Raw genomic sequence first — 57671 nt, forward strand, 5'->3', positions numbered from 1 at the left:
CGAGCAGCTCCACGCCCAGCTCCGCCAGCACCAAGCCCAGCTGCCCGCCCTCGAAACCCACACCGCCGCCGCCGAGGCCCAGGCCCGCGCCGCCGCCCAGGCCGCCGCCACCGCCGCCGCGCTGCCCGCCGCGCGGGCCAGCGCCGCCCGCCGCCGCGCCGCCCTGGCCGCCCTGGCCCAGCGCCTGCGCACCCTGGAAGCCGCCGGCGAACAAGCCCGCCAATGAAACCCGCCCACAAGACCCGCCCGCCCCGCCCGACCCACCCACCGGCGCCCATACGTTCTGCTTTCACTGATTGGGTTTTGTCGCCTGGCTCCCCCTCTCTCCTAGGAGAGGGGGTCGGGGGGTGAGGCCCCACTCCCAGCGCCGATACGCCCTGCTTTTTCCCCGATTGGTCTTTGTCGCCTGGCTCCCCCTCTCTGAAGGAGAGGGGGCCGGGGGGTGAGGCCCCCCTTCTCCGCTTACTTCTCCCTTCCTCGCCCATGAACCCGCACCATACCCTCGCCGCCCTGCTGCTGACCGCCGCGCCGCTGGCCGCCCGCGCCCAAACCGGATCGGTGGGCATCGGCACGACCACGCCCCACGCCGCGGCCATCCTCGACGTGCGCAGCACCACCCAGGGGCTGCTGCTGCCGCGCCTCACCCTGGCCCAGCGCACGGCCCTCACGGCCAGCCCCACCGCCCCGCCCGTGGCCGGCCTCGTCATCTACCAGACCGACAACACCCCCGGCCTCTACGCCTACGACGGCGCGACCTGGGTGCGCCTGGGCGGCGACAACCTGGGCAACCACACCGCCACCACCAATATCGGCCTGAACAACAACTGGCTCAGCAACGCCCCCGGCAACGCCAACGGCCTGCGCGTAGACAACTTCGGCCGCGTGGGCATCGGCACGGCCACCCCGGCCCAGTCGCTCACGGTGCAGGCCGATGCCACCGGCGCGGCCCTGGGCTTCGCCGCCACCACCACCGGCCAGGACAAGTACAACCTGAGCCTGACCGGCGGGGGCCTGAACCTGAGCGAGAGCAACGTGGCCGGCGGCCGCCTGTTCGTGAAAGACGGTGGGGGCGTGGGCATCGGCACCACCAGCCCCGCGGGCGGCCTGCACGTGGACGCGCCCGAAAGCCCCTCGACCAGCGCCCTGGGCGTGCTGCTGAGCGGGGGCAGCAGCGGCAACCCCGGCCTGGAGCTGCGCGGCCAGGGTAAAACGCCCTACCTGGACTTTGCCGAAACCAGCGGCGTGGACTACTCCACCCGCCTCATCAGCGAGGGCGGCACCCTGACGGTGCGCACCAGCGGGGCCAATGCCACCGCCCTGGCCGTGGACGGCGGCCTGCGCGTGGGCGGGGGCAGCCCGGCCGCGGGCAAGTTCCTCAAGGCCCTGGACGCCACCGGCCAGGCCGTGTGGGACTACGCCGCCGGGGCCACCGGCCCGGCCGGCCCGGCCGGGGCCACGGGGGCTACCGGCCCCACTGGCCCGGCCGGCCCCACCGGCCCCGCCGGCCCCACCGGACCCGCCGGCCCGGCCGGCCAGAACGGCGCGACCGGCCCGCAGGGGCCGCAGGGCGTGGCCGGCACCAACGGCACCGGCCCGGCCGACAACCTGGGCAACCACACCGCCCAGCGCCACCTCAACCTGGCCGGGCACCTGCTGGTGGGCGGCACCGCCGCCGCCCCCGGCGCCGCCGGCCTGGCCGTAGATGGCAGTGGCCGGGTGGGCATCGGCACCCCCACGCCGCTGGCCGCCCTGCACCTGCGCGAGGGCGACGCCCTCTTCAGCGCCGCCGGCGACGTGCCCGCCACCCCCGCCCCGCTGGGCCTGAGCGGCACCGGCCGCCGCGCCTTCTGGTACGCCGACAAGGCCGCCTTCCGCGCTGGCTACGCGGGCGGCACGTACGTGCATCTCACCTACACCGCTTACACTCCCACCGTCGTTGGCGGCGCCATTCGGGCGGAGGTTTTTGGCGACGGCAGCACGTATTTCGATGAGGCCAACGTAGGCCCCTACTCGTTTGCCGCCGGCTACGCCGCCCTGGCCAGCGGGCAGGGCGCCGTTGCCATGGGCACCCACAACCGCGCCACGGGCCTGAACGCGGTTTCCCTGGGCGAGAAGAACCTGGCGAGTGGGGATAATTCCATCACCATCGGTAGTCAATCTTCTGCCATTGGTTTTGGGGGGGTTGCCATAGGCACTTACGCGTACTCCGCGACCGAATTCGCCACGGCTATCGGTTTCCAGAGCTTTGCCCTGGCTCCGTTCTCGATGGCGCTGGGCAAAAATGCCTGGACCAAGCACCGAGGGGCCGTCACCATCAGCGACGCCAGCGCCGGGTTACCCTCCGATTGGGTGGTCAGCAACGGCCCCAACGAGCTGAACATGCGCTTTATAGGGGGCTACATATTCAACACCTCGCAGAACGCGCGGGGCAGCAACTGCGGCGGCTGCTCGAGCGGGGCCATCAATGGGGTGATGCTGGCTCCGGGTGGGGGCTCGTGGACGACGCTGAGCGACCGGCGGGCCAAGGAGAACCTGCGGCCCGTGGACGCGGAGCAGGTGCTGGCCAAGGTGGCGGCGCTGCCCGTGGGCGAGTGGAACTACAAAAGCCAGCCGGCCAGCCAGCGCCACGTCGGCCCCATGGCCCAGGACTTCTACCAGGCGTTCCGCCTCGACGGCATCGGGCGCGACACGACCATCAACACGGGCGACATCGACGGGGTGAACATGCTGGCCATCCAGGCCCTGGCTGCCCGCACGGCCCGCCTGCGCCAGCAAAACGAGCAGCTCCACGCCCAGCTCCGCCAGCACCAAGCCCAGCTGCCCGCCCTCGAAACCCACACCGCCGCCGCCGAGGCCCAGGCCCGCGCCGCCGAAGCCCAGGCCGCCACGGCCGCCGCCGAGCTGCGCACCCTGCAAGCCCAGGCCACCGAGGACACCGCCGCCCTGGAAGCCCTGGAAGCCCGGCTGCGCCGGCTGGAGGCGGCCGGCGGGCAGGCCCAGCGCTAAGGCCGGTCGTTTTCCCGGCCTGTTTTCCTGCTCATCTTCTTACCTTGCCAACCGATGAAACTACGCCTTACCCTCGCCTTGCTGCTGCCCGCTCTCGGCAGCGTTGCCCAAACCCTCACCAACGACGGGGCCACGCTCACGGTGGAAGCCGGGGCCACGCTCTACGTGGCCGGCACGGTCCAGAACAAGGCCGGCAGCACGCTCACCAACGCGGGCACCCTGCAGCTTACCGGCGACCTGACCAACGCGGGCACGCTGGCCTCCGGCGGCACGCTGCTCTTCGCCGGCACCACCAACCAGGCCTTCACCCCCGGCGCGGCCACCGTGGCCACGCTGGTGGTGAACAATACCGGGGCCACCGGCCAGCGCACCCTCACCGTGCCCACCGACCTGACCGTGGGCACCGCCCTGACTCTGCAAAGCGGCCTGCTGCGCACCGATGCCACCGCCACGCTCACCCTGCCCGACGGAGCCACGCTCAGCGGCGAAGGCCCCGGCCAGTACGTGCAGGGCAACCTGCGCATCGTGCGGGCCGCCGGCAGCGGGGTGCTCAACTTCGGCCACGGCCTGAGCCTGGACCGCACCAGCCTGGGCCAGGTGACGGCCACCCGCGCCGCCGGCCTGCTGCTCGACAACGTGAGCCGCACGGCCCTGCCCAATACGGCCGGCAAGAGCATCGACCGGATCTGGACCGTGGAAACCACCACCGCCCCCGCCGTCGCCGTGCCCGTGACCCTGAGCTGGCCTCCCGACGACGACAACGGCCTGAGCAGCTTCAGCTCCGCCCGGGCCTGGCGCTCCCCGGTGCCGGTGACGGCCTGGGCGGCCGTGGGCACGGCGCAGGCGGCCACGGTCACGGCCACCAGCCGCAGCTTCTCGTTTACTACCGCCGTTCTGGGCCGCCTCACCGTGAGCAGCGCCGCCGCGCCGCTGCCCGTGGAGCTGACGCGCTTCACGGCCGAGGCCCAGGGCGCCGACGCCCTGTTGCAGTGGGCCACGGCCTCGGAGAAGAACAACGACCGGTTTGAGGTGGAAGCCAGCGCCGATGGCCGCACGTTCCGGCGCATTGGCACGGTGGCGGGCCACGGCACCAGCACCCAGCCCCACGAGTACCAGCTGCTGGACAAAGCCATTGCCCGCTACGCCGCCAGCCCCGTGTACTACCGCCTGCGCCAGCTGGACCACGACGGCACTGCCACCTACTCGCCCGTGCGGGCCGTGGGCGTGAGCAGTCTGGCCGGGCTGGCCCTGTTTCCGAACCCCACCCGCGCCCAGGCTACCCTCACCGGGGCCGCGCCGGGGGCACAGGTGCAGGTCTATGACGCGCTGGGCCGCCTCGTGGTCACCGCCACGGCCGATGCCACCGGCTCGGCGGCGCTGGTGCTGCCGCAGTGGCGCACGCTGGGCGTATACGTGGTGCGCGTGGGCAAGCAGGCCCTGCGCCTGAGCGTGGTGGAGTAGCACGACCGGCCGATTGGTAAGCAGGAAGTAGCGCGGAAGGGATTTCCGCGCTACTTCCTGCTTACAGCTGCGTCAGCTTCACGTCGCCTTTCACCGTCACGGCTTTCAGCAGAGCGCCGCCCTGGCCCAGCGTGGCGGCCACCACCTTCTGCAGCGGCTCCGCTTTGGTGACGGGCAGCTTGCCGGCGCTGATGCTGCCGATGGTGGTGGCGGCATACAGCCGGGCCGAGTAGGCTTTGGGCACCTCCCAGGTGATGCTGCCGTTGGTGGTTTGCACGTCGAGCCCCTCGCCTACCCATTTGGAGCCGGCCAGCTTGATTTTCACGCCGCCGTTCAGCGTGCGCCCCCGCACGCTGCCGCCCACGTTGATGAGGGAAATACCGCCGTTGGCGGCCTCAAACGTGACGGTGCCCTGCAGGTCGCTTAGGTTGATGCCGCCGTTGAGCGTGCGTAGGGTCAGCGTCATTTTGCGGGGCACGAACACCTCGTAGCTCACGGCCCAGCCCAGCTCGCCCTCGGCGGTGCTTTCGGCCCGCAGGGTGTAGTCTTTGGCCATAATGGTGATGCTCTTGCCCAGCTGGCGGGCTTCCGCGTCGGTTTTGCCCCAGGCCAGAATCTTGGCCCGCACCCGCACGTCGGGACCGTCCCAGCCCCGCACCGTGATGCCGCCGTTGGCGCGACCGTCTATCGTGATGCCCTGGCCGGCGGGCGCGGGCAGGGTTTTGTCGCGGGTTTCGCAGTAGCGCTTGCTGCTGCTGCTGGTGAAGGTGCCGTCGGTGCACTGGGTGGTGAAAACAGGGGCCTGCTGGGCGCGGGCGGCCGGGGCAGCCAGGCTCAGAAGCAGCGTAAAAAAGCAGATTCTCATAGGGGCGGGCACAAAAAAGCGGCGATGCATCGGGCATCGCCGCTTCGGAGCCGGAACGCGAAAACCGCTCCAAAAGGTGCGGCTATAATGTGGCTGTTTTACAGTTGCCGCACTTTAATGCCGCCGTTGGTGGTCACTGCCTTCACCGGGGCTCCGCCCTGCCCCAGCGTGGCGGTCAGTTTTTTATGAAACATGCCCGATTTGGTCACCGGCAGCCCCCCGGCTTTGATGTCGCCCATGCTGGTGCTGGTGTAGAGCTGGGCCGAGTAGTCTTTGGGTAGCTCCCAGCTGATGCCGCCGTTGGTGGTTTCTACATCGAGCCCGGCCCCTACCCATTTGGGACCGGAGAGCTTAATATCGACCCCGCCGTTGGTGGTCTGGCCCTTCACCTGGCCCGCTACGTCGGTGAGGGAGATGCCGCCGTTGGTGGTTTCAAAGGTGATGCGGGCGTCCAGATTACTCAGGGAGATGCCGCCGTTCACGGTTTCAAGCGCCAGGGCCGTTTTGCGGGGCACAAACACTTCGTAGCTCACGGCCCAGCCCTGCAGCAGGCCCTTGCCACCGCTGGCGCGCAGCGTGTTGCCGCTGGTATTCAGGGTAATGCCCTTGGCCAGCTCGGCCGCGGCTTCATCGGTTTTGGCCCAGGTAGAAATGCGGGCCCGCACCCGCACATCGGGGCCATCCCAGCCTTTCACCGAGATGCCGCCGTTGTCCTTGCCGTCGATGGTTAGGGTTTGGGAGCCGGGAGCGGGCATGGTCAGGTCGCGGATTTCGCAGTACTGCTTGCTGGTGCCGTTGCCGTTGCGGGAGTCGGAGCAGGCGGAGGTGAACGTGGGGGCCGGGGTCTGGGCAGCGGCTGAAAGGGCGGTCAGGCCGAGCAGCAGGGTAGAAACCAGGGTTTTCATAAGGACGGGGGCTGAAAGTGGGAGTTGGTTTTGGGGATAGATGCGGGGGCGGGAGAAGTCGTTGCCTGAAAACGACAAATGCATAACCGAACGTCATGCTTGATCTGGCGTACGCGAAGTTCAAGTATCTCTACCACGCCATTTGGTTAGCATTGCAACGAAGCGGGAGAGATGCTTCGACTTCGCTCAGCATGACCGTTCGGTTATGTATCAAGCATGACCGTGCTTTTTTAACTCTACCACCCCTACCCCTTCGCCACCCCCGTCAGGAAGGCGGTGATGATGGTAGCGGCCAGCCGGGCGGTCTGGTTGTCGCGGTCGAAAACGGGGTTCAGCTCTACCACCTCAAACAGGCGCACCTGGGCATTCTGGCCGGCCAGAAACGCAGCTTGTGTGGCCTGGCGGGGCGTAAAGCCCTCGGCGCTGGGGGCCGATACGGCGGGGGCGTAGGCCTCGGCGCAGCCGTCGATGTCGAAGCTCACGAAGGCGGGGCCGGCGGCGGTGGCCCGGCGCAGAGCCCGCTCCTGGTAGAGCGGCATGCCATCCTGCTGCACGTGGGCCAGGGGCACGATGGTGACCTGCTGCTCATTCAGGAAGTCGATATCGGCTTTGGTGTTGAGGTTGGAATGCAGCCCGATTTCGGTGAAGCGCGGGCCGGCCAGCACGCCCTCGCGCAGCAGCTTGCCGAAGGGCGTGCCGCTGCTGATTTCGGGCTTGTCCTTCACGTCGGCGTGGGCATCGAGGTTTACTCCCCCCACGGGCTGGCCGCCGGTGGCGTCGAAAAGGCCGCGCACGGTGCTGTAGGTGCCGTCGTGGCTGCCGCCGAGCACCACCACGCGCGGGTATTGGCGCAGCAGCGCGGCCAGCTCCCGGCGAATGGTTTCGTGGTTCCGGGCGTGGTCGGGGCTGGTCAGGTCGAGGTTGCCGGCATCGGCGATGCGCAGGTGGTCGAGGCTGACGTTGTGCTCCAGGTTGTAGGTTTTGTGGTAGCGGCGCAGCTCCCGACGGATGGCGTCGGGGGCGTGGCGGGCCCCGGCGCGGCCGCCTTCGAGCACGGTACCGAAGTCGAGGGGCAGGCCCACGAGGCACACCTCGGCCTGGGGAAGCGCGGCGGCGGGTTGAATCAGCTCACGGAGGAAAGTTGGCATGGCACGAATGTAGCGGGCGGCGCACAACTCCCAACCACAACCTGCCCCGCGCCCCGGCCACATTCCGTACCTTTCGCTATGCCCAACCGCTCGTTTTTCCTGCTCATGCTCTTGCTGGCCGGCTTTACTCCCGGCTTCGCCCAGCAAACGAAAGTTACCAAACCGGCCCGGATAGCGCCGCCCGCCGCGTCGTTTTTCACCACCTACGCCTACCTCACCTACGCCATCGTGGACCGCCAGACCAAGGCTACGCCCATCCCCGCGCGGGGCGTGGGCGGCACCCTCACGCTGCACCCCGACGGCACCTTCCAGAAGCGCCTGACCCTACAGGGCAACGGCGGCACGCTGCACTTCGACCAGGACGGCCGCTTCAGCTTCAGCGGCACCCAAATCACCTTCACCTACACCGACAGCAAAGGCCAGCCCCGCGTGGACCAGGGCACGTTTCGGCTGCAGCCGGCCGTGGGCCTGCTCACGCTCACGCTCGTAGGTTTCCCGGCTGGCAATCAGGGGATCTATACGCTGCGGGCGCAGTAGCTAGCCGCCCCGCGGACCGTGCATTGCACCCGCGCGCCCTTTCTGCTAACTTGCGCCCCCTTTCCGGCCGGAGGCTCCCGCACCCCGCCCGAACAACTCACCATTTCACTATTTCACTATCTCACCACCGATGGGAAGAGCATTTGAATTCCGTAAAGGCCGCAAAATGAAGCGCTGGGACAAGATGTCGAAAGACTTCACCCGTATCGGCCGCGAAATCGTGATGGCCGTGAAGGAAAGCGGCCCCAACCCGGATACCAACTCCCGCCTGCGCACGGCCATGCAGAACGCCAAGGGCGTGAACATGCCCAAAGACCGCGTGGAATCGGCCATCAAGCGGGCCAGCAGCAAGGAGGAAAAGGACTACCAGGAAGTGGTGTATGAGGGCTACGCGCCCCACGGCGTGGCCGTAGTGATTGAAACCGCCACCGACAACCCCACCCGCACCGTGGCCAACGTGCGCATGTACTTCAACCGCGGCAACGGCGCCCTGGGCACCGCCGGCTCCAGCGACTATACCTTCACCCGCAAGGGCGTGTTCCGCCTGGCCGCCGAGAGCCTGGAGCTGGATGAGCTGGAGCTGGAACTTATTGACGCGGGCGCGGAAGACGTGTACGCCGACCAGGAGGAAGACGAGCACGGCAATGTGAAAGACTTCATTGTGGTAGAAACTGCCTTCACCGACTTCGGCCAGATGCAGAAGGCTCTGGAAGAAAAGCACCTGAACGTGGTATCGGCCCAGCTGCAGCGCGTGCCCAACACCACCGTGCACCTCGATGGCGACGAGCTGGAAGAAGTGATGAGCCTGATCGAGAAGTTTGAGGAAGACGACGACGTGCAGGCCGTGTACCACACGCTCGGCTAAACCACGAATTCGCGCGGATTCATCGGATTTCACGGATTTTGTGGACGATTCATTGCGTATTCTGGCGGGCCGCTCCTGATTGGGGCGGCCCGCTGTGCTTTCGAGCCAGGGCAACGCCTGAGCGGTTTGCGCCATCTTGCCGGTATGCCGGCTGCGGTGGTTTTCCTGCTTACAAGAAAAAAAGTCGAAGACCTACCGCCTGAAATCGTCAAGCTCCCCCTCTCCCCCGGAGAGGGGGCCGGGGGGTGAGGCACCACCAGAACAACCCGGCACCCCACCCTAACCACCAGCTATGAAATCCCCGCTTATCCTGCTCTACCTCCTGTTTTCCACCTTCGCCGCTACCGCCCAGCAGGCCGGACTGACTGCCCTGCTCAAAAAAGAAAATGTGCCCGGCATCCAGCTTATTCATACCAAAAACGGCCACACGACAACCTACAGCCTGGGCCTGCGGCAAAACGGCACCACCCAACCCGTCACCGGCCAGACCATTTTTCAGGCCGCTTCCCTGGGCAAAGTCGTGCTGGCCTACACCGCGCTGCGCCTCGTGGATCAGGGCATACTGCGCCTGGATACGCCCCTGTTCACCTACTTCAACTACCCTCGCCTGCGAGGCCAGGCCCGCGCCGACAAAATCACGGCCCGCATGGTGCTGGGGCACACGGCCGGGTTGCCCAACTGGGCCCAAAACCCCTTCGCGGCCACCTGGGCCACCTCCCCGCTGCCCCTGAGCTACACCCCCGACAGCTGCTGGAACTACTCCGGCGAGGGCTACGTGTTGTTGCAGAAAACCCTGGAGCACCTCACCGGCAAATCGGTGGAGGTGCTGGCGCAGGAGCAGGTATTCGGGCCGCTGCACATGGCCCGCAGCAGCTTCGTGTGGCAAAAGCGCTTCGCGGCTAACGCCGCGGCCGGCCACGACGCCATGGGCCGCTCCACTGGCAGCAAGCAGTTTGTGGAGGCCAACGCCGGCTTCAGCCTGCTCACCACCGCCGCCGACTACAACCGCTTTCTGCAGGCCCTGCTGGCTGGCCGGGGGCTGCAGCCGGCCACCGCCCGCCTGCTGAGCACCGCCGCCAACCCAGCCAACCGCTGCCGCACCCCCAGCACCGCCACCGATGCCTGCATCGACTGGGCCTGCGGCGTGGGCCTGGCCGCCACCAGCCGCGGCCCCGCCCTCTGGCACTGGGGCAACAACGACGACTTCCAAGGCTTTTTCCTGGCCTTGCCCGAGCGCCGGGAAAGCCTGCTGTTCTTCACCAACAGCGCCAACGGCCTGACACTGACCGACGAGCTGCTACGGCTGTTCCTCGGCCCTGGCGATTATTGTACCACGCAGTGGCTGGCCGAGGCCAAATAGCGCGGGCTTAGCAGCTGTTTGAGTTAGTGAAAGAGGTGTGAAAACGGTGTAGAGACACATACTTGCGTCTCGTCGTTGAACAACAATCGTTGGGCCGGCGCGGCCGACGAGACGCAACTATGCGTCTCTACACGGTCCAATCGCCTGAAATATCAACCCAAACAGCTCCATACTTAATCTACCCACTCATGCCTCTCTCCTACCGCTCCCTTTTCTACTTCGAAAGCGCCACCGCCATTCTGCTCGAAATAAAGCGGCTGGACCTGCCCGGTGAGCAAGATCCGAACAAGCTCTACCACTGGCTCATGTTCGATAAGGCCACCGGCACGCTTCACCCCCAGGATTTTGTGTCGATGCAGGCCGGCGCGGAAGTGCAGGAGCGGGAATTTCGGCAGGGGCGGCTGCGGTTTACGGAGCAGAGTGCCACCTACGTGGCCCACGCCACCGGGCAGGCGCTGGAGCTGGCGGCCGCGCAGCCGGCGCAGCTGCCCGCGGCGTTGGCGCAGGCCATTGAAGCGTACCTCGCCACGCTCCAGCCCGGTTCACCACGTTAAAGCCCAGATTTGAAACACCTTAAATCTAAAACTAAAGCTAGTCCTCCCTCTCCTTTTCGGAGAGGGGGCTAGGGGGTGAGGCGCCCGCGCAGCCCCACCACCCCGCTTCTGCGTAACTTGCGGCCCTGCCCGCGCCGTTTGTGGGCTTTTCAACCCTTGCCGCTTGCCCTATGCCCAGTTCCGAATCGACCCGCCTCAACAAATACATCAGCGAAAGCGGCGTGTGCTCCCGCCGCGAGGCCGACAAATTCATTGCCGAGGGCAACGTATTCGTGAACGGCAAGCGGGCCAGCATCGGCGACCAGGTCACGGCCAAGGACAAGGTGATTGTGAACGGCCAGCGCATCGAGCCCCGCGCCCCCGAAGATGCCATCTACATTGCCTTCAACAAGCCGCCGGGCATCACCAGCACTACCGAAACCAGCGTGAAGGGCAACATTGTGCGCTACATCAAGCACAGCGAGCGAATCTTCCCCATCGGCCGCCTCGACAAAGACTCGCAGGGCCTGATTCTGCTGACTTCCGACGGCGACATCGTGAACAAGATTCTGCGCGCCGGCAACCGGCACGAGAAGGAATACATTGTGATGGTCGACAAGCCGATCAAGGATGAGTTCCTCGAAGGCATGCGCAACGGCGTGTCTATCATGGGCATTATGACCCAGAAATGCGACGTGCAGAAGGAAACCAACTACATCTTCCGCATCACGCTCATTCAGGGCATGAACCGCCAGATCCGGAAGATGTGCGAGGCATTTGGCTACGAAGTGGTGCAGCTGGAGCGGATTCGAGTGATGAACATCACTCTGAAAGGCCTCGGCGTGGGCGACTGGCGCGAGCTGACGGAAAAGGAGTTGGCCGGCATCATGGAGATGACCAAAAACTCGTCCGGCACCAAGGAAGCCTCCCTGCCCAAGCGCCGCGCCCCGGTGGTGAAGCAGCTGGGCTGGGACGTGAAAGGCCCGCGCACCGCCGAGGAAGGCGCTTTCGAGCAGCCCGCCCGCGCCCCGCGTGCTCCCAAAGCCGCTGGCAGCGCCCGGCCCGCTACCCGCAAAGTCGCCCCCGGCAAGCCCGCCGCCGGCAAAGCCAAGGCCCGGCCCAAAGCCAAGACCATCGCCGACCCCGACTTCTTCGACGGCAAGCCCCTGAAGCCCACCAAAAAAGCCGCCGCCAAGGCTGCCCGGCCCAGCATTGCCGGCGGCAAGTTCAAGCCCGCCGCCAAAACCCTGAACCGCGCCCCCAAAGGCAACGCCGGCCGCCGCGGCGGCAGCCGGTAGGGTCATTCGGTAGAAATCAGCCCGTCATTCCGAGCGCAGCCGAGGAATGACGTTCTCTCACTTTGCCCCATGCACATCTTCGTCGAAACGGACCGCCTGATTCTGCGGGAGCTGCTGCCCACCGATGAGGCCGCCATGTTTGAAATGGACGCAGACCCCGAAGTGCACCGCTACCTGGGCAACAAGCCCGTGACAACCATCGAGCAGAGTCGGGCGCTGATTGCCTTCGTGCGCCAGCAGTACGTCGAAAACGGCATCGGGCGCTGGGCGGTGGTAGAAAAGCAAACCGGCGCGTTCGTGGGCTGGTCGGGGTTGAAGCTGGTAGCCGGCCCCACCAACGGCCGCACCAACTACCACGACCTGGGCTACCGCTTCCTGCGTCGCTACTGGGGCCGCGGCTATGCCACCGAAACCGCTGTGGCCTCCGTGCGCTACGGCTTCGACGTGCTGCGTCTGCCCCGCATCTGCGGCATTGCCGATGTGCGCAACGTGGCCTCCAACCAAGTGCTGCAAAAGGCCGGCCTGCGCTTCGGCAACACCTTCGACCTCAACGGCCTGCCCCACCACTGGTATGAGCAGGAGCAGCCGTAGCCCTGGCCCAAAACTTCACAAAAAAAGGCCCGCATCACCGATGCGGGCCTTTTTTAAGGCTGAAACTCAACCAAATATTACTTCACATTCACCAGCAGACCCACGTAGGCCAGCCGCCCGAGCTGGGGGCCGCCGATGATCTGGACGTTGCGGGCATCAAACAGGTTCGAGACGCCGGCCTGCAGTGTGGTGGCCAGCTTGGGCACGGTGTAGCCCAGCGAGGCATCTACGGTGCGGTAGCTCCGAATCTGGCCGGTGGCGAAAGGCATTTCCTGCTGGTGGCCCTCTATCCAGCGGTAGTTCACAGAGTAGCTCACGTTGTGCGACTCACCGCTGGCGGTCAGGTTATACTTATGCTTGGGCGTGTTGAAGAACGTGCGGAAGCCGGCGGGCAGATTACTCTTATCCAGCACGTTGAGCGAGTAGTTGCCGCCGATGTTCAGCGCCTTGGCTGCGTAATAGGTCAGGCCGAACGTGGCACCCTGGGTACGCACTTCCTGCCGGTTGTTGACGGCCGCGAAGATGATGCGCGTGGGCTTCGACACATCGGAGAAGTTCGAAGCCAGCCCGCCGTAAAACTGCGGGTCGGAGGGGCGGGTGCCGTCTAGGTTGCCCACGAAGGCCTGGCCCCCGATGAAGTCGTTGTAGCGGCTGCGGAAGTAGCTGGCATCCACGTACACGTTCGGGATGATGGCGCCTTTGTAGCCCACTTCCACCGTATTCACGCGCTCCAGCCGGAGCTTGTCGAAGCTGGCGGCGTAGTTAGCCAGCGGGTCGCCGAAAGTGTAGGGCTTGCCGTTGGCATCGGTGAAGTTGTAGCCTTGGAAGCCGTTGCCCACGTTGCCCAGCAGAATGAACGTGCCCACATCGGAGCGCAGGTACTGGTCGGTTTGCGAGGGGCTGCGGAACGCCTGGCCGTAGCTGGCGCGGAAGTTATGCTGCTTGTTTTCGCCGAAGGAGAACACCGCCGCGGCGCGGGGCGAAAACGACGTATCGAAGTTCTTGAACCGGTCTACGCGGCCGGCAAACGACAGTTTCAGGCGCTCGGCCAGCAGGGTCTGGGTCAGCTGAGCGTAGGCCCCGTACTCGTGGTTGGGGATGCGCTTGCCATCGGTATCGGCAAACAGCTTGCCGCCCGAGCCCAGGCGATACTGGCGGTAGGCGGCCCCCACAATCAGGTCGGTGCCGGCGTCGGAGAGGTGGAAGTTGCGCTGGGCGCTGATGTCGTTCAGGAAGGAGTTGAAATTCTGCTGCGCCCCGCGGCCGGGCTGGTCGTCGCTGGTGATTTTATCGCGCAGCGTGGCGAAGCGCGGGTCCGTGCTTTTCAGCTGGGTAGCATCGGCCGCCGCTTTGGCCGCTGCCTGAGCCGCCTCTACTGGCAGGCCGCCCTTACGGGCCTGGTCGTAGGTCTGGTTATAGACGTAGAAATACTGCTGGTAGTAGCGCGTCTGGCCGCCTTCGGTAGTGGGCGAAGCCAGCAGCAGGGCGCTCAGCTGGGTCAACTCATAGCTGTTGCCGGTGAAGTCTTCCGTGGAATACGCCCGGATAAAGCCTTTCGCGCTTTTCAGCTCGGCCCGGTACTGATTGGTTCCCAGGCCCTTGATGCGGAAGCGGCTCAGGTTCTGGTAGGTAGAGGTTCCCACGCCGCGCTTGGCTTCCAGCGTCAGCTTCAGGTCGTTCTTAATCAGATACGACACCGCCCCCTGCAAGCGGTACGACTTGGTTTTCTGGTCCTTGCCGATCAGCTCGCCTTCGGTGAAGCCGGGCATGTACACGGTTTTGTTGTACAACTCAGAGTTCACCTTGTAGTTCAGCGCGGGCTGGTCCTGCGCGGACGAATACCGGTTGCTAATCTCGCCGTAGCGGTTGATGGCGTCGTAACCCAGGCTGGAGCCTTCGGGATTTAGGGACGTATTGTTGGCGGCGTAGTTGTCGGCAATCCAGTCGTTGGCCTGGAAGGCGCTGGCGTTGAGCTTCACGGCCCACTTGTCGCCGAGCTTACGAGCGAAGCGCAGCTGGCCGTCGAGCAGGTTGCGCTGGCCTCCGCGCAGGCGCAGGCTCAGCCCATCGTACACGAAGGGGTCTTTGGAGTTGAACAGCACCACGCCGCTCAGCGCATTGGAGCCATACAGCGCCGAGGCCGGCCCATGAATGATTTCAATGCTTTCCATATCCAGCTCCGGAATACCGACCAGGTTGCCGGGACTCAGGTTCAGCGAGGGCAGGGCCGTATCCATGTAGTCGACCAGCTGAATCACTCGCTCGCTCTTGGCCGTGTTGAAGCCGCGCGTGCTAATGGAGGTGAACAGCATCGACGCCGAGTTGACATCGACGCCGGGCAGGCTGCCCAGGCCAGCCAGAATTTCGGGCGTGCTGATGCGCTCAATCTGCTTGCCCGATACCTTATCGATGGTTACGGGGGCGCGCAGGATGTTTTCCTCCACCCGCGAGGCCGATACGACGGTTTCGTTCAGCAGCGTAGAGCTTGGCACCAACGAGACGCTCAGTTGGCTTTCGGGCTTGGCCAGCCGCACCGTCTGCGACTCGTAGCCCACGTAGGCCACCACTACTTCCACGGGGCCATTGTCGAAGGGCACGCTCAGCCGGAACCGGCCCATCTGGTCGGTGCTGGTGCCAATGAAAGTACCTTTCACGAAGACCGTGGCGCCGGGCAGCGGCTCGCCGTTATCGGTCAGGATGGTGCCGCCGATAGTGGCCTCGGCAGGGTCGGTGCTGCGGACGGCAGCGGTGGCTTTGCGTTTGGCCGGCAGTCGGTGCGGCTGGTCGCCGCCGGTTGGTGCGGCCATAAGCGGTGGGGCTTGTAGCAAAGCTGCTACAAGCAGGGCAGAATAAGCGTGTTGCATTGGGTGTTGTTAACGGAGCGAAATAAATGACCTCAAAGCTATTGTCGGGCATTATTTGCGTCGTTTTTTTTAGTCGAACCGGACAATTTGCTTGGTGAATGAAGGGGTTTGCCCGGTCAATATTTTTAGCAAAGCGTTATATAAATCAAGCATATTTTTATAAATATATTAGCGTATTAGCTTGCTTGGAGCCCGCAGTTTGGCGGCCAAAAAGCCGCTGGTATAGCCGCTAAACCGGCCGGGCGTGTATCTTGCGGCCCGGTAAGCGCCGGTTCCGCTGGCGTATCCTTCTTATTTCCGCACCCGACTCCCCTTTCCCACCATGCTCCGTACCGACTGGACGCTCGACGAAGTAACTGCTATTTATAACCAGCCCGTGCTGGAACTCGTGACGCAGGCCGCCGCCATTCATGCCCAAACCCAGGCCACCGGCGAAGTGCAGGTGTGCACGCTGCTGAGCGTGAAAACCGGCGGCTGCCCCGAGGACTGCGCCTATTGCCCCCAGGCCGCCCGCTACCACACCGGCGTGCAGGCCCACAAGCTGCTGCCCGATGCTGAAGTACTGGCCTCGGCCCAGCGCGCCAAAGACTCGGGCAGCACCCGCTTCTGCATGGGTGCCGCCTGGCGCGAAATCCGCGACAACCGCGACTTTGACCGGGTATTGGGCATGGTAGAACAGGTGAATGGCCTGGGCCTGGAAGTGTGCTGCACGCTGGGCATGCTGAACGAGTACCAGGCTGAGCGCCTGAAAGAGGCCGGCCTCTACGCCTACAACCACAACCTCGACACCAGCCGCGAAAAGTACGACGACATCATCACCACCCGCACCTACGACGACCGGCTGAACACGCTGGAGCACGTGCGCAAAGCGGGTATCTCGGTCTGCTCGGGCGGCATTATCGGCTTGGGCGAAACCGACGAGGACCGCATTGCCATGCTGCACACGCTGGCCACGCTGCCCGCCCACCCCGAAAGCGTACCCGTCAACGCCCTCGTGCCCGTGCAGGGCACCCCGCTGGCCGACCAGCCCCGCGTGAGCGTGTGGGAAATGCTGCGCATGATTGCCACCGCCCGCATCCTGATGCCCCACACGATGGTCCGCCTCTCTGCCGGCCGCCAGGAAATGCCCGTCACGGAGCAAGCCCTCTGCTTCCTGGCTGGTGCCAACTCCATCTTCAGCGGCGAAAAGCTCCTGACCACCCCCAATCCGGATTTCGACGCGGATAAGCAAATGTTCGATTTGCTGGGCCTGAAGCCGCGCAAGTCGTTCAAGGATATGCCGGAAGGGGCTACGGTACTGGGCAAAGCCGCGCCGGTAGAAGCCTAGAGCAAGAAAACCAAGCCCTAGCTCCCCTCCTTTTTTCAAGGAGGGGTAGGGGTGGTTGCTAAAGCTAGAAAATCGTTGAACGTAATCTAATTCTAGCAACCACCCCTGCCCCTCCTTGAAAAAAGGAGGGGAGCTAATTTTTAATTCTAAAAAAGCTAAAAGCTAGTTCCCCCTCTCCTTTTCGGAGAGGGGGCTAGGGGGTGAGGCGCACCGCATGAACGACCAACTCCACCACCGCCTGCACACCGACCTAACCCGGCGCGAAGCCGCCGGCACCCGCCGCCGCCTCCCGCCGCCCGCCGCCGGCCTGGTCGATTTCAGCTCCAACGACTACCTCGGCCTGAGCCGCCACCCGCAGGTGCTTGCCGCCGTGCAACAAGCCGCCCAGGAGCCCGCCGGCAGCACCGGCAGCCGCCTGCTCACCGGCAACTCCGCCGCCGCCGAAGCCCTGGAAACCCACCTGGCCCGCTTCCACCGCGCCGAAGCCGCGCTGCTGTTCAACTCCGGCTACACCGCCAACCTGGGCTTTTTCAGCGCTGTGCCCCGCCGCGGCGACACCATTCTCTATGACGAAGCCAGCCACGCCTCCGTGAAGGAAGGCATCCGGGCCAGTTTCGCCACCGCCTGGAGCTTCCGCCACAACGACCTGACCGACCTGGAGCGCCGGCTCAGCCGCGCCACCGGGGCCGTATTCGTGGCCGTGGAGTCGTTGTATTCGATGGATGGGGATATGGCCCCGCTGGTGGAATTGGCCGGGCTCTGCCGCCGCCACGGGCTATATCTGGTGGTAGATGAGGCCCACGCCAACGGCATTTATGGCCCTAACGGTGAAGGCGTAGTGGTGGCGCTGGGGCTCGAAGACGACATTTTTGCCCGCATCCTCACCTTCGGCAAAGCCCTCGGCAGCCAGGGTGCCGCCGTGGCCGGCCCCGCCATCCTGCGCGACTACCTGCTCAACTTCAGCCGCCCTTTCATCTACACCACCGCCCTGCCTCCGCTCACCATTGCCGCCCTCACGGCAGGCTATGAGCTGCTGCCCATGCTGGCCCCGGAAAGGGCACGGCTGCTAGCACTTTCCGACTACCTAAAAGCCGCGCTCAACGCCGTGCCCGGCCTGCACGTGCCGCTGGAAAGCCACATCATTCATCCGGTTTTCTTCACCCAAAACTCCGGCCCGGCCCAGGTGCGCCAGCTAGCCGCCGCCGCCCAGCAGGCCGGCTTTGACGTGCGGCCCATTGTAGCGCCCACGGTGCCGGCGGGCACCGAGCGGCTGCGGCTGATTGTGCATTCGTATAATACGGAGGCGGAAATTGAGGGGCTGGCTGGGGTGCTGACAGCGGCACAACAGTAGAACTCTCTGACAGCGCTTCAGTAGCTCAATTTCAATGCAGTACGCGTATGGACCCTAGCCAGCTTGCGGCCGCCACATTCGATAGGTGCGCCCCGGAATACCAGACGAAGTACATGAATGTTGAGCAGTATGCCGAAGGCCTGCAACGGCTTTGCTCGCATCTTCCTGCCCAAGCCAGAGTGTTGGAGTTGGGCTGTGGCCCCGGCAACCTCACCCAGTATCTGCTACGCTGGCAACCGCAGTATCGCATCCTAGGCATTGATGTAGCGCCAAAGATGCTGGCACTGGCCGCCGCCAACAACCCCGGAGCGGAATTCCACTTGCTCGATTGCCGCTCGATTTCCCAACTTACCAGCCGCTTTGACGCAGTGGTGGGCGGCTTCTGCTTGCCGTACTTGTCGAAGCCGGAAGCCCAACAGCTCATCGCCGATTCGGCTTCGCTGCTTGAGCCGGGCGGGATGCTCTACCTCAGCACCATGGAAGACGACTATATGAAGTCGGGGATGCAAACTTCCAGTGCTGGCCACTCGCTCTACATACACTACCATCAGGCCGATTATCTGCTGGCAGCCTTGGCCACGCACGGCTTCTCGCTGCTGCACTGCCAGCGTCAGCCATTCCCCGACGCCGAAAACCCTAGTGCCACCGATTTAATTCTACTGGCACAGAGACAGTAGCGCGCACGGGCTACAATGCCCCTGTTTTACTAAATGGAAAACCTCTTCATCACCGGCATCGGCACCGACGTAGGAAAAACCTTCGTCTCCGCCATCATCACCGAAGCCCTGCAGGCCGACTACTGGAAGCCCGTGCAGGCCGGCCTCACCCCCACCACCGACGCCGCCACCGTGCGCGGTCTGGTGCAGAACTCCGTCAGCCGCTTCTGGCCCGAGCGGCACCGGCTGCGGCTGCCGGCCTCGCCCCACGCCGCTGCCGCCGCTGAGAATCTGACGCTGCGGGCCGGGGATTTTCAGCTGCCCGAAACCGACAATCACCTCATCGTGGAGGGCGCGGGCGGGTTGCTGGTGCCGCTGGCGCCGGGCCTGCTTATTGCCGATTTGATCGGGCAATTTGGGCTAGAGGTGGTGGTGGTTTCGCGCAACTATCTGGGCAGCATCAACCATACGCTGCTCACGCTGGAAGCGCTGCGGGCGCGGGGGCTGCGGGTGCGCGGGCTGGTGTTCAACGGCGAGCCGAACCCGGCGACGGAGGACTTTATTGCCCAGCATACCGGCGTGCCGCTCATGCCGCGCGTGCTCCCGGAAGCCGAAGTGACACCGGCCGTGGTGAGCCGGTACGCGGCGGAGTTTCGGGAGTGGTTTGAGCTGTAGGAATCCTATCTGTCATCCTGAGCTTGCGAAGGACCTTATCACGGCTGAACGATAATTGTAAGAGCGACTCGTTCCCATTCCATAAGGTCCTTCGCAAGCTCAGGATGACAGTTTATTTACACACCTCTGCGCTCCTTTGCGGGAAATGACGCCCGGGTTGGTTGTAGCTTTGCCCCATGCCTACGCTCTCCGAACGCGACCATGCCGTATTGTGGCACCCCTACACCCAGATGCAGACCGCGCCGCTGCCCATCCCTATCATAAAAGGCGAAGGCAGCTGGCTCATTGCCGAAGACGGCACGCGCTACCTCGACGGGATTTCCTCCTGGTGGGTGAACCTGCACGGGCACGCCCACCCGCACATTGCGGCCCGCGTCAGTGCCCAGCTCAGCACGCTGGAGCACGTCTTATTTGCCGGTTTCACCCACCCCACCGCCGTGGAGCTGGCCGAGCAGCTGCTGGAGATTCTGCCTGATAATCAGGCTCGCGTCTTCTACTCCGACAACGGCTCGACGGCCGTGGAAGTGGCCCTGAAAATGGTGCTCCAGTACTTCCACAACCAGGGCCAGCCCCAGCGCCGCACGTTCATCTGCTTCCAGAATTCTTACCACGGCGACACCTTCGGGGCTATGGCCGTGAGCAGCCGCGGCGCCTTTACCCAGCCCTTCTGGCCCCTGCTGTTCGACGTGGAGTTCCTCGATGTGCCGGTGCCGGGCCGCGAGGCCGAAGTGCTGGCCCAGCTCGACGCTCTGCTGCTGCGCCCCGACGTGGCGGGCTTCATCTTTGAGCCGCTGGTGCTGGGCACGGCCGGTATGGTGATGTACGAGCCCGAAATCTTGAGCGAGATGTTGCGCCGCTGCCACCGGGCCGGCGTGCTCGGTGTTGCCGATGAGGTCATGACCGGCTTCGGCCGCACCGGGCCGCTGTTTGCCTCCGGCTTGCTCAACGAGCAGCCCGACATCATGTGCTTTTCCAAGGGCCTCACGGGCGGCACGCTGGCCATGGGCCTCACTACCTGCGCCGCGCCCATCTACGCCGCTTTCCTGAGCGATGATAAGATGCGGGCCCTTTTCCACGGCCATTCCTACACTGCCAACCCCGTGGCCTGCGCCGCCGCCCTGGCCAGCCTGGAGCTGACCCGAGCCGACACCTGCACCGACCAGCGCCGGTGCATAGAGGCCGCCCACTCCGCCTTCCGGCAGGAAATAGCCGGCCAGCCCGGCATCCGGGCGGTGCGGCACCGGGGCACTATCTTGGCCGTGGAATACGACCCCGGCGAGGATACCAGCTACTTCAGCCGCCTGCGCGACGCCTTCTACCAGCTCGCCATCGACAACCAAGTGGTGCTGCGTCCGCTGGGCAATGTGGTGTACCTGCTGCCGCCCTACTGCACCTCGGATGCTGAGTTGGCTTTGCTCTACGACGTGTTGCGCCGCATGCGGGCACTGGTGCTCGATTTTCTGCCCGCCCCAACCCTGCCCGAATACCTGCATGACTAACCCCACCCCCGCCACCGACGACGTGATTCTGCTGCGCGGCCGGGGCCGGATTTCGGCGTTGGGCACCGCCGCCAATGGCTACGCGGCCGGGCAGCCCGGTTTTGCCACCCGAACGCTGGGCCGCAAGCAGCTGGCCGTGGCCGCGCTGCCTCCGGCCCTCGAAGACCAGCTGACCGCGCTACGCAAAAGTCAGCCCGCCTACCGCCAGCTCGACCGCACCGTGCTACTGGCCATAGTGGCCGCCCGCCAGGCCACGGCCGAAGCCGGCTGGGCCGGGGGCAATGAGCAATCAGCAATGAGCAATGAGCAAGTGCTCATTACCCCAAATTCCCTACCCAATCAGCCAATCATCAACAACCAAAAACCAGAAACCAGAAGCCAAAAACTAACAACGAACAACGAACAACAAACAACCAGCCTGGCCGTCAGCATCGGCTCGTCGCGGGGGGCTACGGGGCGCACGGAGCACTACCACCACGAGTTTCTGAGCACCGGAGACGTGGCCGCGGCGGCCTCGCCGCTCACCACGCTGGGCAACGTAGCCAGCTGGGTGGCGTTTGATGCGGGCAGCGCGGGCGGGGCGGCGCTCAGCCATTCCAGCACCTGCAGCAGCGCGTTTCAGGCATTAGGCAATGCTATGGCCTGGCTGCGGGCGGGCATGGCCGGGCGGTTTCTGGCCGGCGGCACCGAGGCCCCACTCACCGATTTTACGCTGGCGCAAATGCACGCGCTGGGCATCTACTCGCCCTTTGCCGCCGCCGATTTTCCCTGCCGGCCGGGGGCGGGGCGGCCGTCCACATTTGTATTAGGTGAGGGTGCGGCAGTGTTTGCGCTGGAAAAAATAAGCCGGGCGGCGCTGCTGGCGGAGCAGCGGCAGCGGCCGGTGCGGCCCTTGTTCGTGCTGGAAAGCGTGGGCTTTGGCTTTGAGGCCATTGGCAGCAAAACCGGCCTTTCCGCCGACGGCCGGCACTTCCAGACGGCCATGCGGCAGGCACTGGCACAAGCCGGGCGGGCGGGTGCTGAGGTGGATGCCATCGTGCTGCACAGCCCTGGCACACCCGCCGGCGATGCCGCGGAGCGGCAGGCTATTCGGGCTGTTTTCGGGGAGCAGCTACCAGATCTGGTTTCCAACAAATGGCTGCTGGGCCACACGCTGGGTGCTTCTGCGGCCCTCAGCCTCGATTTTGCCTGCCATATCCTGGCTTCGCAAAGCTGGCCTGCCGCGCCTTTTGCTACGGATTTGACGCCCGCCCCCACCCGGCCCATCCGGCGGGTGCTGGTGAATGCGGCCGGCTTCGGGGGCAACGCGGCCAGTGCGCTGGTGGCAGTGCTGTAGCCCGCCGGCCCGGGCCGGGCCAGCTCTGCTGGCAGGGGCCGGGCCCTGCCAGCAGAGCTGGTTGTAATCAATAAAAAATAAATTTGTTTACACCCCAAGCCGACCCTGCCGAAGGGTTGTAAACAAATCTATTTTTTATTGATTACAACCGTCCCCCAGGGCGCGGGCTTTTTGCTTGCCGCTGACGCCCGCTTGCCTACCTTCGCTCCCGTCCTCCGGCCCGCTGCCGGTTTCCGTATTCTATTGATCGGCCCATTATGTTCCCGAGATTTTCCGCTGCTTTCGCTGTCCTGACTGCCCTGGCGCCCCTTACGGCCCTCCAGGCCCAGACCAAGGCCCCCGCCATCAAGCCTGATGTCACTATCCGGCAGATGGTGCAGGATATTTCGGCCAAAACGCTGGAAGAAGACGTGCGCAAGCTGGTCAGCTTCGGCACCCGCCACACGCTCAGCGATACGCAGGACCCTAAGCGCGGCATCGGGGCGGCGCGGCGCTGGGTGGAAGAGGAATTTCGGCGCTACGCCAAAGCCAGCGGCGGCCGGCTCCAGGTAGTGCAGGACACCTTCACGGTGAAGCCCGACGGCCGCCGCATCAACAAGCCCGTGCTGATGGCCAACGTAATGGCCACGCTGCCCGGCACCGACCCCACCGATACCCGCGTGCTCATCGTCAGCGGCCACATCGACTCGCGGGTGTCGGACGTGATGAACGCCACCGCCGACGCGCCCGGCGCCAACGACGACGGCTCGGGCACGGCCGCCGTGCTGGAGCTGGCCCGCGTGATGAGCAAGCAGAAATTTCCCTGCACCATCATTTTCGTGGCCGTGCAGGGCGAAGAGCAGGGCCTTTATGGCTCCACCCACCTAGCCCAGCGGGCCAAAAAGGAAGGCTGGAACCTGACGGCGATGCTCAACAACGACATCATGGGCAACTCCCTCGGCCACGACCCCGACATCAAGGACGATAAGCACCTGCGCGTGTTCAGCGAGGGCGTGCCGGCCACCGAAACGCCCGACGAGGCCAAGCTGCGCCGCACGCTCAGCTCCGAAAACGACTCGCCTTCGCGCCAGCTCGCCCGCTACGCCCAGACGGCCGCCAAGCAGTACGTGGACGGCCTGGAAGTGGTGCTGGTGTACCGCCCCGACCGATTCCTGCGTGGCGGCGACCACACGCCCTTCAATCAGCAGGGCTTCACGGCGGTGCGCTTCACGGAGATGAACGAGGACTTCACCCACCAGCACCAGGACCTACGCACCGAAAAAGGCCGCGCCTACGGCGACACGCCCGAGGGCATGGACTTCCAATACCTGCGCAAAAACACCGGCGTGAACCTGGCTACACTGGCCAGTCTGGCCCTGGCCCCCGCCGCCCCCCAGAACGTGGGCGTGCTCACCGCCGACCTCACCAACCGCACCCAGCTGCAATGGGAAGCCCCCAAAATCGGCGAAAAACCGGCCGGCTACTACGTGCTGATGCGCGAAACCAGCGCTCCGCAGTGGCAGCAGAAATTCTACGTGACGGACACCAAAGCCGACCTGCCCCACAGCAAGGACAACTACCTCTTTGGCGTGGTGAGCGTGGATGCCGAGGGCCACGAGAGCCTGCCCGTGCTGCCCAAGCCGGTGCGGTAGGCGATGCCGCATACCTTTCACCGATAAAGGAGTTCAGAACGTCCTGCTGAGCGAAGTCGAAGCATCTCTCCCGCTTCGCCTGGCTCCCCTCTCTTATGGAGAGGGGTTGGGGGTGAGGTTGCAACGAAGCACGCGAGATGCTTCGACAAGCTCAGCAGGATGTTTCGTTGACGCTCTGAACAGTCGCTATGCCTGAATCAAGTATTCACTTCCCCAAATAATAGATTTACTATCACAAATAATAGGTCTGTTGAAAAAGTCCAGCTAAACTTGCGGCCTCATTCACTAAAACGGCCTTTGCATGGACGCACAACTACTCATTTCCAACCTGACCAACCCAACACTGCTCTTCTTCATGCTGGGCATCGTGGCCACGCTGCTGAAAAGCGACCTGGAGATTCCGCCGACCACCGTTAAGTTTATTGCCCTGTACCTGCTGTTTTCCATCGGCTTCAAGGGCGGGCAGGAACTGGCCCACAGTCCATTCAGCACCGAAATCCTGTATTCGCTGGCCTTTGGGCTGTTCATTGCCTCCTTCATTCCCTTCTATACCTTTTTCATTCTGAAGCGCCGGCTCAGCATCAGCGACGCCGGGGCCGTGGCCGCGGCCTACGGCTCGGTCAGCGCCGTGACGTTCGTGTCGGCCGTGTCGTTTTTGGAGGTGCAGCAGGTGACCTTTGGGGGGCACATGGTGGCCGCCATGGCCCTGATGGAGGCCCCGGCCATCATTGTGGGCGTTATCATGATGATGCGCTACGAAGCCCCGGACGATTCGCAGCCCAGTCTGGGCAGCGTGGTGCAGCATTCGTTCACCAACGGCAGCGTGCTGATGGTGGTGGGCAGCTTAGTTATTGGTCTGGTGGCCGACACCAAGCAGGCCGACGGCATCAAGCCCTTCACCACCGATATTTTCAAGGGCTTCCTGGCCATTTTTCTGCTCGAAATGGGCATGGTTACGGCCCGGCGTTTCGCGGCCTTCCGGCAATACGGCAGCTTCGTGACGGTGTTTGCGGTGCTGGTGCCACTGTTCAACGGCTGCTGGGTGGCCCTGGCCAGCCACCTGGTAACCGACAGCGTGGGCAACCGCTTCATCTTCGCCATTTTAGCGGCCAGCGCCTCCTACATTGCCGTGCCCGCCGCCATGCGCCTGGTAGCCCCCAAAGCCGACCCCGGCCTGTACATTCCGATGGCCCTGGGCGTCACGTTTCCGATCAACATTACCATTGGGATGCCGCTGTATTTTGCTCTGGTGCAGTATGGCTGAGGTTGATGGGTTGAATGGGGTATGCTTCGCGAAATCTACCTATCTTTTGGTGAAGCGAACGTATGTCTCAAGAGGCACGGGTGCCTGCCTAGTATGTCAAAGGCGCAGTGAGTTTAGGAATGAGTATCCAAACAAGCAATTTCAACTCTGTCTTTTTGTAAATTCATACAATTTTAAATCCACATGCTATGAAAGGTCAGCTGGTTCAATTACTCTTTGGCATTTCCCTGTTATCATTAGCTGCCTGCACTAAAAAAGAAGATCAGCCTACTGTTGTTGAGGGCACGGTGATGAATAAATTCACTAACCAACCCGTAGCGGGAATCCCAATTGTTGTGATTAAAGAATCCTCCGCTGGTCATTTCTCGGGGGTCAATCGAGATTCGCTCACAGTGGCTTATACTAATGCAGCTGGAACATATAGCCATTCATTTAATGCTAGCAGCGGCAACAACTACTACATTAAGATGAACAATTCACAGACATTACACGACCTATCGTATGGCTGGTATGGGGCAAAGGCAACGGCAGGAAGCAATAATAGGATTGATTTTAGCGTGACACCTTATAAAATTGTCACTGTAAATATCAACACAAATAAAAGAGGCAAGAGCAATATCAGCTTTGATTTTTTTTCAACAGTAGATACAGACAATTTTGGCGGCTTTATCTTTTCTGACACCGTTAGTTCCAAGCAAATGATTGTCTTCACGCGCACTATAAAAGTATTACCAAATCGTGATTACACTTTCAGAAAATATACATTCAACCAAGTTCGGACGAGCAACGGGAACCATATCTTCCAGGATTACACGTACACGCAGCAGACCCGGCGAATACTGTACAATGATACAACTGTGATAAATATAAGGTAGACCTGCTGCCGGATTGTGGCAGCCCAGCGGCTGGGTTACAATGTGTAGCGCAATCATCCTCAGAAAAACAGCCGCCCTTTGCAATAATTTCCTCCTGAAGCCCCAACTTGCAGCCGCAAATCCGTTTCAGCGGCTCCCGCTGCCCCATCTTTGCCCCGGCATGACTCGCATTTCCTTCGCTTCGACTTTCGCGTTTTCGGTGGCTTCGGCTGGCCGAACCGCTATGCCGATGCTGCGCAAGAAGTGCTGGAAACGAGCCTCGACCTGACCGTCGCAACTCTTCGTGCCATCTTCCTTTGAGCATTGAGCGCCGGTCTTTCCAGACCGGCGCTATTTTTTTACCCGCCCGCCATTTTCCCTCGTTTACCTGCTGTGCAACTCCAGTTTTTTGCCCTATGAAAGTTTTAAAGTTCGGCGGCACGTCCGTCGGCAGTGCCGCGCGGATGCGGGCCCTGCCCGCGCTTATTCAAGGCCCCGAGCGCCGCATCGTGGTGCTGTCGGCCATGTCTGGCACTACCAATGCGCTGGTCAGCATCGCGCGGCTGCTCTACGAGGGCGACCAGACGGCCGCCAACTACCAGATTGAGATTCTGCGCCAGCACTACCTCATTGTGGCCCGCGAGCTGCTCACCGAGCCAGCCGTAGCCCAGGAAGCCATTCAGCACCTCGACAACTCCTTTAAGAGCATTTTTGGCCTGACGCGCAACCCGTTGTCGGCCGCGGGCGAGCGGCTGATTCTGGCCCAGGGCGAGCTGCTGAGCACCCTGCTTTTTCACCGCTACTACACCGGCATGCTGGGCCAGCAAGCCACGCTGCTGCCCGCGCTGGACTTTATGCGCCTGGATAAAAACGATGAGCCCGACATCGACTACATTGAGCAGCACCTGGCCGCCGCGCTGGCGCAATACCCTGATGAGCAGCTATTCATCACCCAGGGCTACATCTGCCGCAATGCCAACGGCGATATCGACAACCTGAAGCGCGGCGGCTCCGACTACTCCGCGTCGCTGATCGGGGCCGCCGCCCACGCTGAGGAAATCCAGATCTGGACCGACATCGACGGGCTGCACAACAACGACCCGCGGGTGGTGCAGGGCACTTACCCGATCCGGGAGCTGTCGTTTGATGAGGCCGCCGAGTTGGCGTATTTCGGGGCCAAGATTCTGCACCCCAGCTCCATTCTGCCCGCCGCTAAGCACGGCATTCCGGTGCGGCTGCTGAACACGATGCAGCCCGCAGCGCCCGGCACGCTGATTTCTGACAAAACCGGCACCGATGCCATCAAGGCCGTGGCGGCCAAGGATGGGCTGGTGGCCATCAAGGTGAAGTCGAGCCGGATGCTGCTGGCCCACGGCTTTCTGCGCAATCTGTTCGAGGTATTCGAGCGGCACCGCACCTCCATCGACATGGTGACAACCTCGGAAGTGGCCGTGTCGCTCACCATTGATGATGCCACGCATCTGCCCGAAATCCTGGAGGAGCTGCGTGGCTTCGGCACGGTGGAAGTCGATGAAAATCAGACCATCGTGTGCCTGGTGGGCAACCTGATTCAGGCCGACCACGGCTCAGCTCGCTTGGTGTTCAACGCCTTGCGGGACATTCCGCTGCGCATGATTTCCTACGGCGGCTCGCCCAACAATATCAGCATCCTGATTAACACTGCCGATAAAGCCCGCGCCTTGAAAGTGCTGAACGACGGCTTGTTTCAGCAGCGCCAGCAAGCAGTGGAAGCCGAAGCGTAACGGTTTTTCGCGCAGTGTCTCGCAGTGGCCGGCGCAGTGGTGCGCGGTGCTGTTCAATGGTAAATACTCCCTAATAGATGTCCTTCCCGCTTCCCGCCGACGCGGCTACCCGCGCCACGCCTTTTTACCTCTACGACCTCGGCCTGCTGGAACGCACGCTCGCGGCCGTGCAGCAGGCTGCCCGCCCGCGCCATATTCAGGTGCATTATGCTTTGAAAGCCAATGCCAACGCGCCCATTATCAACCACATCCGTCAGCACGGCCTCGGGGCCGACTGCGTGAGCGGGGCCGAAGTGCAGCGGGCCCTGGATATGGGGTTTGCGCCCCAGCACATCGTATTTGCGGGCGTGGGTAAGTCGGATGCGGAAATAAACCGGGCGCTGGCCGCCGATATCTGGTGCTTCAATGCCGAATCGGCGCAGGAACTGGCGGTGCTCAGCGAGCTAGCCGGGGCGCAGGGCCGCACGGCCCGCGTGGCGCTGCGCATCAACCCCAACGTGGACGCGCACACGCACCACTACATCACCACGGGCCTGGAAGCCAACAAGTTCGGCATCAGCCTGCAGGATTTGGGGGCTGTAATTGAGCAGCTGGGCACGCTGCCAAACCTGGAGCTGGTGGGCCTGCACGCCCACATCGGCTCGCAGATTACCGATCTGGGCGTGTTTGCCGAGCTGAGCCGCAAGTTGAATGAGCTGCAAACCTGGCTCGAAAGCCGCGGCCATCACCTGCCCCACCTCAACGTGGGCGGCGGTTTGGGCATCGACTATCACAACCCCGACCAGCACCCGATTCCGGACTTTGAGGCGTATTTCCAGGTGTTTGAGAAGCACCTCGTGCGGCGGCCCGGCCAGCAGGTACACGTCGAGTTGGGCCGCGCCATCGTGGCGCAGTGCGGGGCGCTGGTGAGCCGCGTGCTCTACGTGAAGCGCAGCCAGCAAACCAATTTCGCCATTCTGGATGCCGGCATGACCGAGCTAATCCGCCCCGCGCTTTACGACAGCTTTCACCTGATTCAGAACGTGAGCAGCCAGGGCTCCAAGCAGCTCTACGACGTGGTGGGGCCGATTTGCGAGTCGTCGGATACGTTTGGCCGCGAGGTGGCGCTGCCCGAAACCCGCCGCGGCGACTTGGTGGTAATTCGCTCTACCGGAGCGTATGGTGAGGTGATGGCCTCGAATTACAATCTGCGCGAGAAGGCGGAAGCGGTGTATATATCGTAGCGCCGCGAGGCCTCACCCCCGGCCCCTCTCCGAGGGGAGAGGGGCCGGGGGTGAGGCGCGGTTCTACCAGCCCCCCGAATACACCGTCCACTCGCCTACTTTTTCCTGCATCGAAAATGCCTGCACCAGCCATTGGCGCTCGGGCTTCACTTCGCCTTTCACCAGCAATACGGGATGCTGGGGCAGCAGGCGGCGCAGGGTGCGCTCCTGGGTGGTATCAGTGAGGTAAAGCAGGTTTTGCTGCCAGCTTTGGCCGGGCTCAAACTGAGTTTCGCGGGTCAGATTGTGGTTGCCGTCGTGGAGCGACACGGGCAGGCGGCCCAGCTCGAAGGCCAGTGATGGCAGCAGTTGGTCATAGACCAAAATCGGGCGGTTTTCGAGGTGGTGGCTGCGGATGAAGTCGGCCAGCGGGCGGCTACCGTTGAATGCTAGCTGATTCTGGTGCAGAATAGGTTTGGCGGTGAGCAGCAGCGCGGCGGTGAAAATAACGGCAATCAGCAGCAGGCGCGGGGCCACGCGCACTTGCTCCCACAGCGCATGCTGCAGCACCAGCAGCACAATGCCGGCCGCGGGCCACAGCGCCGTGGCCGGGCTTATTTCCAGTGGCACCGGCAGCGCCTCTACAAATAGCGGCAGCAGGCACAGCGCGGCCAGCAGCAGCCCGAGGAAAAAGCCGATGCCCGCGTACCAGCGGTGCAGCGCGGCATCGCTCAGCCGGCCTAGATAATACACCGTGAGCAGCGCCACGCCGGGGAAAATGGGCAGCACATACAGCAGCAGCTTGGAGCCGGACAGCGAGAAGAACCCCAGCGGCACCAGCACCCAGAAAACAAGCACATTGCGCCACTGCTGCGGCACCTCGGCCCAGCGCGTGCGAATGGCCTGCGTGATGAGCGCCGCCGACCACGGCAGGCTGGTGGCCGGGGCCAACACTAGGTAAAACCACCACGGCTTCGAGCGGCCAAACGTCTCCGGATTGGCAAACCGCTCCACGGTGTGCTGAAACAGGAAATAGCGCACGAAGGCCGAGTCTTCGGCCATCAGATACAGATACCAGCTCAGCCCCACCAGCCCAAACAGGCCCAGGCCGAGCAGATGATGCACCGTGAAAGACCGGCGCGTTTGCTGCTGGCGGAAGTAAAACCCGATAACGGCCATCAGGGGCAGCACGAAGCCGACGGGGCCTTTGGTGAGAAAAGCCAGCCCCAGTCCCACCCAAAACAGGTAGAGCCAGCGCCGCCCGCCGCCCGCGTAGTGGCGCAAAATGCCGTAGGTAGCGGCCAGCTCCAGCGTTTGCAGGTAGGCGTCGGTGGTCACGTTCAGGGCCGAAATCAGCACCACGGGCAGCGTGCCATACACGATGGCGGCGGCCAGAGCGCGGGCGCGGTCATTCGCAAAAAGCAGCAGGCCCAGGCCATACACGAGTGCCACCTGCAACAGCACCGCCAGCACCGGCAGCAGCCGCACCCCGAAGGCCGTAGGGCCGGCCAGCGCCAGCCCGGCCGCCGTGAGCCAGTACGTGAGCGGGGGCTTATGAAAATGTTGAATGCCCAGCAGGCGCGGGTGCAGCCAGTCGTGGCCCGTGAGCATCTCGCGGCCGATTTCGGCGTAGCGGGCCTCGCTGCTTTCCAACACGCCCCAGCTGCCCAGCCCCACAAACAGGCTCATTCCCAATACCATAACAAACAACCAGAGCCAGGTGCGGGACGACAGGGAAGCGGGCATACGGATAGCAATACGAAGGGAAGGCGCCCCAAAGTTAGCCAGAAAGGCCCGCCGGGGCTATTCGTAACCAAACCGGGCGGCGCGGGTTCTATTTCCGATTGTCTGCCGACTTCCCGCCGCTTTTCCCGCTCGCTTATGAAAATCCTGCTCACCGGGGCCAATGGCTACATTGGCCGCCGCCTGCTGCCGCTGCTGGTCGAGGCCGGCCACGCCGTGACGTGCCTCGTGCGCGACCCGCGCCGCTTCGAGTTGCCCGAGCGGCTGCGCGAGCAGGTGCAAGTGGTGCAGGGCGACTTATTGCAGCCCGAAACCCTGGCCGCACTGCCCCTCGATATCGACGCGGCTTACTACCTGGTGCATTCCATGAGCGGCCACGACCTGGATTTTTTCCGGGCTGAGCAGCAGTCGGCGCAGAATTTTACCGATTACCTCGACCGCACCACGGCCCGGCAGGTCATTTACCTCAGCGGCATTGCCAACGATAAGGCGCTGTCGGCCCACCTTCGCTCGCGCAAATCGGTGGAGAAGGTGCTGCGCAAAGCCCAACGCGCCCAGCTCACGGTGCTGCGGGCCAGCATCATCATCGGCTCGGGCTCGGCGTCGTTTGAGATTATCCGGGATTTGGTGGAGAAGCTGCCTGTGATGATTACGCCGCGCTGGCTGAACTCGCGCTGCCAGCCCATCGGCGTGCGCGACGTGATGCACTACCTACTGGCCGTGCTCGACAACCCCGACTGCCTGAACGAAACCTTTGACATCGGCGGCCCCGACGTGCTGACCTACAAGCAGATGCTGGAAGGTCTGGCGAAGGAGCGCGGCTACCGGCGCTACATTCTCACGGTGCCGGTGCTCACCCCGCGGCTGTCGTCGTGGTGGCTGTTTCTGGTCACGCGCACCACCTTTTCCCTGGCCCAAAGCCTGGTCGAAAGCCTGCGCAACGATACCGTGGTGAGCACCCGGCGCAGCATCGAGCAGGTGCTGCGCCACCAGTGCATGACGTATGCCGAGGCCCTGGCGCTGGCCTTCAGCCGCATCGAGCAGAACGAGGTTATCAGCAGCTGGAGCGACGCGGTGAGCAGCGGCGTGATGGAGCAGAACTACATGGATTTCGTGCAGATTCCGCAAAACGGCATGCTCACCGACCGCCAGACGCTCCCGTTCCGCCGTCCGCCCGAGGAGGTGCTACAGAACGTGTGGCGCATCGGTGGGCAGCGCGGCTGGTACAAGGTGGACTGGCTCTGGCGGCTGCGCGGGCTTATGGACAAGGCCGTGGGTGGCGTGGGCCTGCGCCGGGGCCGCCGCTCCCCCACCGACCTCCGCGCCGGTGACCCACTCGACTTCTGGCGCGTGCTCGTGGCCGACCGCGCCGGCCGCCGCCTGCTGCTCTACGCCGAAATGAAGCTCCCCGGCGAAGCCTGGCTGCAGTTTCGCATTCTACCCAACGCCGACGGCACCCACACGCTGGAGCAGCTGGCCGCCTTCCGCCCCCGCGGCCTGGCGGGCCGGCTGTACTGGTATTCGCTGGTGCCGTTTCACGCCGTTATTTTCAAGGGCATGGTTGAGAATATCGTGCAGTATGAGGCTGCGGTGCCGCTGGCCGCCCCGGCCCGCTAACATCCAAGACCGCTGGCGGGAATATCACTGCGGTTCTCCAATTGGCACACAGGCCGTCAGGCTCCCCTCTCCCCAAGGAGAGGGGTCGGGGGTGAGGTCCCCCAAGACTGCCGCAGCGCCGCTGCCCTTTTCGGGCGGGTTGCGTACCTTGAAGAGTCTGATGAACTTCCGTTTCAACCTTCTCTTTCGCCCCATGAAAAAACACCTACTCGCTACTTTCCTGGCCAGCGCCGTGCTGCTTACGGCTCAGGCCCAGGCGTTTCAGTGGAACCAGCAAGCCGGCGGCGCGGCGGCCGATGAGGGCCGCGGCGTGGCCGTGGATGGCCAGGGCAACGCCTACGTGGCGGGCCTGTTTCGGGGTGCGGCCACCTTCGGCACCGGTGCGGCCCAGGTCACGCTCAACAGCACGCCGCCGCTCGTCGGCACCACGCCCACCGCCGATGCGGTGCTGGCCAAGTATGCGCCTTCCGGGGCGTTGCTCTGGGCCCGGCGCGGCGGCGGCCCCGGCACCGAAGAAACCGGCGGCGTGGCCCTCGATCCGCTCAGCGGCGGGGCCTACGTCATCGGCTCCTTCTCGGGGTCGGCCACGTTCGACTCGGGCCTGCCGGGCACCATGCCGGTGCTTACCAGCGCCGGGGCCGACGACCTGTTTCTGGTGAAGTACGACGCGGCCGGCACTCTGCTCTGGAGCCGCGCCTTGGGCAGTGCCAATGCCTCAGCCGAAAGCGGCTACGCCATAGCCACCGACTCGGTGGGCAACGCCTACCTCACCGGCGAGTTTCGCGATACGCCGGTGCTGGGCGGCGGCACGGCCACCGTCAGCAGCGCTGGTAATACCGACGTGCTCATTGCCAAATACAGCCCCGCTGGCACGCTGCTCTGGGCGCGGCGCGGCGGGGCCGCCGATGCCGACGTGGGCCGCGCCATTGCCGTGGACCGCGCCGGGGCCTGCGTGGTCACGGGCTCGTTTCGGGGCACAGCTACGTTTGAGGGCGGCGCGGGCAGCCCGGCCGTCACCCTGCGGGCCCGCTCCGGCTCGGCCGACGTGTTTGTGGTGAAATATGATGCTGGCGGCACGCCGCTTTGGGGCCGCGTGGGCTACGGCTCGGGGGTTAAGATCGGGCGCGGCATCTGCACCGACCGGCGCAAGGACATTTACCTGATGACCTACTTCAACGACGGCCTCATCCTGACCAGCACGCCCACCGACTCGGTGCAGCTGACCACCACGCCCGGCAACCGCGACGTGGTGGTGGTGAAATACTCGCCCCAGGGCACCATTCAATGGACGCGCCCCGCCGGCGGCCCTGCTCTCGATACAGGCATCAACATTGCCGCCGACGGCCAGAACAACATCTACGCCCTCAGCTACTTCCAGCAGACCATGACCTTCCCGCCCGGCACGTCGGCCCCCGGCGTGCCGGGCCAGACAGTCACGTCGGCGGGCAGCGCCGATGCCGTGGTGGCCTCCTACACGGCCGGCGGGGTGTTGCGCTGGCTGCGCCGCCTGGGTGGCCCGCTCGATGACCTGGGCTATGGCCTGGCCCCCGACAATGCCGGCAATCTGCTGCTGACCGGCTACTTCACCGGCGGCCCCTTCACCGCCGACGGCACCCTGCCGCTGTTCACGCAGCCCAGCAACGTCCGCGACATCTTCATCAGCCGCCTCCAGAATATTCTGACCAGCACCAGGGCCGCCGGCCGCCTCGCCGCTGGTCTGCAGGCTTGGCCCAACCCCACCGCCGACCGGCTGCACCTGCGCCTGGCCTCAGCCCACCCCGCCACCGCCACCCTGCTCGATGCGCGGGGGCGGGAGCTGCAAACCCTGGCGCTTACTGCCCACGGCCCTGGTCAGCAGGCTGAGTTGTCGTTGGCCGGCCGCGCCGCGGGCTTGTATCTGGTGCGGGTACAGAGCGAAGGAGCCAGCGTCACGCTCCGGGTGGTGCGCCCTTGAGCGGCAGGCTGCTGGCCCCTGGCGGAAGTCTGCTTAAATCATGGCAACACGCTGTCCATTAATTCATTACAACCATGTCGACAGCAAAAACCAATCTAATCATTGCAAAAAATGGTTGCGCTTGGGGTCAGTTATTGGCTTACGTTTGAGCTACCCCTGCCAACCGTTGGCAGGCCAATGCGGGCGTACGCCGGCGCTCCACTCTAAACGCAGAATTTTATGCTCCTTATCTCTACTTTCCACCTAGTCATTCCTTCCTCGGCGAGCTATGATTATTACGCGCTTTTCTACGTGCTGGCCTTCGCCCTGAACCTGGTTTTGCTGGTCTGGGAAGGTCACCGGCGCGGCTACCCGATGCGGACGTGGCTGGTGCTGCTGGTCTGCACCACGCTGGCTTTCATTCTGGGCACCAAGCTATTGGCCTTCTCCCCGGCCGAGTGGCAGCAGTTACTGCACACCGGCAATTGGCCCACGTCCGGGGCCCGCACGGTGCTGGGTGGGGCATTGGCGGGAACGCTCACGCTGCTGGCCCTGCGCCGACCCTTTGGCTTCAGCTGGCACGTATTCGATGCCTTCACGCTGCCTATGTGCGCGGCGCTGGTGGTGCAGTGCGTGGGCTGCGTGCTCACGGGCTGCTGCTTCGGCGAGCTTACCAGCGGCAGCTGGGGCCTCACTTACGCACCCCACACCTTGCCCTACGTGTGGCAGCTCTCGCGGGGCCTGATTCCGGCTGATGCCGCGCAGTCGCTGCCGGTGCACCCTACGCAGCTGTACTCGCTGGTGCTGTGCGCGGCAGTGGGCACGGTGCTGGTGCTCACGCGCCACCGCGCCTGGCCCGGCGGCAGCCGCCGGCTGCTGCACCTGGGCCTGCTGCTGGCCGGGCGCTTCCTGGTCGAGTTTTGGCGCGACCCAGCCGGGGAGCAGGTGGGCGCGGCCCTGCACACGCACGGCGGCCTGGCCCTGAAACAGGTGCAATGGGCGCTGTTGCTGCTGGCTCCGTTGGCGCTGGGCGGGTGGCTGTGGCTGCTGCGCCGCGCCCGTCGGGTGCCAATGCAGCCCGAGGTTATTCCGAACCAGAACCCGGTGCGCAATCTGCTGGCTGTGGCGGCGCTGCTGGCCCTCACGGCCTGGCTGGGGGCGCATGCCCTCACACTACCCGAAGTACTGGTGGTGAAAGCCCTGCTGCTGACCGTGCTGACGCTGGAAGGCGGGGCCTTGCTGCTGGGCGCGGCTACGGCTCTGCCGCCCGCCCGCGTGGCGCTGCCGCTTGCTCTGGCCGGCGTGGTGCTGGTGCTCACCAGCCAGCAGCTGCCCGCCGACTCGGCCACCGCCACCGAAGCGGCTTACTTCTCCTTCACCCCCGGCATTGCCACCGGGCGCTACGATGAGGACGTGACGTATACGCCCAGCGGCGGCTGCTCCGGCGGCGGCGGCACGCCCACGCGCACCGGCTACTACCACAGCTACCAGACCGTGGGCGGCGATTTTTCCTACACCCGACCCAGCTCCCGCCGCCCCGGCCGCACCACCTACGGCATCGGCGTGCGGGCCGGCAATGAGTACGTGAATGCGCAGTCGCTGACGCCCGGCGGCCCGTTTCTGACCGCCGACCCCAAAGACGGCCGGCACTTCCCGCTGCTCGATGTGAATCCGTATGTGGAGCGCGACCGGCTGCGGGCCAACGGCTTCGGCTACGGCGTGCGGCTGGGCCTGCATGTGGGCGAACTAGGTCATCTGAGCGCCAAAAACGCAGGCCCCGAGTTGCGCAAAGTAAGTGCCCAGCCCGACGCGAAAATCTGGCTGGGAGTGCGCCGCACGCTGTTTGCGCAGGCCGATTTTGGCAACGGCCCGTTGGCTCTGGGCAATCCCACCGGCCGGCTGGCCCTGGGTTCGGGCCTGGGCTCCGACTGGACCCGCTGCGTGCTGGGCGGCGTGGCCCTGGCCGACCATGAATCGGAGCCGACGATGGGCTTTCTGAGCGCCAGCTTCCCGCTGGGGCGCTCCGGGCTGTGGCTCGAACCCTACGGCGCTACCAATTTCGGCCGCCACCGGCAAGGCTCGGTGCGGCTGCAGTACCGCCTCAAAACACGTTAGCAACCGGTACTGCTGCTAGCTCGGCCACCACCGGAGAGCCGCCACGGCATTGCTCCTGGTTGGTAGCGTGCGGTTCATGCGCAACATAATCCTACGCATTATTTCTCCGGCTTCAACTTTCTATTGTCGCATGATCTTTAGCCTCCTATTACCCTCGCCTCTGGCCCACGACTACTATTCGCTGTTCTATCTGCTGGGCTTTGGGGCGGCTGGAGCGCTGCTGCTGTGGGAAGGGCTGCACCGTCGCTATCCGCTACGCTCCTGGCTGCTGCTGGTGGCCGGCACCCTGTTGCTACTGATTTTAGGAACCAAGCTTATTACTATTTCCTGGCTCGATGGGTGGCAGCACAGGTTTGAGCTAAGTACCGGGCAACGCTCAGTGCTGGGCGGTATGCTGGGGGCCACGCTGGGCGTGGCGCTGCTACGGCGCTGGCTGGGGTTTGGGCGCGATGCCTACGATGCCTTTGCCCTGCCTTTCCTGCTGGGGCTGGCCGTGCAGGGCCTGGGCTGCCTGCTCACCGGGTGCTGCTTTGGCATTCGCGCGGCCGAGTCGTGGCCTTGGGGGGTGTGCTATGCGCCTGGCACGCTGCCGTTTTTGACGCAGGTAGCCAAAGGGCAACTTGCGGCCGCAGCGGCCCACTCTCTGCCAGTGCATGCGGCGCAGCTCTACCAGATTGGATTATGCCTGAGCATTGGGGCCGCTTTGGGGCTGACGCGCTATCGGCAGTGGCCCGCCAAGAGCCGGCTAGTGCTGGCTTTTGCGCTGTATGTGGCCGGGCGCTGTGTGCTGGAAAATTGGCGCGACCCACTTGGCGATGTACTCGGAGCCGGCGAATGGCAGCAACTGAAGCCCGTACAGCTAGGCTTGGGGCTGGCTGCGCTGGGGCTGGGTGCCTACTTTCTCTATCTCGTAAGATACTCCAAGGCCGGACCGGGTAGGGCGGCCATCGCGCCAGCCAGCCGGCCGGGGCGCACACTAGCCGGCGCGGCGGCCCTGCTGGGCTTCACTGCTGTGCTGGGGCCGGAGTGGCTGGTGCTGCCGGAGCAATGGGTAGTGAAAAGTTTGCTGCTGCCGGTTATCGGGCTGGAAGTAGGCTGCTGGCTATGGGGCTCGGCCCAAAGCCGCCGTTACCAGGTAGCACCCGCCGGCCTGATTCTGTTGTGTGGGCTGCTGACCAGTCAGGCACCGGCTCCCCCCGATTCCAGTGCTTCACGGACCTCCCGAGCATATACTTCCGTCCACTTTGGAGGCACTGGTGGCCAAGCCGAGCAGTATTTCGAAGCGCCCGAGTATGGCTGCTCGGGCACCACATTCCCCATTAGCACCTATCAGCAGCGGTACGCAACGGCTTCGCTGGGCATTTCCCGTACCCTACCCCTGCACAACGACGGCACTATTACGTTCGAGGTACACGCGGCGCTGGGCGGCACCCATTTCCGCCCGTTGCAGGATACCATCATATTGATCAACCACAATAGAAATTACGCCCCCAGCACGGCGCTTCTTGAACAAAACACGGCCCGTCTGTACGCATTCAGCCCATACGTTGAGTACTCCGACGCGAAGAATTTGCGGGTGGGGCTCGGCTTTCATGTCGGTAGCCTGGCCTACGACTACCCCTATAAACCCGGGACCATCACGCAGGCCACGCCGCAGCTTCTGATAGAAGTCGGCAAGCTTTCTACGCTGTACTTTCACAGCAGCGCTTACTACGGCCTGCAGGGCTTGGGCAACGGCACGGCTACGCTGGGAGCAGGCACTGGTTTCGGGCGTGACAATATTCGGCTGCTGGTTGGCGTAGCGGTGCCCAACAGCAAGCTGAAGGGTGTCAAAGGAGCAGATACCGGCACGGCGTTCGGTCTGGGTTTCGTGCAAGCTTCCTTCCAAGCAGCCCAGCGCTGGCAGCTGAAACCCTTTCTGGCTACCAATTTCGACGACGTGTACCAGTTCTCCGTCCAGACCAGCTACCGCCTGTCTGGCAAGAACCGCTAACCCAGCCGCCGTACCAGCCACAGAATCAGGCTCAGCACCACGCTCAACAGCAGCATCGACACCAGCGGTGCATAGAGCCGGAAGCCGGGCCGCTCGATGCGAATATCGCCGGGCAGGCGGCCGAACCAGCCCAGCAGACTACCGCCACCCAGCCACACGAAGGCCCCGAGAGCCAGCAACCCCAGGCCCAGCAGCAGCAGCATTTTTCCAAATTGGGGAGTCATAAGCGGGTCGTCAGGTCGTTACCACCAGAGCTAAACCCCGACCACCAGCAGTACCACCAGCCCCACGTACACGCCCAGGGCGAGCCACTCGCCCCGGTCTTGGAAGTCGTAAGGAAACCGCTTCTGGGCCTTTTGCTACATCAGCATGAAGAAGTACAGGCCGCCGGCCGTGAGCCCCAGTGCCGCCCATTGCGGCACGGTCTGCCGGAACAGCAGCAGCATCCCCACGATCGGCAGCAGCCCAATAGTGTACCCTAGTAAGCGTGCCTTGAATCGCGCCCTGGCAAGTGGTAACTGGAGTTTGGATTGGGGTTTATGTGAATTTTTGGCCATGAATATTACTAATACTTTAGAAGCCAATATAAGGTAACTACTTCCTCTTACCAAACACTGCTCCAATATGCCCCATATATAAATATATTGCTTCGATGATAAAAATCTAATAATATCATCGCAATATTGACATAGTAAATATTTGTTATTAAATTAGACTAAATCAACGCAGGCAGCAGCAATTGATTGCCTGCGAAAGTCATATAGTATATGAAAATTTACATAGCATTACTCCTCTTCTCTTTTCAGACTAACGTGGCTTCGGCACAAGATGATTATTGTTATGGAGCTGAACAAGGCAAACATTCCATAAGAGATTTAAAGCTATATAGTACCTCAGGCAACTATCAGGTTGATCAAATCACGATACAAGAATTATCCTTTATGAGCTCAAGATTTTTGGTATATCCAGTCCTATATTTCTACGATGGCGAAAATGCTTTTGCTTCTAAAGATCAATTATCTCCAAACGGCCCTGATGGCACAGTGGCTTTTGGCTTTCAACTGTTCAATCGGGAATATATACGTTATCCAGGCGGGCCATCTATCCCTATTATAATTGCTCATGAATTTGGGCATATTGTTCAATTCAAATATGGAGGATTTAGCCATATATCTATAATGAAAAAAGAACTCTTCGCTGATTATTTAGCAGGTGCATATTTACTGATACGAGGTGGTCTTAACATTGATGCAGTGCAAGAATCTTTCGAGGAAATGGGCGACACTGATTTCGGTAGTCTTGACCATCATGGAACACCCGAACAACGAACAGCCGCCTTGGCAGAAGGATACAACGATGCCATGAGAGAAGGCTATCGATTCACGTTGAGCCGAGCTATAACGCTAGGAAGAAAATACGTCTTATCTATTCCAGACCCGGAAAATGAAGATGAAGTTGAGCCATAAGTAAAATAAACTATCATTTCAATAATAAAACTCAAAATATCACTCAATGGCACCTCCTTTGTTCAAGTACGTTTTCAACATAGACTTCTATGCCAATATTTTGGCACCTATTGACAGTGTTATTACTAAAAAAACATTACCTATTACAGAAACCATCGTCCCAGATGAGGATATAGGCTCGATACAATTTCTCTCGAATAAAGAAGTTTTATTAGGGTTAATAATATTGACAACACTTATTATTGTATTAATTATAAATGTTATTGTGGTTAAAAAAATGAATATAAATGCTGACTCATCCGTAAAATTATTACTAACAACAATCGTCATATTTAGCGGGCTTTTTCTAGTTGCTGCTGGATACGATGACAGAACAATTGCTCCTGTCTTTGGCCTACTTGGTGCAACACTTGGCTATATTTTCGGAAAATCAGAAACTAACAAACCAGCATGAAACCACTATTACTGTTATTTTTGATTATCATCACATCCCATACTACATGTATTGGCCAATACCAAGTTCGCATCATTGACAGTGATGATCAAACAGAGGGCATATCTTCAACACTATCTAAAAAAGAATTACTACTGGCGAACACAGTCAATCCAAGATATGCCGTAGAGTGTTCTATTGACAGAAGCCAATGGACAAACAGAATTATCCGATATCATTCCACACTCGAAATTTCTTTAGAAGATGAATACGCCTATTTTTTTGTTCGAGTCTGCGACGATGAACAAACAGAAACTTGTATAGTATATAAACTAAGACCTGGTCGACGCTACGTAATAAAAAGGGACCCTAACTCAAGTAAAATAGTTATTAAATCGCAGAGCGGAGGTTAGCAAACCATATGTAAAATGCAAGTTATTTAAACTGGTTATCAGGAATATGAATACCCTGATTTATCCCCATGAGAGTATATTCACTCAATGGTAAACCAGACTACTCTCATTACCCTTTCTCAAACACCGGCTCAATCCGACCTTCCGCATTCACCTGCAATACCGCCTCGTAGCGGTTGCCGGTTTTGGCCGAGACGAACCCGCGAATCACGCCGGTTTTGCCTTTGCGCAACAGCTGGTTCATCTGGGTGTCGCTCAGGGTTTTGCCGCCCCACTCGAAGGGGGCCCGGAACTGGCAGTCTTCGCGGAAGCGGGAGCAGCCCCAGGCGCTTGTGCCGCGCAGCATGGTGCCCAGCCGGCACACAGGACACGGAATCTGGCCGGGGTCCTGGGCGGTGGTGGGCTTGCTTTCGGCGGCCCGCACCAGCTCCAGCGTGTGCTGGGGCGTGAGGCGCACGGCGGCATCGAACTTGGTGCCGTCGTCGCTCACGTAGCCTTTTATAACGGGCGTGCGGCCTTTCGCCAGCAGCGCCGACACCTGCTTGTCCGTCAGATTCTTACTCTCGAACTGCGCAGGCAGCCGGAACTGGCAGTTTTCGCGGAAGCGGGAGCAGCCGAACGCCGTTTTGCCCTTCAGAATATGCCCCGTCTTGCACGCCGGACACGCGCCCAGGCTGCCGGCAATGGCCGGCGTGGCCGCTACCGCAGGCTTGGGGGCTACGCCTGGCTTGGCGGCCGTAGCCTCCGAAGCCTGGCCGGCCATGGTAATGTAGCGCCGCGAGCCGTCCTGCTTCACCTCGTCCACCATCTCGCGCACCAGCATTTTCAGCTCGTCCAGAAACAGGCCCGAGTCCAGATTGCCGCTTTCGATCTGGCGCAGCTTCCGCTCCCACTGCCCCGTCAGCTCCGCCGATTTCAGCGTGGGGTTGCGAATCAGGCCGATCAGCTCGACGCCGGTGGGCGTGGGCAGGATGCGCTTTTTCTCGCGCCGGATGTAGCCGCGCTTAAACAGCGTTTCGATGATGGCGGCGCGGGTACTGGGCCGACCGATGCCGTTTTCCTTCATGGCCTGCCGCATTTCCTCGTCGTCGATGCTGCGGCCGGCGGTTTCCATGCCGCGCAGCAGCATGGCCTCGGTGTAGTCGCGCGGGGGCTGGGTTACTTTCTGATCGAGGCGGGGCTTGTGGGGGCCGCTTTCGCCCTTCTCGAACGAGGGCAGCACGGTGCTCACCACGTCGTCGTCGCCCTCGCCGGGCTTGGCGGTGCTGGGGGCCTGCTGGGCGGCTGGGTCGCCATACACGATGCGCCAGCCAGGGTTCAGTATCTGGCGGCCCCGCACCCGAAACGGGTGACCTGCGGCCTCAGCCGTCACGGTGGTGTTGCTTACCTCGCAGTCGGGATAAAAGGCGGCCAGAAAGCGGCGCACGATGATGTCATACACGCTGCTTTCGGTGCCGCCCAGCCCGCCCGCGCTGGCCCCGGTGGGGATAATGGCGTGGTGGTCGGTGACTTTGTTGTTATTGAAAACCTTCGGACTTTTCTTGATTTTGGCGGCCAACAGCGGCTGGGTGAGGCTGTGGTAGGCGCTCAGGCCCTGCATGATGCCGGCAATCTTGGGGTACTGGTCGTCGGGCAGGAAGGTGGTATCGACGCGCGGGTAGCTCACCACTTTTTTCTCGTAGAGCGCCTGCACGGTTTTAAGCGTGTCCTCGGCCGAAAGACCCAACTGGTTGTTGCACTGCACTTGCAAAGAGGTCAGGTCGAACAGCGACGGCGGCGACTCCAGCGCCTTCTTGATTTCGACGCCCGTCACGGTCAGCGGAGCATCTTTCACGGCGGCCATAGCGGCATCGGCTTCTTCCTGGCTCACGAAGTAGCCACGGGCTTTCAGGCGGGCTTTTTCGTCGGGCTCGTCGTCGTCCTTACCCTTTTTCACGGGGGCTACGTGGCTGAACATGGTGCCCCGGTACTCGGTGCGCAGCACCCAATAGGGCTCCGGTTTGAAGTTCTGAATTTCGTGGTAGCGGTCCACGAGCAGGGCCAGCGTGGGCGTTTGCACCCGCCCGATGCTGAGCACCTGCTTCTGGCCGGCGGCGTATTTGAGCGTGAACAGGCGCGTGGCGTTCAGGCCCAGCAGCCAATCACCGGCGGCGCGGCTCTTGCCGGCCTGGTAGAGGTTGTCGAACTCCGAGCCCTCGCGCAGGTTGGCAAACCCCTGGCGGATAGCCTCTTCCGTCAGCGACGAAATCCAGAGGCGCTTGAAGGGCTTGCGGTACTTGGCCTCCATCAACACCCAGCGCTGAATCACCTCCCCTTCCTGCCCGGCGTCGCCGCAGTTTATCACTTCCTCAGCGTTGGCCAGCAGGTTTTTAATGACTGTGAACTGCCGCACCACGCCATCGTCGCGGCGCATGAGCTTGATGCCGAAGTTGTCGGGCATCATGGGCAGGTCGTGAATGCTCCAGCGCTTCCACTCGGGGCGGTAGTCTTCGGGCTCGCGCAGCTGGCAGAAGTGCCCAAACGTCCAGGTGACCTGGTAACCGTTGCCCTCGAAGTAGCCGTCCATCTTGCGGCTGGCCCCGAGTACGTGGGCAATTTCGCGGGCTACGCTGGGCTTTTCGGCAATGCAGACTTTCAAAATCGTTATTTCTCGCTGATTGGGATACTATTCCGGCTGGGGTGAGCCAGCCAGGAATCAACAAAGATACGGTGGGAAAAGGTCGTTTCCGGCATTGCTAAAACGGGGTAAAAACACGTAACACCGTGCTTTTACCCCGTTTTAGCACTCCAATTAGCCTGCAACCAACTGAGGCGGATTCTGATAGCAAACCCTGCTCCCCTACTCCACCAGCAGCACAATCTTCCCCGCCGCCCGGCCTTCTTCGCTGAGGCGGTGCGCGGCGGCGGTTTCGGCCAGCGGGAAGGTATGGGCGATGATGGGACGCAGGGTGCCGGCCTGCAGCCAGGCCGAAATCAGGGCCAGGTCCATGCCGCGGTTGGCGGCCAGGAACACGCTCATTTTCTTATCGGAGAAGACGGCAGCGAAGGTGCCGGTCAGGGCATCTTTGGGTTCGGGGGCGGTGGTTACGTAGCGGCCGTTGCGGCGCAGGGCGGGCCGGGCAGCCAGGTAGCTGCTCTTGCCCACGGCATCGAAAATGAGGTCGTAGCGGCTCAGGTCGCGGGTGAAGTCATACTCGTGGTGGTTCAGGATTCGGTCGGCGCCGAGGCTGCGCACCAGCTCCGCGTTGTCGGGCCCGCATACGCCGGTGATTTCGCCCGCGCCGAGGGCTTTGGCAATCTGCACCGCGAAAGTACCCACGCCACCCGAAGCCCCGTTGATGAGCACCCGGTCGCCGGAAAGCTGCTGGCCATGATGATACAGCGCCTGCAAGGCCGTGAGAGCCCCCAGCGGCACGGCCGCCGCGGCGGCAAAATCCAGCTTTTCGGGAATGAATGCGAAGGTGCGCTCATCGAGCAGGGCATATTCGGCGTTGGCCCCGCCAATGCCTTCGGCCATGCCATACACCCGGTCGCCGGCTTTGCAGCGCGTCACGGAAGAACCCACGGCGGCTACCTCGCCGGCCACATCGCGGCCCGGTATTTTGGGAAAGTTCTGGCCCGTGAGCAGCTTCAGGCTGCCGCTGCGAATCTTCCAATCGACGGGATTGACGCTGCTGGCCCGCACGCGCACCAGAATCTGGTCGGCCTGGGGCGTGGGCGTGGGCTGCTCGCCGTAGTGGAGCACATCGGCAGCGCCGTACTGGGTATAGTAAATGGCGTTCATGGCAGCTGAGTTACCTGATGATGGTGGCACTGGCATACGTAAGAAACGCAGCAAAAAGCTGATGCTGGCGGCCGCCCCTCACTACCTAGCAGCAAAAAAAAAACCGCCGCAGCCAAGGGCTACGGCGGTTTCAACCACACTTAGAGACAAATACAAGCCCGGTTGCCCGAGCCTGTGGGGTTAGCCGGCCTTGTGCACCAGCGAAGGCTTGTCGTCCTTCGCGGTGCCGGGGGCCGACTTGGTTTCCGACGACTTGGGCTTGGCAAGCTTGCCGTCTTGTGCATCTTCCGCCACCTCTTCGGCATGTTCCACGGCCTCCACGCCGTAGATGTGCTTGAACTCGTTGAGCGCACCGGTTTCCACTTCCAGGTCGTGCAGCAGGCCGTCGTGAATGTCGTAGACCAGGCCGTGCAGCTGGGGCGGCTTGGGGCCTTTCAGCGCATTCTGATATATGTTGGTGCTGGCGATGTTGCGCACCTGCTCAATGACGTTCAGCTCGACGAGGCGGCGCAGGCGCTGTTCCTCGTCTTTGATGCGCAGAAATTCGGTTTCGTGCAGGCGCACCACGTCGCGGATGTGGGCCAGCCAGTTGTCGATCAGGCCATACTGCTTGTTGGCCGCCGCTGCTGCCACGCCGCCGCAACCGTAGTGACCTACCACCATAATTATTTCTACCTCAAGCACTTCCACCGCATATTGAAGCACAGAAAGCAGGTTCATATCGGAATGCACTACCAGGTTGGCAATGTTGCGGTGCACGAACATTTCGCCGGGGCCGGTGCCGGTGATGGCGGAGGCTGGCACCCGCGAGTCGGAGCAGCCGATGAAGAGGTACCGGGGTTTCTGGCCCTTAGCCAGGCGGTGGAAATATTCGCTGTCCTTGGTCAGCTTTTGCTTCACCCATTCGCGGTTGTTGTCAAGTATCTTCTGCATGTGCGGCAGGCTAAAATTCAGTTCTGAGGGAGAATTTGAATGGTTTGGGAAGGATAAACCGGACAGAGGAGCGACAGGTTTTCGGCTGCTGGCGGCCCGCTCCGGCTAGTGGCTCAGGGCATCTACGTGGCGGATGCCGCGCAGTTCCAGCTCGATGCCGCGCTCGGGAGCCGTGATTCGGAAGTTTTCAATGGCCTCCAGCACGTCGTAGTCAATTACGGCCGAATCGGTGCCGTCGATGATGACGTGGGAGCCGGGCGCGAATTTTTCGAACGTGGTGACGATGCTGGCCTTGTTCAGAAAGGAGACGTGCTCACTGAGCTTGACGTGAATGACATTGGGCTGGTCGCTGGGCTCGTTGTGGAAGTAATAAGCCGAGTTCAGGTTGGCCTTCAGAATGTAGAAGATGCCAATGGCCAGGCCCACGCACACGCCCTTGAGCAGATCGGTGAACAGGATGGCCACCACCGTAATGAAAAACGGCAGGAACTGCTCCCAGCCCAGCCGCCACTGCGAGCGGTAGAGGGCCGGCTTGGTAAGCTTGAAGCCGATCAGCAGCAGCACAGCCGCCAGCGCCGACAGCGGAATCAGGTTTAGTATTGACGAGAGCACCAACAGGCTGGTGAGCAGCAGCAGGCCATGCAGGAAAGCCGATACCTTGGTCTGAGCGCCGGCATCAATGTTGGCCGAGCTGCGCACGATAACGGCCGTGAGCGGCAGCCCGCCGATGAGCCCGCTCACAATGTTGCCCACGCCCTGAGCCTTCAGCTCGCGGTTTTGGGGCGTGTGGCGCTTGTGCGGGTCCAGCTTGTCTACGGCCTCCACGCTGAGCAGCGTTTCCAACGAGGCCACGATGGCAATGGTGATGGCCACCACGTAGGTGTTGCTGCGGGTCAGCGCCGACCAGTCGGGGAAGCGCAGCTCGCGGGTCAGGTCGGCGAAAGAGCCGATGGCGGGCAGCTTCACCAGGTGCTCGGGGCGCACCTGCAGCTCCGGGGCAATGCTTTTGAGCAGCAGGTTGAGCAGAATAGATACCACCACCACAATCAGAGCGCCGGGCACGAGCCGCAGGGCGCGGTTGCTTTTCACGGGCTTGCTGTCCCAGATCAAGAGCACCACCAGCGAAACCAGCCCGATAAGTGCCGAGCCCCAGCTGATGGCTTGGGTGGCCGCCACAATGGCGGAAAATGTATTCTGGCCGTTGAACTGCAGGAAGTCCATGTCCTCGAAGTAGTCCGTATCGGCCCCGAAAAAGTGGGGAATCTGCTTCAGAATCAGAATCAGACCAATGGCCGCCAGCATTCCGCGAATCACCGACGAGGGGAAATACATGCCGATGATTCCGGCTTTCAGATAGCCCAGCACCAGCTGCAGCACGCCCGCCACCACGGTGGCGGCCAGCACGGCCTCAAACGTGCCCAGCGTGGCCAGCGCCGATAGCATAATAGCCGTGAGGCCCGCCGCCGGCCCGCTCACGCTTAGCTGCGAGCCGCTCACCCACGAAACCAGCACGCCCCCCACGATACCCGTAATCACGCCGGAAAGCAGCGGGGCCCCCGAGGCCAGCGAGATGCCCAGGCACAGCGGCAGCGCCACCAGAAACACGACCAGCCCGGCCGGCGCATCCTTGGCCAGATGCTGCAGATAATTCAGGGAAGAACCCGAAGCCGTTGGGGTTTCGGGAGCCGGAGCGGTTTTTACCATAAGAAAGGGAAACAGGCCTGCGCCTCCCATCAACCGACGGAGGCCGCAGGCCGCACTACCCTACAAGTGTACGCGCGGGGGGTTAAGACCGGGTTAAAACAGCGTTAAAAGGAAATTAAAACTCATTAAAGCCGCTTCAAGTCTCCTATAAGCCTGTTTGAGCCGATGAAGGAAGACGTGCGGAGCCCGAGAGGTCGGCGGGCGGACAGTTTTTTTGGGGCCGCGGGCCGGTTCAGGACCGGGCGGCGGGCAGTTCCAGCGTCACCTGGGTGCCCTCGCCGAGCTGGCTGGCAATGCGCACCACGCCGCCGTGCAGCTCCATTATTTTGGCCGTGAGCGGCAGGCCAATACCGTGGCCGGGCACGTTGCGCACGGTTTCGGCCCGAAAAAATGGCACGAACACCTGCTGGCGGTCGGCTTCGCTCATGCCCACGCCCTGGTCGCGCACTTCCAGCCGCACCCGCCCCTGCCCCGCCGACAGTATGGCCAGGATGGGCGCATCGGTGCCGCGGGAAAACTTGCAGGCATTTTCGATGACGTTGAGAAAAGCCGCCAGCAGCAGCGGTTCGTTGCCGCTCACCACAAACGGCTGGCGCTCTTGCCCCACCGGCGGCTCGCCAAACTCCAGGTCGATGCGGCAGGTGGGCTGGCGGCGCTGCACTTCCTCGTGGGCCTGCAGCAGCAGCTCATCCAGCGGCACGGGCCGCAGCGGCACCTGCGAGGGGTCGTCGGAGGCGCGGGCAATCTGGAGCAGGCCGTTGGTGAGGTCTTTGAGCAGGCGGGCAGCATCCAGAGTGCTTTGCAGCACGCGCCGGTATTCGGCCGGGCTGCGCTCCTGCTGCAGCAGCGCCACTTCCAGCTCGCCGATGAGCACTGTGAGCGGCGTGCGTAGCTCGTGCGAAGCATCGCGCACGAAGGTGCGCTGGCCGGCAAAGGCCGTTTCGAGGCGGTTGAGCAAGCTATTGAAGCGCTGGGCCAGGTGCGACACCTCGTCCTGCCCATCGGCCTGGGAAAGACGGCGGTGCAGATCGGAGGCCGAAATGGCATCTACCTCGCGCACAATGCGCTGCATGGGCTGCAGGGCCTGCCGGGCAAAAAACCATCCCCCGATACCCACGATAATCAGCGAGATAAACAGGCCACCGGCCAGCACCTGCCGCAGCGTGCGCAGGTTCGAGCGGCTGTCGGCATCCAGGGAGGCGGCCACCACCACGAAGTCGCCGCGGCGGGCGTCGCGGTAGAGCAGGCCGATGATCTGGTGGTAATCCTGCTGGGCTTCGATGTGGCGGCCCACGCGCCGCACTTCCGCGAGCAGCGCCAGCGGCACCGGCCGCCCCGAGCCCTGCCCCTCGTGAAACACCTGCCGGTTGTGGCGGTCGAACACGCGCACTTCTTCCTCGGGCAGCGTGCGGTAGAATTGCCGCAGGTAGCGCCGGTACGAAATCTGACTTTCCTTGCTGCCCCGGTTCTCGCCATCCAGATATACGTGCGCCACTACCCGCGCCCGCGCAAACAGGCTATCGGTGAAGGCACTACGCCGCGACTGGTAGGTGAAAAAGTAGATTACCAGCGAAAACAGCAGCAGCGTAATGGCCAGAATAGCCGCAAACTGCCACGCCAGTCGGGTGCGGATGGTCATTTTTTAATGTGGAGGATGTGGAGAATGTGAGAAATGTAGGGGATGTGGAAATGTGAGGACTGTGGAAAATGTGCTGATGTGAGCAAAAAAGCTACGAGTGCAGGTTCGCGGATAATTCATTTCCCACATTCTCCACATCAGCACATTTATCACATTCCTCACATTAAAAACCCTCCTCCTTCATCACGTAGCCCATGCCCACCAGCGTATGGATGAGCTTGGGGGTGAAATCTTTGTCCACTTTTTTGCGCAGGAAGTTGATGTACACGTCGATGACGTTGGAGCCGGTGTCGAAGCTGGTTTCCCAGACCTGCTCCAAAATATCGACCCTGGACACTACGCGGTTTTGGTTGCGGAGCAAGTATTCGAGCAGGGCAAACTCGCGGGCGGTGAGCTGAATGGCGTGGCCGGCCCGCTGCACCAGCTTGCGGGCGGGGTCCAGAGTGAGGTCGGCCAGCTGCAGCACGGTGCCGGGCGTGGGGACCTCGTGCCGGCGGCGGGCCAGCGCCCGGATGCGGGCCAGCAGCTCCTGAAAGGCGAAAGGCTTCACCAGATAATCGTCGGCCCCGGCATCGAGGCCACGGATTTTGTCGTCGGTTTCGCCCAGGGCCGTCAGCATCAGAATGGGCACCTTGGTGTTCTGGGCCCGCACCTGCCGGCACACTTCCAGCCCGTTCAGGCCGGGCAGCAGGTTGTCAAGAATGATCAGGTCGTAGCTGTTGCTCAGGGCCAGGCGCATTCCCGTGAGGCCATCGGCGGCCGTATCGACGCTGTGGTCTTGCTCGGTGAGACCTTTTTGCAGGAACGAGGCCACTTTGGGCTCATCCTCGACCAGCAGAATTTTCATGCGCGGATGCTTTGGTGGTGACAAGTAACCCCGAAGGTAGGCAGTTCGACCGGCAAGCAGCCACCCAGACCGGCCAATTGGCCCGGCAGGCCCGTTTGGGCGGCCCCATCACATCATCATGCAGTACAATAATTTAAAAGAATAATTTAAAAATAACTTGACATTACCGACTCTATCCAATACGTTTATGAAAATATTCTATTACAGGGTATTTTCTCTCTTTCCGCGTTCATTGTCTGTTTTTGAGTTGCTTAAACTCCTCCGATTCAGCCGATGCCTCCGTCTGCCAAAGCCTGAATTCCATGCGCCCGACCCACCGTTTTTGCCTGTATCTGCTGTTTTTCGCTGCGGCCGTCTGGCTTAGCGGCTGCGTGGCCCAGCGCACCCTGCCCTACCTGCAAGGCCCCGACTATTCGACGCAAAGCCCGGTATCGGTCCCGAATGAGCCGCTGCCCTACCGCATTCAGCCCAGCGACGTGCTCAGCATTCGGGTACAGAGCGTACAGCCCGTGCTCAACGACATGTTCAACATCACCGACACCCGCAGCATAATGGCTGGCGGCGACCCCAGTACGCTGTTCCTAGCCGGCTATTCTGTCGATGTGGACGGCTTTATCAACCTGCCTACGGTGGGCAAGGTGAAGGTGACGGGCATGACGCTCGAAGAGGCCCAGGCCCAGCTGCAGCAGCAGGTGGGCAAATTCGTGCGCGATGCCAATGTGCTGGTGAAGCTGCTCAGCTTCAAAATAACGGTGCTGGGCGAGGTGGCCAGCCCCGGCCGCTACTTCATCTACAACGCCCAGGCCACGCTGCTCGAAGGCCTGGGCCTGGCCGGCGACCTGACCGAGTTCGGCAACCGTCAGAACGTGAAGCTGATCCGGCAAACCCCGACCGGCTCGGAGGTGGTGCTCCTGAACCTGACCGACCCCAACCTGCTGCGCTCCAAATACTACTACCTGCTGCCCAACGACGCGCTCTACGTGGAGCCCGTGGCGGCCCGCACCAAACGCGGCAATGCCAACAACCTGGGCATCGTGTTCGGCGGCATCTCGGCGCTGGTATTACTGCTTAGCTATCTGAAAACCTTCTGATTATCCCGTTAGCCGGCAACTCACTCTTTAACCCTTTTCTGGCATGGAACAACGCGCTACTTCTTCCGCTGACGAAATTGATCTGCACGAGTTGTTTTTCAAGCTGCGCAACCGCTGGCCGCTGTTTGTGGGCGGGCTGCTGCTCACGGCCACGGTAGCCTTTCTCTACCTGCAGGTGAAGGCCCCCGTGTACGATTTCCGGGCTTCGATGCTGCTGGGCAATCAAAGCTCGGGCTCGAAGCAGGCGCAGGAGCTGCTGCAGATGCTGGAAGTGAAGGAAAAAGGGGTGAAAATGGAAGACGAAATCGGGCTGCTGCGCTCGGCCGACGTGGTGCGGCGAGCCATCACGCGCCTGCCCTTCGCGGTATCGTACTACGCCGTGCCGGGCTCCTGGCTGAACTCGGTGAAAGACGTGCAGGTGCGCGAGCGGGCGGCGGGCGAGGTGCCCTTCCGGGTGATTCCGGCCCCGAAAATGCCCCAGCTGACCGGCACGCGCATTTCCGTAGAGCCGCTGCCCGACGGCCGCTTTCGGGTGCAGGCCCAGGCCAAGCGCGGGCAACTCTTTCATCTGAGCACCGGCGAGATGGCCCGCGAAGTGCTCGATGTGACCCTGGACCAGACCGTGGCGGCCGGCGACACGCTCCGCTCGCCCCTGCTCACGGCCGTGATTAAGCCCGAGCCGGGCTACCCCGCCACCGGTACCAACGAGCGCTACTTTTTCACCTTCAACGACTTAGGCAGTCTCACCGGCTCTTACCAGGGCAACCTCGCCGTGCGCCCCATCGAGCACGAGTCGCGCATTGTGGAGCTGACGCTGAAAGACGTGGTGCCGGCCAAAGCCACCCAGTTTCTGGATACGCTGATGGCCGTGTACATTGAGGATGACCTGCGGGAAAAAAACATAACGGGCTACAAAACTGTGGATTTTCTGGACCACGAGATTGCCAAGCTCTCCGACTCGCTCCGGCACTCGGCGGCGGCGCTCAGCTCGTTCCGCTCGGCCCGCGGCGTGGTCGATGTGGGGGCGCAGTCCTCCGAGGGCATCCGGCAGCTCAGCGACTTGGGTATGATGCGGGCCCGCGCCGCCACCAACCGCAAGTATTACCAGAACATGCTCAGCTACCTGCGGGCCAACCAGGGCGCCACCCAGATGGTGTCGCCGAGCAGCGTGGGCATCGAAGACCCGGTGGTGAATAACCTGATTCTGCAGCTCACGGACCTGAACAGTCAGCGGGCCGCGCTGGGCGTGAATGCCAGCAGCAACAACCCCTTGGTGACGGTGCTCGATGAGCGCATCCGCACGGCCAAGCAGTCGTTGATGCAGACGCTGACCAACATGACCCGCGCCACCGATATCACGCTGCGCGACCTGGATCAGCAGCTGGGCCGGGTGCGGGGCAGCATCAATGCCATGCCCGAAAACGAGCGGCAGCTGGCCTCGCTGAAAAATAAGAGCGACTTCAACGACAAGAACTACAACTTCCTGGTGGAGAAGCGCTCGGAGGCCGCTATTTCGCTGGCTACCAACGCCACCGACAAGAAGGTGATTGACCGGGCCAAAATGAGCAGCGGCGTGCCCTCGGCCCCCAAGCCGGGCCTGGTGATGCTGCTGGCCGTGCTGGCCGGCCTGGGCGTGCCGCTGGGCCTCACGCTGCTCCTGGACAAGGCCAATCGCCGCATTCAGAGCAAGGAAGATCTGGCCCGCATCACGGGTATTCCGCTGCTGGGCGTGGTGGCCCACGGCACCAGCGCCGACAAGGAGCAGATGCTGCGCGCACCGAAAGGGCCCATTGCGGAGTCGTTTCGCTCCATCCGCGTGAACCTGCAATACCTCTCGGCGGGGCTCGATAAGAAGGTTATCGGGGTTACGTCGTCGGTGCCGGGCGAGGGCAAAACCTTCTGCGCCGTGAACCTGGCCGCGGAAATAGCCCAGAGCGGACGGCGCGTGCTGCTGCTGGAGTGCGACCTGCGCCGGCCCACCGTGGCCGGGTATTTTGGCCTCGATTCCTGCGCCACGCACGGCCTGAGCACTTACCTCACCGGCGAAAGCACCCTGGCCGAGTGCGTGCACGACAGCGGCGTGCCGAACCTGCAGGTGATGTGCTGCGGCCCCGTGCCGCCCAATCCCACCGAGCTGCTGGAAACCGAGCGCATGGAAAACCTGCTGGCCCAGCTGCGGGCCGACTACGACTATGTACTGGTCGACACGCCCCCGGTGGGCTACGTGGCCGAGTTCTTCGTGCTGCTGCGCTACCTGGAGGCCAACATCTACGTGGTGCGCCAGAACTACACCGACAAGGGCCTGATCAGTCAGATCAACGAGCTGCACCAGGAGCAGAAAATCAAACAGATCTACATGATTATCAACGATATGCACTTCACCAAAACCTACGAGTACCGCTACAAGGAAAAGGCGTACGCCTACGGCTACTAGGCCGGGTCGGCATTTCTTCTCACTGGCTGCGCAACTATCTTCCTCATGGCCCGCGAACAAAAAAACCTGACCGTTGCCACCGTCAATGGCGTGAAGTGGACGATGGTGGCCACGATAGTCAACTCGGTACTGCAGATTGGCTACACGGCCGTGATGGCGCGGCTACTCAGCCCGGCGGCCTTCGGGCTGGTGGCGCTGGCGGGCGTTATCCTGCGCTTCGGGGTGTATTTTGCTAAGATGGGCATGGAGCGGGCCATCGTGCAGAAGCCCGACCTGACCGAGCAGGACGTGCGCGTGGCCTTCACCTCGTCGGTACTGCTGGGACTGCTGTTTGCGGGGCTGCTGGTGCTGGGCGCGCCGCTGGCCGCGCGCATTGTGCACCAGCCCGAGGTGATTCCCGTGGTGCGGGCGCTGGCCATCGGCATTTTCCTGAGCGGGCTGAACGGCACGGCTATGAGCCTGCTGCACCGCGCCATGCGCTTCCGGGCGCTGGCCATCATGGAGATGCTCTCGTTTCTGCTCAGCTACCTCGGGCTGGGTATGCTGCTGGCCTGGCAGGGCTTCGGGGTGTGGGCGCTGGTAGGGGCTTCGCTGGGTCAGGGGCTGATTATCACGGTGTTCTCGTATAGCGCGGTGCGCCACTCGGTGCGGCTGCTCTTCAGCTGGGCCGCCTATCGTCCGCTGCTGGCCTATGGCAGCCGCATGTCGGTCATCAGCTTCGTCGAGTTTGTGAGCATGTCCCTGGATACGCTGCTTATCGGGCGGCTGCTGGGGCCGGCGGCGCTGGGCATCTACACCAGGGGCTCCATGCTGATTGCCCTGCCGGTGCATCTGCTGTCCAGCAACGTGGCCAAGGTCATTTTCCCCTCCTTCAGCAAAGTGCAGGCCGACCGCGCCAAGCTGCGCGACGTGTACCTGAGCAGTATCACGCTCATTGCCATGGTGATAACGCCGGTGTGCGCCGGCGTGATGGTAGCCGCCCCCGAAATCGTGCTGGTAATGCTGGGACCCCACTGGCTGGAGGCCATTCCGATTCTGCGCGTTATCTGTGCCACCTATGCGCTGAGCGCCGTCACGATGTTTGCCGGGGTGGTGTGCGATGCCACGGCCGTCCTCACCTGGAAGCTCAATCTGAACGTGTTTTATGTGCTGCTGCTGGCCGGGCTGATGTTTTTCTGCAGCCGCTACGGGCTGCTGGGCGTGGCCTGGGCCCTGGTAGCAGGCGAGCTGGTGCGTACCCTGCTCTACACCGTGCTGATGCGCCGCGTGCTGGCCGCCCCGCCCCTGAGCCTGCTGCGGGCCTACGGTCCTGGTGTGCTGGCCGGGCTGCTTGCGGCCCTCGGCATAGCCGCCGTGCGCCACAGTCTGCAGCCTCTGGGCGTGCCGACGGTGGTGCTACTGGGGCTCGAAATGCTGGTGGGGGCCGTGGTGCTGGGCAGCCTAGGGCTGCTCTATCCGCCCGCGCAGCTGCGCGACGTGCTGCGCCGCCTGCTGGCCCGCCTCACGGGCTCGCCGGGTACGGTGCCGGCCAGCCCGGTGGTGCGCGTGCTGCGCCTGGTGGCGGCGCGCCTCGCCCGCCTCGACGGCGAAACGCTGGTGTCGCCGCTACCGGCGGGGCTCAGCCCCAACCCATTGCAGCCCGACGCCACGCCCGACCTGCAGCCCGTACCGCCGGGCAGCCCAGGCAAGGCCGCCGTTTTTTCCGGCTCCGCGGCCGAAGTGGTGTAGGCTTTTTTTCTATCGGTCCTCTTCTCTCCCATAATTATGAAAGTACTCTACGAACCTACCACCTTCTCCATTCAGGATTTTGGTGGAGTCTCGCGCTATTTTCATGAGCTGCTCAACCATGCTGGTCCTGGCCTGAGCTGCCAGCTGCCGGTGGTGCTGAGCAACAACTTGTATCTGCGCGACCGGCAGCACACCGACCACTTCGAGTTTTTCCCCCGGCTAGCCATTCCGGGCAGCTGGCGGCTGATGTATCATCTGAACCGCCGCGCCACGCTGCAAGCCCTGCGCCGGCAGAACTTCGACGTGCTGCACCCCACCACCAACGACCAGACGTACTTCCTCGACCTGCTCGGCGACAAGCCGCTGGTTATCACCATTCACGACATGATTCCGGCCCTGTTCGGGCAGCATTATCAGCAGCCCGCCACGGCCCTGGAAGTGCTGGCCCGCCGCGCCGACCGCATCATCACGGTATCGGAAAACACCCGCGCCGACGTGCTGCGGCTGCTGGATGTGCCGGCCGAGCGGGTATCGGTGGTGCATCATGGCCACAGCGTGCGCGACTACCCGGCGGGGCCGGCGCTGCGGGTGCCGGCGCACTACGTGCTTTTCGTGGGCAACCGCCGGGCCTACAAGAACTTTGCCTGCCTGGTGGAGGCCTTCGGGCAGCTGGTGCGGCACGGGTTTGGCGAGCTGCGGCTGGTATGTGCCGGCGGCGGGCCCTTCACGCCGGAAGAGCAGGAGCTGCTGCACGGGGCCGGCATCGGGCAGCGCACCCAGCAGTTCAGCGCCGTGTCGGATGCGCAGCTGGCCGGGCTCTACCGCGGGGCGCAGGCCTTCGTGTTTCCCTCGCGCTACGAAGGCTTCGGCTTCCCGATTCTGGAGGCCTTCGGGCAGCGGTGCCCGGTGCTGCTGAGCGACACCTCGTGCTTCCCGGAAATAGCCCAGGATGCCGGCCTCTATTTCGACCCCAACGACCCGGCCGAGCTGCAGAACCAACTGGAACGCCTGCTGCGCGACCAGGAGCTGCGCCACACGCTGGTGCAGCGCGGCGTGGCCCGCGTGGCCGACTTCACCTGGCCGCGGGCCGCTACCCGTACCCGGCAGGTGTATGAGGAGGCCCGGCAGACGGTGCCCGCCTACTCCTTATAATATAGTACGCCATGAAAATCAGTCTGCGCTTTCTGTATGCCATTCCGATTCTAAGCATTCTGTTCACAGACCGCGCTTTCACGGAGTTTCTTTTCCCGGAGGAAGGCAACCCCCTGGCCGTGAAATATACCCTGGGCCTGCTGGGCTGCTCGCTGGCCGGCGCGGTGCTGCTGCACCGCTCCATGGAGCCGCTGATGCGGCGCTGGCTGCTGCTGCTGCTGGCCGCGCTGGGCGGGCTGGCGCTGGAATCGTATGCGGGCTGGGGCACCTGGATGGTCTATAACCACGTGTTTTCCAAGCTACTGGTGCTGCTGCACGTCTTCGCGCTCTACGCCTTCTACCGCCGCTTTGGGCTGCCGCCCTTTGGCCTGCTGATGGCGGTGCTGCTGCTAGGGCTGGGGGCCAATTTGGTGCTGTATCATCCGGAGGCGCTGAGCTTATCGGGCTTTCTGGCCAATGAGCGCGGCTTTGGCTCCAACTCGGCCATGCTGCTGCTGCTGCCCACGCTTTACTATTTCAACCAATACCTGACGCGCGGCGGGCTGGTGCGGCTGCTGCTGGCGTTTGGGGGCATGGCCTTCATCATCTTTCTGCAGCACCGCTCGGTGTGGCTGGCCCTAGGCATGGCGCTGGCGCTGAACGTGCTGCTGGTGGCTTTCGACCGCCTCGAAGGTGCCCGCCTCAGCACTCAGCGGCTGCTGCCAATGGTGCTCCTGCCGTTCATCGTGCTGGTTTCGGGCGGCATGGTCGTCCTCACCGACCCCAAGATCAGCCGCAAGCTGGAGAACAGCGTGAATAATATTCTGCACCCCGAAAAAGGCGGCACGGGCGGCTGGCGGCTTCAGCAATTTGAGTCCTACAAGCCCTTTCTGCTGGAATATCCCATCGCCGGGATGCGCTTGAAGGGCTTTGAGCTGCCTGTACAGTTCTACACCATCGGCGACGATGGTGCCAGCGACGCGAAGACCTGGAGCGACATGACCGGGCACCACTTCCACAGCTTCTACGTGGACCGCCTGTTCTACTTCGGCATTCTGGGGCTGCTGCTCACGGTGCTGGCCCCGCTGGTGGTGCTGGCGCGGCGCATCCGGCAGCCGGAGCCGCTGCCGGCTCCCACGGCGGCGCTGGTCCTGTTCTGCCTCAGCACCTTCATCTATAGCATTTCTTATGACTGGCCCCTGTACTTTTTCGGGGTGTGGGGCTTGGCGCTGGCCGCCGCTACTGTGCCTTTCCGCCGCCCGGTGCCGGTAGCCGCGGCTCCGCGAAGCGTGGCCGCACTGCCCGCGCCTTTGCTCCGATCTTCTTCCGCCTCTGCTCCTGCTCCCAGCTATGCGCACCCCACTGCCGCCACCGCCCGCCGCTGAGCCCGCCGCGCCGGTACTGCTTATTGTCTTCAACCGGCCACAGTCGGCGCGGCAGGTGCTGGCGGCTATCCGGCAGGCGCGGCCCACCCGGCTCTACGTGGCCGCCGACGGCCCGCGTCCCAACCGCCCCGCCGAGGCGGCCCTGTGCGCCGAAACCCGCGCCGCAGTCACCAGTGCCATCGACTGGCCCTGCCAGGTGCGCACGCTGTTCCGCGACGAAAACCTGGGCTGCGGGCTGGGCCCGGCGTCGGCCATTACCTGGTTTTTTGCGCACGAAGCCGAGGGCATCAT

General features: G+C 62.8%; 45 protein-coding genes (1 of these 45 running past the window's edge). 32 read left to right on the forward strand and 13 right to left on the reverse strand.

The features are described from left to right. The 3 genes from BUB62_RS19355 to BUB62_RS14985 form a co-directional block, all read left to right on the forward strand. The coding region (locus tag BUB62_RS19355) for a hypothetical protein (RefSeq protein ID WP_200799938.1) at positions 1–226 on the forward strand (226 nt) is incomplete at its 5' end. Between the two features lie 257 nt (positions 227–483). Next, the gene (locus tag BUB62_RS14980) at positions 484–3006 is read left to right on the forward strand and encodes a tail fiber domain-containing protein (protein WP_073111441.1); all 2523 of its coding nucleotides are present in this window, start codon (positions 484–486) and stop codon (positions 3004–3006) included. A gap of 54 nt (positions 3007–3060) precedes the next feature. Next, positions 3061–4467: a T9SS type A sorting domain-containing protein gene (locus tag BUB62_RS14985; protein WP_073111443.1), complete on the forward strand. Its 1407-nt coding sequence runs from the start codon at positions 3061–3063 to the stop codon at positions 4465–4467. A gap of 61 nt (positions 4468–4528) precedes the next feature. Here BUB62_RS14985 and BUB62_RS14990 read toward each other — a convergent pair whose 3' ends face one another. From BUB62_RS14990 to BUB62_RS15000, 3 genes are all read right to left on the reverse strand, one after another. Beyond that, entirely contained in the window at positions 4529–5332 is an 804-nt protein-coding gene (locus tag BUB62_RS14990; protein ID WP_143164204.1) for a DUF4097 family beta strand repeat-containing protein, read from the reverse strand. 98 nt (positions 5333–5430) lie between these two features. After that, positions 5431–6237 (reverse strand): DUF4097 family beta strand repeat-containing protein, encoded by an 807-nt coding sequence (locus BUB62_RS14995; RefSeq protein WP_073111447.1) that lies wholly within the window; start codon positions 6235–6237, stop codon positions 5431–5433. A 245-nt stretch (positions 6238–6482) separates the two neighbouring features. After that, the gene (locus BUB62_RS15000; protein ID WP_073111449.1) at positions 6483–7385 is read right to left on the reverse strand and encodes an arginase family protein; all 903 of its coding nucleotides are present in this window, start codon (positions 7383–7385) and stop codon (positions 6483–6485) included. Between the two features lie 78 nt (positions 7386–7463). On the opposite strand from BUB62_RS15000, the gene BUB62_RS15005 reads away from it, so the two are divergent. From BUB62_RS15005 to BUB62_RS15030, 6 genes are all read left to right on the forward strand, one after another. Continuing rightward, the gene (locus BUB62_RS15005; RefSeq protein ID WP_073111451.1) at positions 7464–7922 is read left to right on the forward strand and encodes a hypothetical protein; all 459 of its coding nucleotides are present in this window, start codon (positions 7464–7466) and stop codon (positions 7920–7922) included. A 130-nt stretch (positions 7923–8052) separates the two neighbouring features. Continuing rightward, positions 8053–8787: a YebC/PmpR family DNA-binding transcriptional regulator gene (locus BUB62_RS15010; RefSeq protein WP_073111453.1), complete on the forward strand. Its 735-nt coding sequence runs from the start codon at positions 8053–8055 to the stop codon at positions 8785–8787. Between the two features lie 292 nt (positions 8788–9079). After that, positions 9080–10147 (forward strand): serine hydrolase domain-containing protein, encoded by a 1068-nt coding sequence (locus BUB62_RS15015; RefSeq protein WP_073111455.1) that lies wholly within the window; start codon positions 9080–9082, stop codon positions 10145–10147. A 188-nt stretch (positions 10148–10335) separates the two neighbouring features. Further along, complete coding sequence (locus BUB62_RS15020) at positions 10336–10701, forward strand: hypothetical protein (protein ID WP_073111457.1); 366 nt, start codon at positions 10336–10338, stop codon at positions 10699–10701. A 170-nt stretch (positions 10702–10871) separates the two neighbouring features. After that, the gene (rluF, locus tag BUB62_RS15025) at positions 10872–11978 is read left to right on the forward strand and encodes a 23S rRNA pseudouridine(2604) synthase RluF (protein ID WP_073111459.1); all 1107 of its coding nucleotides are present in this window, start codon (positions 10872–10874) and stop codon (positions 11976–11978) included. Between the two features lie 69 nt (positions 11979–12047). Continuing rightward, a complete protein-coding gene (locus tag BUB62_RS15030; protein WP_073111461.1) occupies positions 12048–12569 on the forward strand; it encodes a GNAT family N-acetyltransferase in 522 nt (173 codons plus the stop codon). Positions 12570–12646: 77 nt separating this feature from the next. Here the strand turns inward: BUB62_RS15030 and BUB62_RS15035 are convergent, their stop codons facing one another. Next, a complete protein-coding gene (locus BUB62_RS15035; RefSeq protein WP_073111463.1) occupies positions 12647–15376 on the reverse strand; it encodes a TonB-dependent receptor in 2730 nt (909 codons plus the stop codon). Between the two features lie 379 nt (positions 15377–15755). On the opposite strand from BUB62_RS15035, the gene bioB reads away from it, so the two are divergent. The 11 genes from bioB to lysA all read left to right on the forward strand — a co-directional run bounded on the left by bioB (position 15756) and on the right by lysA (position 29012). Beyond that, a complete protein-coding gene (bioB, locus tag BUB62_RS15040) occupies positions 15756–16760 on the forward strand; it encodes a biotin synthase BioB (protein WP_073111465.1) in 1005 nt (334 codons plus the stop codon). Between the two features lie 214 nt (positions 16761–16974). Then, entirely contained in the window at positions 16975–18111 is a 1137-nt protein-coding gene (locus tag BUB62_RS15045; protein WP_073111467.1) for an aminotransferase class I/II-fold pyridoxal phosphate-dependent enzyme, read from the forward strand. A 47-nt stretch (positions 18112–18158) separates the two neighbouring features. Beyond that, positions 18159–18788, forward strand: coding sequence for a class I SAM-dependent methyltransferase (locus tag BUB62_RS15050; protein ID WP_073111468.1), 630 nt, complete (start codon positions 18159–18161; stop codon positions 18786–18788). A 33-nt stretch (positions 18789–18821) separates the two neighbouring features. Continuing rightward, on the forward strand, positions 18822–19442 hold the full coding sequence (gene bioD / locus BUB62_RS15055) for a dethiobiotin synthase (protein WP_073111470.1): 621 nt from the start codon (positions 18822–18824) through the stop codon (positions 19440–19442). Between the two features lie 176 nt (positions 19443–19618). Beyond that, positions 19619–20941 carry an adenosylmethionine--8-amino-7-oxononanoate transaminase gene (gene bioA, locus BUB62_RS15060; RefSeq protein ID WP_073111472.1) on the forward strand — a complete coding sequence of 441 codons (1323 nt, stop codon included), beginning with the start codon at positions 19619–19621 and terminating at the stop codon, positions 20939–20941. Beyond that, a complete protein-coding gene (locus BUB62_RS18775) occupies positions 20934–22277 on the forward strand; it encodes a beta-ketoacyl synthase N-terminal-like domain-containing protein (protein WP_073111474.1) in 1344 nt (447 codons plus the stop codon). Before bioA ends, BUB62_RS18775 begins: the two co-directional genes overlap by 8 nt. 257 nt (positions 22278–22534) lie before the next feature. Then, a complete protein-coding gene (locus BUB62_RS15070) occupies positions 22535–23908 on the forward strand; it encodes a M28 family metallopeptidase (protein WP_084539103.1) in 1374 nt (457 codons plus the stop codon). Between the two features lie 301 nt (positions 23909–24209). Further along, entirely contained in the window at positions 24210–25172 is a 963-nt protein-coding gene (locus BUB62_RS15075) for a sodium-dependent bicarbonate transport family permease (RefSeq protein ID WP_073111476.1), read from the forward strand. A 188-nt stretch (positions 25173–25360) separates the two neighbouring features. Further along, a complete protein-coding gene (locus tag BUB62_RS19105) occupies positions 25361–26047 on the forward strand; it encodes a hypothetical protein (protein ID WP_143164207.1) in 687 nt (228 codons plus the stop codon). A gap of 395 nt (positions 26048–26442) precedes the next feature. Then, positions 26443–27789: an aspartate kinase gene (locus tag BUB62_RS15080; RefSeq protein ID WP_073111478.1), complete on the forward strand. Its 1347-nt coding sequence runs from the start codon at positions 26443–26445 to the stop codon at positions 27787–27789. A 77-nt stretch (positions 27790–27866) separates the two neighbouring features. Further along, a complete protein-coding gene (gene lysA, locus BUB62_RS15085; RefSeq protein WP_073111480.1) occupies positions 27867–29012 on the forward strand; it encodes a diaminopimelate decarboxylase in 1146 nt (381 codons plus the stop codon). Between the two features lie 63 nt (positions 29013–29075). Here lysA and BUB62_RS15090 read toward each other — a convergent pair whose 3' ends face one another. Further along, positions 29076–30737 (reverse strand): ArnT family glycosyltransferase, encoded by a 1662-nt coding sequence (locus tag BUB62_RS15090; RefSeq protein ID WP_073111482.1) that lies wholly within the window; start codon positions 30735–30737, stop codon positions 29076–29078. A gap of 135 nt (positions 30738–30872) precedes the next feature. Between BUB62_RS15090 and BUB62_RS15095 the strand changes: the two genes are divergently transcribed. From BUB62_RS15095 to BUB62_RS15110, 4 genes are all read left to right on the forward strand, one after another. After that, positions 30873–32351, forward strand: coding sequence for an SDR family oxidoreductase (locus BUB62_RS15095; RefSeq protein ID WP_073111484.1), 1479 nt, complete (start codon positions 30873–30875; stop codon positions 32349–32351). Between the two features lie 193 nt (positions 32352–32544). Then, on the forward strand, positions 32545–34305 hold the full coding sequence (locus tag BUB62_RS15100; protein ID WP_159437473.1) for an SBBP repeat-containing protein: 1761 nt from the start codon (positions 32545–32547) through the stop codon (positions 34303–34305). A gap of 219 nt (positions 34306–34524) precedes the next feature. Further along, positions 34525–36399, forward strand: coding sequence for a prolipoprotein diacylglyceryl transferase family protein (locus BUB62_RS15105; protein WP_084539105.1), 1875 nt, complete (start codon positions 34525–34527; stop codon positions 36397–36399). 130 nt (positions 36400–36529) lie between these two features. Beyond that, positions 36530–38392 carry a prolipoprotein diacylglyceryl transferase family protein gene (locus BUB62_RS15110; protein ID WP_073111490.1) on the forward strand — a complete coding sequence of 621 codons (1863 nt, stop codon included), beginning with the start codon at positions 36530–36532 and terminating at the stop codon, positions 38390–38392. Here the strand turns inward: BUB62_RS15110 and BUB62_RS15115 are convergent. Together BUB62_RS15115 and BUB62_RS19110 are read right to left on the reverse strand one after the other, a co-directional pair. Beyond that, positions 38389–38595, reverse strand: coding sequence for a DUF2905 family protein (locus tag BUB62_RS15115; protein WP_234988771.1), 207 nt, complete (start codon positions 38593–38595; stop codon positions 38389–38391). The two genes, BUB62_RS15110 and BUB62_RS15115, sit on opposite strands and share 4 nt — an antisense overlap. A 156-nt stretch (positions 38596–38751) precedes the next feature. After that, entirely contained in the window at positions 38752–38949 is a 198-nt protein-coding gene (locus BUB62_RS19110; protein ID WP_143164208.1) for a hypothetical protein, read from the reverse strand. Between the two features lie 210 nt (positions 38950–39159). Between BUB62_RS19110 and BUB62_RS19115 the strand changes: the two genes are divergently transcribed. Continuing rightward, positions 39160–39858, forward strand: a complete 699-nt coding sequence (locus BUB62_RS19115) for a M48 family metalloprotease (RefSeq protein ID WP_143164209.1) — start codon at positions 39160–39162, stop codon at positions 39856–39858. Positions 39859–39958: 100 nt separating this feature from the next. After that, positions 39959–40312, forward strand: coding sequence for a hypothetical protein (locus BUB62_RS19120; RefSeq protein WP_143164210.1), 354 nt, complete (start codon positions 39959–39961; stop codon positions 40310–40312). A 501-nt stretch (positions 40313–40813) separates the two neighbouring features. Here BUB62_RS19120 and BUB62_RS15120 read toward each other — a convergent pair. The 6 genes from BUB62_RS15120 to BUB62_RS15145 all read right to left on the reverse strand — a co-directional run bounded on the left by BUB62_RS15120 (position 40814) and on the right by BUB62_RS15145 (position 49611). Further along, on the reverse strand, positions 40814–43342 hold the full coding sequence (locus tag BUB62_RS15120; RefSeq protein ID WP_073111494.1) for a type IA DNA topoisomerase: 2529 nt from the start codon (positions 43340–43342) through the stop codon (positions 40814–40816). 201 nt (positions 43343–43543) lie between these two features. Continuing rightward, entirely contained in the window at positions 43544–44488 is a 945-nt protein-coding gene (locus BUB62_RS15125) for an NAD(P)-dependent alcohol dehydrogenase (protein ID WP_073111496.1), read from the reverse strand. 180 nt (positions 44489–44668) lie between these two features. After that, positions 44669–45421, reverse strand: a complete 753-nt coding sequence (locus tag BUB62_RS15130) for a carbonic anhydrase (RefSeq protein ID WP_073111498.1) — start codon at positions 45419–45421, stop codon at positions 44669–44671. Between the two features lie 105 nt (positions 45422–45526). Next, the gene (locus BUB62_RS15135; protein ID WP_073111500.1) at positions 45527–47125 is read right to left on the reverse strand and encodes a SulP family inorganic anion transporter; all 1599 of its coding nucleotides are present in this window, start codon (positions 47123–47125) and stop codon (positions 45527–45529) included. A 232-nt stretch (positions 47126–47357) separates the two neighbouring features. Then, complete coding sequence (locus tag BUB62_RS15140) at positions 47358–48764, reverse strand: sensor histidine kinase (protein WP_073111502.1); 1407 nt, start codon at positions 48762–48764, stop codon at positions 47358–47360. Positions 48765–48927: 163 nt separating this feature from the next. Continuing rightward, a complete protein-coding gene (locus BUB62_RS15145) occupies positions 48928–49611 on the reverse strand; it encodes a response regulator (RefSeq protein ID WP_073111504.1) in 684 nt (227 codons plus the stop codon). 302 nt (positions 49612–49913) lie between these two features. On the opposite strand from BUB62_RS15145, the gene BUB62_RS15150 reads away from it, so the two are divergent. The 6 genes in view from BUB62_RS15150 to BUB62_RS15175 are tightly spaced (at most 45 nt apart) and all read left to right on the forward strand, a layout consistent with a single transcriptional unit that may run on beyond the window. Then, positions 49914–50702 (forward strand): polysaccharide biosynthesis/export family protein, encoded by a 789-nt coding sequence (locus tag BUB62_RS15150; RefSeq protein WP_143164211.1) that lies wholly within the window; start codon positions 49914–49916, stop codon positions 50700–50702. 43 nt (positions 50703–50745) lie between these two features. Then, complete coding sequence (locus BUB62_RS15155) at positions 50746–53136, forward strand: GumC family protein (RefSeq protein ID WP_073111506.1); 2391 nt, start codon at positions 50746–50748, stop codon at positions 53134–53136. A gap of 45 nt (positions 53137–53181) precedes the next feature. Next, complete coding sequence (locus BUB62_RS15160; protein ID WP_073111509.1) at positions 53182–54864, forward strand: lipopolysaccharide biosynthesis protein; 1683 nt, start codon at positions 53182–53184, stop codon at positions 54862–54864. Positions 54865–54900: 36 nt separating this feature from the next. Next, positions 54901–56016: a glycosyltransferase family 4 protein gene (locus BUB62_RS15165; protein ID WP_073111511.1), complete on the forward strand. Its 1116-nt coding sequence runs from the start codon at positions 54901–54903 to the stop codon at positions 56014–56016. 11 nt (positions 56017–56027) lie between these two features. Further along, on the forward strand, positions 56028–57380 hold the full coding sequence (locus BUB62_RS15170) for an O-antigen ligase family protein (RefSeq protein ID WP_073111513.1): 1353 nt from the start codon (positions 56028–56030) through the stop codon (positions 57378–57380). After that, positions 57346–57671 carry the 5' portion of a glycosyltransferase family 2 protein gene (locus BUB62_RS15175; protein ID WP_073111515.1) on the forward strand. Its footprint extends 706 nt past the window's final position, so only the first 326 of its 1032 coding nucleotides appear in the window; its start codon is at positions 57346–57348; the stop codon falls past the right edge of the window. Before BUB62_RS15170 ends, BUB62_RS15175 begins: the two co-directional genes overlap by 35 nt.

The organism is Hymenobacter daecheongensis DSM 21074 (assembly GCF_900141805.1).
Classification (GTDB): domain Bacteria; phylum Bacteroidota; class Bacteroidia; order Cytophagales; family Hymenobacteraceae; genus Hymenobacter; species Hymenobacter daecheongensis.

Bases quoted from the DNA above. Each gene is read 5' to 3' on its own strand.
- BUB62_RS14980 (WP_073111441.1), top strand. From the start codon at position 484: ATGAACCCGCACCATACCCTCGCCGCCCTGCTGCTGACCGCCGCGCCG.
- BUB62_RS14985 (WP_073111443.1), top strand. From the start codon at position 3,061: ATGAAACTACGCCTTACCCTCGCCTTGCTGCTGCCCGCTCTCGGCAGC.
- BUB62_RS14990 (WP_143164204.1), bottom strand. From the start codon at position 5,332: ATGAGAATCTGCTTTTTTACGCTGCTTCTGAGCCTGGCTGCCCCGGCC.
- BUB62_RS14995 (WP_073111447.1), bottom strand. From the start codon at position 6,237: ATGAAAACCCTGGTTTCTACCCTGCTGCTCGGCCTGACCGCCCTTTCA.
- BUB62_RS15000 (WP_073111449.1), bottom strand. From the start codon at position 7,385: ATGCCAACTTTCCTCCGTGAGCTGATTCAACCCGCCGCCGCGCTTCCC.
- BUB62_RS15005 (WP_073111451.1), top strand. From the start codon at position 7,464: ATGCCCAACCGCTCGTTTTTCCTGCTCATGCTCTTGCTGGCCGGCTTT.
- BUB62_RS15010 (WP_073111453.1), top strand. From the start codon at position 8,053: ATGGGAAGAGCATTTGAATTCCGTAAAGGCCGCAAAATGAAGCGCTGG.
- BUB62_RS15015 (WP_073111455.1), top strand. From the start codon at position 9,080: ATGAAATCCCCGCTTATCCTGCTCTACCTCCTGTTTTCCACCTTCGCC.
- BUB62_RS15020 (WP_073111457.1), top strand. From the start codon at position 10,336: ATGCCTCTCTCCTACCGCTCCCTTTTCTACTTCGAAAGCGCCACCGCC.
- rluF (WP_073111459.1), top strand. From the start codon at position 10,872: ATGCCCAGTTCCGAATCGACCCGCCTCAACAAATACATCAGCGAAAGC.
- BUB62_RS15030 (WP_073111461.1), top strand. From the start codon at position 12,048: ATGCACATCTTCGTCGAAACGGACCGCCTGATTCTGCGGGAGCTGCTG.
- BUB62_RS15035 (WP_073111463.1), bottom strand. From the start codon at position 15,376: ATGGCCGCACCAACCGGCGGCGACCAGCCGCACCGACTGCCGGCCAAA.
- bioB (WP_073111465.1), top strand. From the start codon at position 15,756: ATGCTCCGTACCGACTGGACGCTCGACGAAGTAACTGCTATTTATAAC.
- BUB62_RS15045 (WP_073111467.1), top strand. From the start codon at position 16,975: ATGAACGACCAACTCCACCACCGCCTGCACACCGACCTAACCCGGCGC.
- BUB62_RS15050 (WP_073111468.1), top strand. From the start codon at position 18,159: ATGGACCCTAGCCAGCTTGCGGCCGCCACATTCGATAGGTGCGCCCCG.
- bioD (WP_073111470.1), top strand. From the start codon at position 18,822: ATGGAAAACCTCTTCATCACCGGCATCGGCACCGACGTAGGAAAAACC.
- bioA (WP_073111472.1), top strand. From the start codon at position 19,619: ATGCCTACGCTCTCCGAACGCGACCATGCCGTATTGTGGCACCCCTAC.
- BUB62_RS18775 (WP_073111474.1), top strand. From the start codon at position 20,934: ATGACTAACCCCACCCCCGCCACCGACGACGTGATTCTGCTGCGCGGC.
- BUB62_RS15070 (WP_084539103.1), top strand. From the start codon at position 22,535: ATGTTCCCGAGATTTTCCGCTGCTTTCGCTGTCCTGACTGCCCTGGCG.
- BUB62_RS15075 (WP_073111476.1), top strand. From the start codon at position 24,210: ATGGACGCACAACTACTCATTTCCAACCTGACCAACCCAACACTGCTC.
- BUB62_RS19105 (WP_143164207.1), top strand. From the start codon at position 25,361: ATGAAAGGTCAGCTGGTTCAATTACTCTTTGGCATTTCCCTGTTATCA.
- BUB62_RS15080 (WP_073111478.1), top strand. From the start codon at position 26,443: ATGAAAGTTTTAAAGTTCGGCGGCACGTCCGTCGGCAGTGCCGCGCGG.
- lysA (WP_073111480.1), top strand. From the start codon at position 27,867: ATGTCCTTCCCGCTTCCCGCCGACGCGGCTACCCGCGCCACGCCTTTT.
- BUB62_RS15090 (WP_073111482.1), bottom strand. From the start codon at position 30,737: ATGCCCGCTTCCCTGTCGTCCCGCACCTGGCTCTGGTTGTTTGTTATG.
- BUB62_RS15095 (WP_073111484.1), top strand. From the start codon at position 30,873: ATGAAAATCCTGCTCACCGGGGCCAATGGCTACATTGGCCGCCGCCTG.
- BUB62_RS15100 (WP_159437473.1), top strand. From the start codon at position 32,545: ATGAAAAAACACCTACTCGCTACTTTCCTGGCCAGCGCCGTGCTGCTT.
- BUB62_RS15105 (WP_084539105.1), top strand. From the start codon at position 34,525: ATGCTCCTTATCTCTACTTTCCACCTAGTCATTCCTTCCTCGGCGAGC.
- BUB62_RS15110 (WP_073111490.1), top strand. From the start codon at position 36,530: ATGATCTTTAGCCTCCTATTACCCTCGCCTCTGGCCCACGACTACTAT.
- BUB62_RS15115 (WP_234988771.1), bottom strand. From the start codon at position 38,595: ATGCTGCTGCTGCTGGGCCTGGGGTTGCTGGCTCTCGGGGCCTTCGTG.
- BUB62_RS19110 (WP_143164208.1), bottom strand. From the start codon at position 38,949: ATGGCCAAAAATTCACATAAACCCCAATCCAAACTCCAGTTACCACTT.
- BUB62_RS19115 (WP_143164209.1), top strand. From the start codon at position 39,160: ATGAAAATTTACATAGCATTACTCCTCTTCTCTTTTCAGACTAACGTG.
- BUB62_RS15125 (WP_073111496.1), bottom strand. From the start codon at position 44,488: ATGAACGCCATTTACTATACCCAGTACGGCGCTGCCGATGTGCTCCAC.
- BUB62_RS15130 (WP_073111498.1), bottom strand. From the start codon at position 45,421: ATGCAGAAGATACTTGACAACAACCGCGAATGGGTGAAGCAAAAGCTG.
- BUB62_RS15135 (WP_073111500.1), bottom strand. From the start codon at position 47,125: ATGGTAAAAACCGCTCCGGCTCCCGAAACCCCAACGGCTTCGGGTTCT.
- BUB62_RS15140 (WP_073111502.1), bottom strand. From the start codon at position 48,764: ATGACCATCCGCACCCGACTGGCGTGGCAGTTTGCGGCTATTCTGGCC.
- BUB62_RS15145 (WP_073111504.1), bottom strand. From the start codon at position 49,611: ATGAAAATTCTGCTGGTCGAGGATGAGCCCAAAGTGGCCTCGTTCCTG.
- BUB62_RS15150 (WP_143164211.1), top strand. From the start codon at position 49,914: ATGCGCCCGACCCACCGTTTTTGCCTGTATCTGCTGTTTTTCGCTGCG.
- BUB62_RS15155 (WP_073111506.1), top strand. From the start codon at position 50,746: ATGGAACAACGCGCTACTTCTTCCGCTGACGAAATTGATCTGCACGAG.
- BUB62_RS15160 (WP_073111509.1), top strand. From the start codon at position 53,182: ATGGCCCGCGAACAAAAAAACCTGACCGTTGCCACCGTCAATGGCGTG.
- BUB62_RS15165 (WP_073111511.1), top strand. From the start codon at position 54,901: ATGAAAGTACTCTACGAACCTACCACCTTCTCCATTCAGGATTTTGGT.
- BUB62_RS15170 (WP_073111513.1), top strand. From the start codon at position 56,028: ATGAAAATCAGTCTGCGCTTTCTGTATGCCATTCCGATTCTAAGCATT.